This is a genomic window from Sphingomonas sp. STIS6.2, assembly GCF_000732685.2.
GTDB lineage: Bacteria > Pseudomonadota > Alphaproteobacteria > Sphingomonadales > Sphingomonadaceae > Sphingomonas > Sphingomonas aerolata.
Window position 1 is genome coordinate 221,394 of sequence record NZ_JPDP02000160.1, and the last position, 56,510, is coordinate 277,903.

54 protein-coding genes and 4 tRNA genes (1 of these 58 only partly in view) are annotated in these 56,510 nt (G+C 67.7%); 45 read left to right on the forward strand and 13 right to left on the reverse strand.

Annotated features, from left to right (window positions below; genetic code table 11):
• Positions 1-1,244 (forward strand): SPOR domain-containing protein (locus sphst_RS19180; RefSeq protein ID WP_325049511.1); only part of this gene is annotated, 1,244 nt, incomplete at its 5' end.
• Positions 1,245-1,275: 31 nt separating this feature from the next.
• On the opposite strand, the gene sphst_RS19185 is transcribed toward sphst_RS19180, so the two are convergent.
• Positions 1,276-2,493, reverse strand: a complete 1,218-nt coding sequence (locus sphst_RS19185) for a dihydroorotase (RefSeq protein ID WP_107046002.1) — start codon at positions 2,491-2,493, stop codon at positions 1,276-1,278.
• Positions 2,490-3,476, reverse strand: a complete 987-nt coding sequence (locus sphst_RS19190) for an aspartate carbamoyltransferase catalytic subunit (RefSeq protein WP_056680280.1) — start codon at positions 3,474-3,476, stop codon at positions 2,490-2,492. Before sphst_RS19190 ends, sphst_RS19185 begins: the two co-directional genes overlap by 4 nt.
• A 101-nt stretch (positions 3,477-3,577) precedes the next feature.
• Between sphst_RS19190 and sphst_RS19195 the strand changes: the two genes are divergently transcribed.
• Positions 3,578-5,119 (forward strand): hypothetical protein, encoded by a 1,542-nt coding sequence (locus tag sphst_RS19195; protein WP_051916687.1) that lies wholly within the window; start codon positions 3,578-3,580, stop codon positions 5,117-5,119.
• On the opposite strand, the gene ruvX is transcribed toward sphst_RS19195, so the two are convergent.
• Together ruvX and sphst_RS19205 are read right to left on the reverse strand one after the other, a co-directional pair.
• On the reverse strand, positions 5,116-5,583 hold the full coding sequence (gene ruvX, locus sphst_RS19200; protein ID WP_031396403.1) for a Holliday junction resolvase RuvX: 468 nt from the start codon (positions 5,581-5,583) through the stop codon (positions 5,116-5,118). The genes sphst_RS19195 and ruvX overlap by 4 nt on opposite strands.
• The gene (locus tag sphst_RS19205; RefSeq protein WP_031396404.1) at positions 5,580-6,689 is read right to left on the reverse strand and encodes a DUF3089 domain-containing protein; all 1,110 of its coding nucleotides are present in this window, start codon (positions 6,687-6,689) and stop codon (positions 5,580-5,582) included. Before sphst_RS19205 ends, ruvX begins: the two co-directional genes overlap by 4 nt.
• Before the next feature lie 127 nt (positions 6,690-6,816).
• On the opposite strand from sphst_RS19205, the gene gatC reads away from it, so the two are divergent.
• The 4 genes from gatC to gatB are packed head-to-tail and all read left to right on the forward strand — an operon-like array spanning position 6,817 to position 10,503.
• Positions 6,817-7,119, forward strand: coding sequence for an Asp-tRNA(Asn)/Glu-tRNA(Gln) amidotransferase subunit GatC (gene gatC, locus sphst_RS19210; protein WP_031396405.1), 303 nt, complete (start codon positions 6,817-6,819; stop codon positions 7,117-7,119).
• Complete coding sequence (gene gatA / locus sphst_RS19215; RefSeq protein WP_031396406.1) at positions 7,119-8,615, forward strand: Asp-tRNA(Asn)/Glu-tRNA(Gln) amidotransferase subunit GatA; 1,497 nt, start codon at positions 7,119-7,121, stop codon at positions 8,613-8,615. The genes gatC and gatA overlap by 1 nt, the downstream gene beginning before the upstream one ends.
• Positions 8,609-9,025 (forward strand): hypothetical protein, encoded by a 417-nt coding sequence (locus sphst_RS19220; RefSeq protein WP_234387753.1) that lies wholly within the window; start codon positions 8,609-8,611, stop codon positions 9,023-9,025. Before gatA ends, sphst_RS19220 begins: the two co-directional genes overlap by 7 nt.
• Positions 9,022-10,503 carry an Asp-tRNA(Asn)/Glu-tRNA(Gln) amidotransferase subunit GatB gene (gene gatB / locus sphst_RS19225; protein ID WP_031396408.1) on the forward strand — a complete coding sequence of 494 codons (1,482 nt, stop codon included), beginning with the start codon at positions 9,022-9,024 and terminating at the stop codon, positions 10,501-10,503. The genes sphst_RS19220 and gatB overlap by 4 nt, the downstream gene beginning before the upstream one ends.
• A 262-nt stretch (positions 10,504-10,765) precedes the next feature.
• Here gatB and sphst_RS19230 read toward each other — a convergent pair whose 3' ends face one another.
• Genes sphst_RS19230 through sphst_RS20980 form a run of 3 tightly spaced genes read right to left on the reverse strand, consistent with a single transcriptional unit; the run spans position 10,766 to position 11,871 of the window.
• Complete coding sequence (locus sphst_RS19230; RefSeq protein ID WP_234387754.1) at positions 10,766-11,434, reverse strand: retropepsin-like aspartic protease family protein; 669 nt, start codon at positions 11,432-11,434, stop codon at positions 10,766-10,768.
• A gap of 60 nt (positions 11,435-11,494) precedes the next feature.
• Entirely contained in the window at positions 11,495-11,713 is a 219-nt protein-coding gene (locus tag sphst_RS19235) for a hypothetical protein (protein ID WP_031396410.1), read from the reverse strand.
• A 2-nt stretch (positions 11,714-11,715) separates the two neighbouring features.
• Positions 11,716-11,871 (reverse strand): hypothetical protein, encoded by a 156-nt coding sequence (locus tag sphst_RS20980; RefSeq protein ID WP_166747620.1) that lies wholly within the window; start codon positions 11,869-11,871, stop codon positions 11,716-11,718.
• Positions 11,872-11,994: 123 nt separating this feature from the next.
• Here sphst_RS20980 and sphst_RS19240 point away from each other — a divergent pair.
• From sphst_RS19240 to sphst_RS19270, 7 genes are all read left to right on the forward strand, one after another.
• Positions 11,995-12,079: transfer RNA gene (locus sphst_RS19240), tRNA-Leu, on the forward strand.
• Between the two features lie 69 nt (positions 12,080-12,148).
• Positions 12,149-13,792, forward strand: a complete 1,644-nt coding sequence (gene tig, locus sphst_RS19245) for a trigger factor (RefSeq protein WP_031396411.1) — start codon at positions 12,149-12,151, stop codon at positions 13,790-13,792.
• Positions 13,793-14,003: 211 nt separating this feature from the next.
• Complete coding sequence (locus tag sphst_RS19250) at positions 14,004-14,930, forward strand: glycosyltransferase family 2 protein (protein WP_031396412.1); 927 nt, start codon at positions 14,004-14,006, stop codon at positions 14,928-14,930.
• Between the two features lie 115 nt (positions 14,931-15,045).
• Positions 15,046-15,735, forward strand: a complete 690-nt coding sequence (locus sphst_RS19255) for an ATP-dependent Clp protease proteolytic subunit (protein WP_031396413.1) — start codon at positions 15,046-15,048, stop codon at positions 15,733-15,735.
• Positions 15,736-15,843: 108 nt separating this feature from the next.
• Positions 15,844-17,109, forward strand: a complete 1,266-nt coding sequence (gene clpX, locus sphst_RS19260) for an ATP-dependent Clp protease ATP-binding subunit ClpX (protein ID WP_031396414.1) — start codon at positions 15,844-15,846, stop codon at positions 17,107-17,109.
• Between the two features lie 204 nt (positions 17,110-17,313).
• Entirely contained in the window at positions 17,314-18,444 is a 1,131-nt protein-coding gene (locus sphst_RS19265; protein WP_197975092.1) for a calcium:proton antiporter, read from the forward strand.
• A gap of 127 nt (positions 18,445-18,571) precedes the next feature.
• The gene (locus tag sphst_RS19270; protein ID WP_234387755.1) at positions 18,572-19,207 is read left to right on the forward strand and encodes a DUF4198 domain-containing protein; all 636 of its coding nucleotides are present in this window, start codon (positions 18,572-18,574) and stop codon (positions 19,205-19,207) included.
• Positions 19,208-19,237: 30 nt separating this feature from the next.
• On the opposite strand, the gene sphst_RS21395 is transcribed toward sphst_RS19270, so the two are convergent.
• Together sphst_RS21395 and sphst_RS19280 are read right to left on the reverse strand one after the other, a co-directional pair.
• The gene (locus tag sphst_RS21395; protein ID WP_234387756.1) at positions 19,238-19,588 is read right to left on the reverse strand and encodes a hypothetical protein; all 351 of its coding nucleotides are present in this window, start codon (positions 19,586-19,588) and stop codon (positions 19,238-19,240) included.
• Complete coding sequence (locus sphst_RS19280) at positions 19,549-21,285, reverse strand: M1 family metallopeptidase (RefSeq protein WP_051916689.1); 1,737 nt, start codon at positions 21,283-21,285, stop codon at positions 19,549-19,551. The genes sphst_RS21395 and sphst_RS19280 overlap by 40 nt, the downstream gene beginning before the upstream one ends.
• A 198-nt stretch (positions 21,286-21,483) precedes the next feature.
• Here sphst_RS19280 and lon point away from each other — a divergent pair, with 198 nt between their 5' ends.
• The 5 genes from lon (at position 21,484) to ahpF (ending at position 27,015) form a co-directional block, all read left to right on the forward strand.
• Positions 21,484-23,877 (forward strand): endopeptidase La, encoded by a 2,394-nt coding sequence (lon, locus tag sphst_RS19285; RefSeq protein WP_031438964.1) that lies wholly within the window; start codon positions 21,484-21,486, stop codon positions 23,875-23,877.
• Positions 23,878-24,050: 173 nt separating this feature from the next.
• Entirely contained in the window at positions 24,051-24,323 is a 273-nt protein-coding gene (locus tag sphst_RS19290; RefSeq protein WP_031438963.1) for an HU family DNA-binding protein, read from the forward strand.
• A gap of 73 nt (positions 24,324-24,396) precedes the next feature.
• Positions 24,397-24,471 (forward strand) — tRNA-Val (locus sphst_RS19295).
• 188 nt (positions 24,472-24,659) lie between these two features.
• Entirely contained in the window at positions 24,660-25,223 is a 564-nt protein-coding gene (gene ahpC, locus sphst_RS19300) for an alkyl hydroperoxide reductase subunit C (RefSeq protein ID WP_031396422.1), read from the forward strand.
• Between the two features lie 208 nt (positions 25,224-25,431).
• Positions 25,432-27,015 (forward strand): alkyl hydroperoxide reductase subunit F, encoded by a 1,584-nt coding sequence (gene ahpF / locus sphst_RS19305; protein WP_031396423.1) that lies wholly within the window; start codon positions 25,432-25,434, stop codon positions 27,013-27,015.
• Positions 27,016-27,291: 276 nt separating this feature from the next.
• Here the strand turns inward: ahpF and sphst_RS19310 are convergent, their stop codons facing one another.
• Positions 27,292-27,627 (reverse strand): DUF6481 family protein, encoded by a 336-nt coding sequence (locus sphst_RS19310; protein WP_031396424.1) that lies wholly within the window; start codon positions 27,625-27,627, stop codon positions 27,292-27,294.
• 328 nt (positions 27,628-27,955) lie between these two features.
• Here sphst_RS19310 and sphst_RS19315 point away from each other — a divergent pair, with 328 nt between their 5' ends.
• Both sphst_RS19315 and sphst_RS19320 read left to right on the forward strand, forming a co-directional pair.
• Positions 27,956-29,575: a hypothetical protein gene (locus sphst_RS19315; protein ID WP_031438961.1), complete on the forward strand. Its 1,620-nt coding sequence runs from the start codon at positions 27,956-27,958 to the stop codon at positions 29,573-29,575.
• A gap of 95 nt (positions 29,576-29,670) precedes the next feature.
• Entirely contained in the window at positions 29,671-32,475 is a 2,805-nt protein-coding gene (locus tag sphst_RS19320; RefSeq protein ID WP_107046003.1) for a TonB-dependent receptor domain-containing protein, read from the forward strand.
• A 261-nt stretch (positions 32,476-32,736) separates the two neighbouring features.
• Here the strand turns inward: sphst_RS19320 and sphst_RS19325 are convergent, their stop codons facing one another.
• Positions 32,737-33,423, reverse strand: coding sequence for a prolyl hydroxylase family protein (locus tag sphst_RS19325; RefSeq protein WP_107046004.1), 687 nt, complete (start codon positions 33,421-33,423; stop codon positions 32,737-32,739).
• 142 nt (positions 33,424-33,565) lie between these two features.
• Between sphst_RS19325 and sphst_RS19330 the strand changes: the two genes are divergently transcribed.
• From sphst_RS19330 to sphst_RS19425, 20 genes are all read left to right on the forward strand, one after another.
• Entirely contained in the window at positions 33,566-34,393 is an 828-nt protein-coding gene (locus tag sphst_RS19330; RefSeq protein WP_107046005.1) for a type II secretion system protein N, read from the forward strand.
• A gap of 50 nt (positions 34,394-34,443) precedes the next feature.
• Positions 34,444-36,690, forward strand: a complete 2,247-nt coding sequence (gene gspD, locus sphst_RS19335; RefSeq protein ID WP_107046006.1) for a type II secretion system secretin GspD — start codon at positions 34,444-34,446, stop codon at positions 36,688-36,690.
• On the forward strand, positions 36,687-38,252 hold the full coding sequence (locus sphst_RS19340; protein WP_107046007.1) for a GspE/PulE family protein: 1,566 nt from the start codon (positions 36,687-36,689) through the stop codon (positions 38,250-38,252). The genes gspD and sphst_RS19340 overlap by 4 nt, the downstream gene beginning before the upstream one ends.
• A gap of 120 nt (positions 38,253-38,372) precedes the next feature.
• Positions 38,373-39,599 (forward strand): type II secretion system inner membrane protein GspF, encoded by a 1,227-nt coding sequence (gene gspF, locus sphst_RS19345; RefSeq protein ID WP_107046008.1) that lies wholly within the window; start codon positions 38,373-38,375, stop codon positions 39,597-39,599.
• An 8-nt stretch (positions 39,600-39,607) separates the two neighbouring features.
• Positions 39,608-40,048, forward strand: a complete 441-nt coding sequence (gspG, locus tag sphst_RS19350; RefSeq protein ID WP_031395041.1) for a type II secretion system major pseudopilin GspG — start codon at positions 39,608-39,610, stop codon at positions 40,046-40,048.
• On the forward strand, positions 40,023-40,505 hold the full coding sequence (locus sphst_RS19355) for a GspH/FimT family pseudopilin (RefSeq protein ID WP_081877653.1): 483 nt from the start codon (positions 40,023-40,025) through the stop codon (positions 40,503-40,505). The genes gspG and sphst_RS19355 overlap by 26 nt, the downstream gene beginning before the upstream one ends.
• 16 nt (positions 40,506-40,521) lie before the next feature.
• Complete coding sequence (gene gspI / locus sphst_RS19360) at positions 40,522-40,917, forward strand: type II secretion system minor pseudopilin GspI (protein ID WP_031440015.1); 396 nt, start codon at positions 40,522-40,524, stop codon at positions 40,915-40,917.
• Positions 40,914-41,561 carry a type II secretion system minor pseudopilin GspJ gene (gspJ, locus tag sphst_RS19365; protein ID WP_107046009.1) on the forward strand — a complete coding sequence of 216 codons (648 nt, stop codon included), beginning with the start codon at positions 40,914-40,916 and terminating at the stop codon, positions 41,559-41,561. Before gspI ends, gspJ begins: the two co-directional genes overlap by 4 nt.
• The gene (gspK, locus tag sphst_RS19370; protein ID WP_107046010.1) at positions 41,548-42,528 is read left to right on the forward strand and encodes a type II secretion system minor pseudopilin GspK; all 981 of its coding nucleotides are present in this window, start codon (positions 41,548-41,550) and stop codon (positions 42,526-42,528) included. The genes gspJ and gspK overlap by 14 nt, the downstream gene beginning before the upstream one ends.
• Positions 42,525-43,646 (forward strand): type II secretion system protein GspL, encoded by a 1,122-nt coding sequence (gene gspL / locus sphst_RS19375; protein ID WP_107046011.1) that lies wholly within the window; start codon positions 42,525-42,527, stop codon positions 43,644-43,646. Before gspK ends, gspL begins: the two co-directional genes overlap by 4 nt.
• A complete protein-coding gene (gspM, locus tag sphst_RS19380) occupies positions 43,643-44,119 on the forward strand; it encodes a type II secretion system protein GspM (protein WP_107046012.1) in 477 nt (158 codons plus the stop codon). Before gspL ends, gspM begins: the two co-directional genes overlap by 4 nt.
• Positions 44,116-44,880, forward strand: coding sequence for a type II secretion system protein N (gene gspN / locus sphst_RS19385; RefSeq protein WP_056680337.1), 765 nt, complete (start codon positions 44,116-44,118; stop codon positions 44,878-44,880). Before gspM ends, gspN begins: the two co-directional genes overlap by 4 nt.
• Positions 44,881-44,954: 74 nt before the next feature.
• Positions 44,955-45,031: transfer RNA gene (locus sphst_RS19390), tRNA-His, on the forward strand.
• 105 nt (positions 45,032-45,136) lie between these two features.
• On the forward strand, positions 45,137-46,186 hold the full coding sequence (locus tag sphst_RS19395; RefSeq protein ID WP_199849028.1) for a Leu/Phe/Val dehydrogenase: 1,050 nt from the start codon (positions 45,137-45,139) through the stop codon (positions 46,184-46,186).
• Between the two features lie 148 nt (positions 46,187-46,334).
• Positions 46,335-47,060, forward strand: a complete 726-nt coding sequence (gene ccmC / locus sphst_RS19400; protein ID WP_031395337.1) for a heme ABC transporter permease CcmC — start codon at positions 46,335-46,337, stop codon at positions 47,058-47,060.
• A gap of 111 nt (positions 47,061-47,171) precedes the next feature.
• Positions 47,172-47,618 carry a cytochrome c maturation protein CcmE gene (gene ccmE / locus sphst_RS19405; protein WP_031395338.1) on the forward strand — a complete coding sequence of 149 codons (447 nt, stop codon included), beginning with the start codon at positions 47,172-47,174 and terminating at the stop codon, positions 47,616-47,618.
• Complete coding sequence (locus sphst_RS19410; RefSeq protein ID WP_107046014.1) at positions 47,615-49,528, forward strand: heme lyase CcmF/NrfE family subunit; 1,914 nt, start codon at positions 47,615-47,617, stop codon at positions 49,526-49,528. The genes ccmE and sphst_RS19410 overlap by 4 nt, the downstream gene beginning before the upstream one ends.
• Positions 49,525-50,052 (forward strand): redoxin family protein, encoded by a 528-nt coding sequence (locus tag sphst_RS19415; protein WP_031440727.1) that lies wholly within the window; start codon positions 49,525-49,527, stop codon positions 50,050-50,052. The genes sphst_RS19410 and sphst_RS19415 overlap by 4 nt, the downstream gene beginning before the upstream one ends.
• Positions 50,049-50,483: a cytochrome c-type biogenesis protein gene (locus sphst_RS19420; RefSeq protein ID WP_107046015.1), complete on the forward strand. Its 435-nt coding sequence runs from the start codon at positions 50,049-50,051 to the stop codon at positions 50,481-50,483. The genes sphst_RS19415 and sphst_RS19420 overlap by 4 nt, the downstream gene beginning before the upstream one ends.
• Positions 50,444-51,121 carry a tetratricopeptide repeat protein gene (locus sphst_RS19425; RefSeq protein ID WP_234387757.1) on the forward strand — a complete coding sequence of 226 codons (678 nt, stop codon included), beginning with the start codon at positions 50,444-50,446 and terminating at the stop codon, positions 51,119-51,121. Before sphst_RS19420 ends, sphst_RS19425 begins: the two co-directional genes overlap by 40 nt.
• Before the next feature lie 83 nt (positions 51,122-51,204).
• On the opposite strand, the gene sphst_RS19430 is transcribed toward sphst_RS19425, so the two are convergent.
• The gene (locus sphst_RS19430) at positions 51,205-51,423 is read right to left on the reverse strand and encodes a DUF3072 domain-containing protein (protein ID WP_031392959.1); all 219 of its coding nucleotides are present in this window, start codon (positions 51,421-51,423) and stop codon (positions 51,205-51,207) included.
• Positions 51,424-51,475: 52 nt separating this feature from the next.
• Positions 51,476-52,582: an alanine dehydrogenase gene (ald, locus tag sphst_RS19435; protein WP_031392958.1), complete on the reverse strand. Its 1,107-nt coding sequence runs from the start codon at positions 52,580-52,582 to the stop codon at positions 51,476-51,478.
• Between the two features lie 127 nt (positions 52,583-52,709).
• Here ald and sphst_RS19440 point away from each other — a divergent pair, with 127 nt between their 5' ends.
• From sphst_RS19440 to sphst_RS19460, 5 genes are all read left to right on the forward strand, one after another.
• Positions 52,710-53,150 carry an Lrp/AsnC family transcriptional regulator gene (locus tag sphst_RS19440; RefSeq protein ID WP_031392957.1) on the forward strand — a complete coding sequence of 147 codons (441 nt, stop codon included), beginning with the start codon at positions 52,710-52,712 and terminating at the stop codon, positions 53,148-53,150.
• Positions 53,151-53,452: 302 nt separating this feature from the next.
• Positions 53,453-55,300, forward strand: a complete 1,848-nt coding sequence (locus sphst_RS19445) for a potassium transporter Kup (RefSeq protein ID WP_107046031.1) — start codon at positions 53,453-53,455, stop codon at positions 55,298-55,300.
• A 174-nt stretch (positions 55,301-55,474) separates the two neighbouring features.
• Entirely contained in the window at positions 55,475-55,984 is a 510-nt protein-coding gene (locus tag sphst_RS19450) for a 2'-5' RNA ligase family protein (protein ID WP_081877390.1), read from the forward strand.
• Between the two features lie 65 nt (positions 55,985-56,049).
• Positions 56,050-56,126 (forward strand) — tRNA-Met (locus sphst_RS19455).
• A gap of 167 nt (positions 56,127-56,293) precedes the next feature.
• A protein-coding gene (locus tag sphst_RS19460; RefSeq protein WP_051916174.1) for a tyrosine-type recombinase/integrase crosses the window boundary here: on the forward strand, positions 56,294-56,510 show its 5' end (the start). The gene runs 1,154 nt beyond the window's last position; only the first 217 of its 1,371 coding nucleotides appear in the window; the start codon lies at positions 56,294-56,296; its stop codon lies beyond the right edge, outside the window.

The following is a 56,510-nucleotide window of genomic DNA, read 5'->3' on the forward strand; positions in this document are numbered from 1 at the left end:
GCACGATGGTCGGGTGCAGCGCGGGCGAGACCGGCCGCGGCCTCGCCTCAGCGAGCGATCGCAACGCCGATCTCGAAGCCAAGGCGGGCGCGGTGAACGCGCACCGTGCAGAGGTCGCGCTGGCCCGGCACGATGGCGGCGCCGCGGTCTATTTCGCCGAGGCGGCGGTGGCGATGATGCCGCAATCGGCGGCGTATCGGCTGCTGCTTGCACAGGGCTATCTCCAGGCGGGGCGGTTCACCTCGGCGCGGCAGGGGTTTGCCGATGTGCTGGCGCTGTCGCCGGCGGACGGGAAGGCGGCGCTCAACCTGGCGCTGACGCAGATCGCCGGTGGCGACACGCAGGGCGCGCGGCAGACGCTCGAACGCAACGCATCGATCATACCGCCGAGCGATCGTGGCCTCGCGCTGGCGCTGGCGGGCGATGCCGGCGGCGCGATCGGGCTGCTGACCGAGGTCGCGCGGTCATCGGAAAGCAATGCCAAGGCCCGGCAGAACCTTGCGCTCGCGCTCGCGCTGGCGGGCCAGTGGCAGGCCGCGCGCGTCGTCGCCGCCGCCGATCTCGCGCCGACCGAGGTCGATGCGAGGCTCGAACAATGGGCCCGTTTCGCACAGCCGACGACGTCATATGATCAGGTCGCCGGCCTGCTAGGCGTGCGCGCGATCGCCGATGCCGGCCAGCCCGCCGCGCTCGCGCTCAACCGCGCACCGCTCATGCCGACGGTCTCGCCGATCGAGGCGCTGGCCGCGGTCGAACGCAGCGCGCGTCCCGTCGCGCTGGCCGAAGCGGGATCGACTTCAGCCCCGTCGAGGATCACCTTCGCCGCGCCGCGCGAAGTCGTCCAGGCCCTGCCCGGCGGCATGCCGACGATGCTCGCCAGCCGCGGTGAGGGCGCCGTGCTGGCCGCGCGTGCGCAACGCGGCGTGCGCGCGATCCCGGCGGGGACGGGCGACTGGTATGTCCAGATCGGCGCCTATGACAATGCCGGCGTCGCCAAGGCCGCCTGGAGCCAGGCCACGCGTCGCTTCGACGGCTTCTCCGGCCGCCAGCCCAACGGCATGGCGTTCAGGACGAATGGCGAGGCCTATTACCGCCTGTCGGTTGGCGGGTTCGGTCGCGACGAGGCCAATCAGGTCTGCCGCCGCTACCGCGCGACCGGTGGCGCCTGTTTCGTGCGACAGGGCGCCGGCGACCAGATGGCGCAGTGGCTGCGCGGCGGCGGCGTCGAGGTCGCGACCCGCTGACTGACAGGCGAGATCCGGCGCGCAATGCCCGTCAGATCTCGCGGCCGCCTTTCCAGACGCGCAGTACCTTGCCCTGCACGGGCAGGCCGTCGAACGGCGTGTTGTTCGCGCTGGCGGCGAACGCGTCGCCGGTGATCTGCCACGGCGCCTGATCGTCGAACAGCAGCAGATCGGCGGGCTTGCCGACTTCAAGCGTCCCGGTGTCGAGCCCGAGCACCGCAGCCGGGTTGCGGCTCAGCAGTGTAAACAGCCGCGACAGCGTGACCCGTTCGTCGCGCACCAGCATCAGCGCGAGCGGTAGCAGCGTCTCGGCCCCAGCCATCCCGGCGCTCGAATCGGCGAAGGGCAGGCGCTTTTCCTCGGGCCCGCGCGGATCATGCGCCGAGCAGATCACGTCGATCGTGCCGTCGGCGACCGCCGCCAGCGCCGCCTGGCGATCCGATTCGCTCCTGAGCGGCGGCGAGAGATGCGCGAAGCTGCGGAAATCGCTGACCGCGATATCGGACAAATGGAGATGCGCGGGCGTGATGCCGCAGGTCACCGCCACACCGCGACGCTTGGCAGCACGGATCAGGTCGAAGCCCGCGGCGGTCGTCACCTGGCGGATGTGAAGCCGCGCACCGGTGTCCTCGGCCAGCATCAGGTCGCGCGCGATCGCGAGCGCCTCGGCGATCGCGGGGGCGGCGGGCAGGCCGAGCCGGGTCGCAGTCTCGCCTGCGGTCGCGACGGCGCCCGCGGTCAATCCGCCGTCCTCGGCGTGCGTGACGACCGCGATGTCGAGGTCGCGCGCATAGGCGAGCACGCGGTGCATGACGCCACTGTCGGCGATCCAGCCCTTGCCGGTGCCGACCGCGCGCGCACCCGCTGACAGGCAGACCGCCATCTCGGCAAGGTCATGCCCGGCGAGCGCCTGAGTCGCGGCGGCGATCGGGTGGATCCACAGGTCGGGCTTGCCGATCAGCGCGGCGCGCTGGACGATGCCGGGATCGTCCAGCACCGGCGACTGGTCGGGCATCAGCCCGACGCGGACGATGCCGCCCGCGCGGAACGCGGCCCGGTCGATCCTCGCCACGCCCAGATCGACGATGCCGGGAGCGAGCGTCTTGCCCGCGCAGTCGATCGTCTGCGCATCGGCGGGGATCTCGACCAGCCCGGTCGCGACGACGACGCCGTCGCGAATCAGGAGATTGCCCTTGGCGATGCCGCCGACCGGGCAGACGAGCGTCGCATTGGTGAGCGCGAGGATCATGCCCAGCCCTCCACGCCGCGCGCGCGGCGGGTCAGCACGTCGAGGCACGCCATGCGGACCGCGACGCCCATCTCGACCTGCTCGGTGATCGCCGAGCGGGCATGGTCGGCGACCGCCGAATCGATCTCGACGCCGCGGTTCATCGGCCCGGGGTGCATCACCAGCGCATCGGGCGCCGCGCGCGCGAGCCGTTCGAGCGTCAGGCCGTAGCGCATCCGGTATTCGCGCGTGGAGGGCACGTACGCGCCGTCCATCCGCTCGTTCTGCAGGCGCAGCATCATGACCACGTCGGCGCCCTCCAGCGCGGCATCGAAATCGGTGAACGGGGTGACCCCCATCTTGTGGATCGCCGCGGGCATCAGCGTCGACGGCGCGCAGACGCGGACCTCGGCGGCGAGCGCGGTGAGTGCGAGGATGTTCGACCGCGCGACGCGGCTGTGCAGCACGTCGCCGCAGATCACGACGCGCTGCCCCGCGATCGACCCGCGACGGCGGCGGATCGTCAGCGCGTCGAGCAGCGCCTGGGTCGGATGTTCGTGGCGGCCGTCGCCTGCGTTCAGGACGGGGCAGTCGACCTTGTCGGCGATCAGCCGCACCGCACCGCTCGCCATATGGCGGATGACGATGACGTCGGCGCGCATCGCGTTCAGCGTCATCGCGGTGTCGATCAGCGTCTCGCCCTTCTTCACGCTCGACTGCGCGGCGTGCATGTTGACGACGTCGGCGCCGAGCCGCTTGCCCGCGATCTCGAACGACAGCAAAGTCCGCGTGCTGTTCTCGAAGAACGCGTTGATCTGCGTGAGCCCGGCGAGCCGCTTGTCGGGCGTCGCATGGGTGCGGTTCGCCTCGACCCAGGTTTCGGCCTCGTCGAGCAGGAACGCGATCTCGTGCGGCTGGAGCCCGTCGATCCCGGTCAGGTGCCGGTGCGGGAAGACGGCGCCGCCCTCGATGAGGGTGGCGGGGCGGTGATCTGAACGTTGCATCAAGCGCGCTGGGTAGTGGGCTGCAGCGGCGGGGGCAAGGTTTGGCTTCGTTCGCACGCATGGTTAACCTCGCTTTAGGCTGGCTGTGGCAAGGGGGCGGCATGCACGGCAATCTTACCGATACGGGCGATACGACCCTGCGTTCGCGGCCGTGGTGGGAAACCGCATGGTTTGCCACCGCGCTCGTGCTCGTGACGGCGGTGCCGTTGCTGTGGCCCGCGCTGCCGCCGCTCGGCGATCTGCCGGGGCATATGGGGCGCTGGCACATCTCGATCGCGTTGCCGAGCTCGCCCTATCTTGCCCGCTATTATGCCTTCGCCTGGTCGCTGATCCCCAATCTGGGGATGGATCTGCTAGTGCCCGCGCTGGCGCGCGTTTTCGGGTTCGAACCCGCCGCCAAGGTCGCGGTCATCGCCATTCCCATGCTGACGGCCACGGGGCTGTTGTGGGCGGCCCGCGAGGCGCATGGACGACTTCCCCCCACCGCCATTTTCGTGCTGCCCCTTACCTATGCCTGGCCGTTCCAGTTCGGTTTCGTCAACTTCACCTTGTCGCAGGCGCTGGCATTCTGCGCGCTGGCAGGGTGGATCCGGCTTGGCCGTCAGCGCCGTCTCGCAGTGCGTGCCGTCCTGTTCGGGCCGGTCGGCGCGATGCTCTGGGTGACTCACAGTTTCGGCTGGGGCATGTTCGGGCTGATGGCAGCGGGCGCCGAGCTGGCGCGACAGCGCGAGTCGGGGCGGGGATGGGCCGACGCGGTGCCGGGCGTGGTCCTGCAGTGCGTGCCGCTGGCCCTTCCGATCGCGGCGATGGTCATGATGAGGCAACCGGGGGCCGAGTTGGCGACCGATGGCTGGTTCGCACTGCCCGCGAAGACGGTGTACCTGCTGTCGATCCTGCGCGATCGCTGGGAGTGGTTCGATGTGGGATCGCTGCTCGCGCCCGCCGTGCTTCTATACGCCGCGGCGCGCAGCCCCAGGCTCCGCTTCTCGCCGCTGCTCGGCTGGCCCGCGCTCCTGTGTGCCGGCGCGTTTCTGGCCTTGCCTCAGCTGATGATGGGCGGGGCGTATGTCGATATGCGAATGGCGCCCGCCGCCCTGATGCTCGCGCTGATTGCGGTGGCGCCGGTCGCAGAGGCGCGGTTCGGTCGCGCGCTCGCGCTTGCCGGATTGCTCTTCTGCGTCGTGCGGCTCGGCGGGACGACGCTGAGCTTCGTCCTGCGGTCGGGCGAGCAGCAGAGCGAGCTGCGCGCGATCGCAGCGATGCCCCGCGGTGCGGCGATATTGTCGCTCGTCGCGCGGCCCTGCGACACTGCGTGGAGCGAGCTGCGCCGCGATCAGCTTCCCGGAATGGCCATCGTCCGCCGCGACGTGTTCACCAATTCACAATGGGCGCTGGCCGGCCAGCAGTTGCTCAAAGTCCGCTATGTCGAGGCCGAACCCTTTGCCCGGGATCCGTCGCAGAGCGTCTATGCGATGCATTGCGCGACGACGCCCTTCGGCTTCAACCGTGCGATCGCCCGGTTTCCCCGCGGGGCGTTCACGCATGTCTGGACGCTGGGGTTTCCGCCCGGGGTGGCGCAGGCGGGCGACCTGCGCGTCGTGTGGACGAACGGCACGTCGACGCTCTACCGCGTCGTCCGCTAGATCTGCGCGGTCACCAGCGCGTCGATCGCGCCCTGGAGGATGTACGCCGCCGCCATCTTGTCGACCAGCTCGGCGCGCTTGGCGCGGCTGGCGTCCTGTTCGATCAGCGTGCGCGTGACCGCGACGGTCGACCAGCGTTCGTCCTGCAGCAGGATCGGCAACCCCATGTCCTTGAGGTTCTGCGCGAACGCCCGCGTCGATTGCGAGCGCGGGCTTTCGCTGCCGTCGAGGTTGATCGGCAGGCCGATGACGAGCCCGACGACCTTCTGCGCCGCGATCATCTCGGCGAGCGCGGCCTTGTCCTTCTGGAACTTGGTGCGGCGGATCAGCAGCGCGGGGCTCGCGAAGCTCCAGCCGGCATCGCACAGCGCGGTGCCGATCGTCTTGGTACCGACGTCGAGGCCGATCAGCCGTCCGCCATTAGGGAGCGCATCACGGAACTGCGCGGGGGAGAGCGTGATCATCGCGTGAACGCCGCAAGACGGCGGTTGGCGTCCGCGCGCACATTCGCCCAGAACAGCGGATAGTCGTACACGTGATAATTGTTGCCGGGGAGCACGTAAGGCCCGAGATCGGGGCCCTCGCCGATCAGCAGGATACCCCGGTCGCCGCAGCGCGCGGGCACGTTGCCGACCGACAGCGTCGCGCTCGACAGGTCGGCGGAGGGCACGAGCGTGCCGAGATTGGCGGTCGCTGGCGCGCCGGCATCGGCTGTCCCGGTCAGCGGGTTGGTGCAGATCATCGGCGTGCCCTTGCGCGGTTGCCCGTCGAACCCGGTGGTCCGGTCATAGGTCTCGACGACCAGCGACGGATCGGCGGGCTCGGCGAAGCTCTCCCACGACAGGATGCAGCCGGTCTGATCGTCGCTGCGGCATTCGGCCAGACCCATCCGCGGCAGATCGGTGACGCGCGAGACGGGCCAGCCGACGACATAGGCGGCGACGATCCGCGCCTTCAGTTTCGGGTCGGTCGCGATCCGGTCACGCAGCAGCCGGGTGAGGTGGAGCGCACCCTGGCTATGTCCGGCGAGGATGATCGGGCGGGTCGGGCCGGCTTCCTTGAGGAACCGGTCGAACGCGGCGGTGACGTCGCCGTACGCGAGCGCGAGCGCGCGTTCGCTGTCGGCCTCGCTGGTCAGGAACGCGCCGAACGTCGCCTGGCGGTAACGCGGCGCCCAGATGTCGCCCGCGCCGTTGAACGCGCTTGCTTGGCCGCGCAGGAACAGTTCCGCGCGCGCATTGGTCTCGGGATCGTCGATCGGCGCGTTCCAGTGATCGCGGCTGATGTACGAGGTCGGGTGGATGAAGAAGATCGCCGCGCCCGTTCCCGGGGTGCCGGGTGCGTAGCCTTCGGGTGTCCAGAGCGCGGGGTTGCCGGGACGGTCGGGACGCGCGAGCCACAGGATCTTGCGCGCATAGATGTTCGCCGGCGCCTTGCGCTGCGCCTGGAACGTCTCGCTCGGGACCATCGCGATCCGCATCAGCTCGGTCCCGTACAGGCGATAGGCGAGCAGCGCGGCGATCGCGAGGACGATCATCGCGGTGACGAAATAGAGAAACTTGCGGGCCAAGCGGGACCTTCCGTGCAGGCGGTGGCGTCCCCGTGCCGCATGCGCGGCGCGGTTGCAACGGGTGCGTTTCCGCGGGGGAACACGAAGGGTGTTGCGCCGCCGCGTCGCGCGGTGCTAGCCGAGCGCCATGTCCGTAGATACTGCAACCGTGAAGCGGATCGCGAGCCTTGCGCGCATCGCGATCACCGACGAGGACGCCGCCCGCATGGCGCCGGAACTCGGAAACATCCTTGGCTGGATCGAGATGCTGGGCGAGGTCGATACGACCGGCGTCGAGCCGATGACCGCCGTCATCCCCAACACGCTGCGGCTGCGCGACGACGTCGTCAACGCCGATCCGCTGACCGGCGGCAATATCCGCGAGCAGGTGCTGGCCAATGCGCCCGTAGCTGAACATGGCTTCTTCGCCGTGCCCAAGGTGATCGAATAATGACCGACCTTACCGATCTCGGCATCGCCGGCATCCGCGACGGCGTGCGCGACGGCAGCTTTTCGGCGCGCGACGTCGCCGACGCGTTCATCGTCAAGGTGAGCCAGGCCAAGGCGCTCAACGCGTTCCTGGTCGAGACGCCCGAGCATGCGATCGCCGCCGCCACCGCCGCCGATACCGCGCGCGCCGCCGGCGAGACGCTCAAGCCGCTGGCCGGCGTCCCGATCGGCATGAAGGACCTGTTCTGCACCAAGGGCGTCACGACGACCGCGGCGAGCCATATCCTCGAAGGCTTCACGCCGACCTATGAGTCGACCGTCTCGCAGAATCTGTGGGATGCGGGCGCGGGGATGCTCGGCAAGCTGAACATGGACCAGTTCGCGATGGGGTCGTCGAACGAGACCTCCGCGTTCGGTAACGTGATCTCACCCTGGAAGCGCAACGACGCCAATGGAGTGGGGGGCAACGCCGCGCTCGCACCCGGCGGGTCGTCGGGTGGTTCGTCGTCGGCGGTCGCCGCGCGGCTGTGCCCCGGCGCGACCGGCACCGATACCGGCGGCTCGATCCGCCAGCCTGCCGCCTTTACCGGTATTTCGGGCATCAAGCCGACCTATGGCCGCTGCTCGCGCTGGGGGACGATCGCGTTCGCCTCGTCGCTTGACCAGGCGGGGCCGATGGCGCGTGACGTCCGCGACTGCGCGATCCTGCTCGAGGCGATGGCCGGGTTCGATTCGAAGGACGGCACCTCGCTCCAGCTCGACGTGCCCAAGTGGGAAGCGGGCCTGTCGGCCAGCCTCGCGGGCCTGCGCGTCGGTATCCCCAAGGAATACCGCGTCGAGAACATGCCCGAGGAGATCGAGGCGCTCTGGCAGAAGGGCATCGACTGGCTGAAAGATGCCGGCGCGACCATCGTCGAGGTCTCGCTCCCGCACACCAAATACGCGCTGCCCGCCTATTACATCATCGCGCCGGCCGAGGCGTCGTCGAACCTCGCGCGCTATGACGGCGTGCGCTACGGCATCCGTGACCTGCCGGCCGGATCGGGCCTGCAGGACATGTACGCGGCGACACGCGCCGACGGCTTCGGCCCCGAGGTGAAGCGTCGCATCATGATCGGCACCTATGTGCTCTCGGCCGGTTACTACGACGCCTATTACACGCAGGCGCAGAAGATCCGGACGCTGATCGCGCGCGATTTCGAAAAGGCGTGGGAGACGTGCGACGTCCTGCTCACCCCGACCGCACCATCAGCGGCGTTCGCGCTCGGCGAGAAGTCGGCCGATCCGATCGCGATGTACCTGAACGACGTCTTCACCGTGCCGTCGTCGCTCGCGGGTCTGCCCGCGATGTCGGTGCCGGGTGGTCTCGACAAGCAGGGCCTGCCGCTTGGGCTTCAGATCATCGGCAAGCCGCTCGACGAGCAGGGCGTGCTGAACGCCGGGCTCGCGATCGAGCAGCGGGCGGGGTTCACCGCCCGGCCCGAGGCGTGGTGGTAACCGATCGCGTCTTCGTCACGCGCAACGTCGCCGTGCTGCGCGAGGCGCAGAACGCGCTCAACGTCGCGTTCGGGGCGATCCTCAGCGCCTATGTCGGCGTGTCGTTGACCGAGATCGACAACCGGCCGTTCGATCACGCCGTGCTCGCGCGCTTCTTTCTCGGGCTCGCGGTGTTCATCCTGTGCCTTTGCGTCGGCAACAGCGTGATTTTGCGCGGCGATTACCGGCTGGGCGCGGTGTTCCTGGTGCTGGCCGGCGGTGCCGCCGCGGCCGCGCATCACGAGGCGCTGGTGCTCGGTTTCGAGGGCGCGATCCTGCGTATTCTTTCGGCATGCTGGGTGGTCGGCCTGCTCGGCAGCAACGCGGCACTGACCGCGATCAACTATATTCATCATCGGAACCGGATATGAGCGACTATCGCATTCAGGGCGAAACCGGCGAGTGGGAGGTCGTGATCGGCCTCGAAGTCCATGCGCAGGTGACGTCGAACGCCAAGCTGTTCTCGGGCGCGGCGACCGCGTTCGGGGCCGAGCCCAACACGCAGGTCAGCCTCGTCGACGCGGCGATGCCCGGCATGCTGCCGGTGCCAAACCGCGAATGCATCCGCCAGGCGGTGCGCACCGGCATGGCGATCGAGGCGCAGATCAACAAATGGTCGCGGTTCGACCGGAAGAATTATTTCTACGCCGATCTGCCGCAGGGCTATCAGATCAGCCAGCTTTATCATCCGATCGTCGGCGAAGGCGCGATCGACATCAGCCTCGACGAGAAGAACCCCGATGCCGCGGGCAAGCGGATCGGCGTCGAGCGCATCCATGTCGAGCAGGATGCGGGCAAGCTGATGCACGATCAGCATCCGACCCAGTCCTATGTCGATCTCAATCGCTCGGGCGTCGCGCTGATGGAGATCGTGTCGAAGCCCGATCTCGCATCGCCCGCGGAAACGGGGGCGTATCTGCGCAAGTTGCGGTCGATCCTGCGCTATGTCGGATCGTGCGACGGCAACATGGAAGAGGGCTCGATGCGCGCCGACGTCAATGTCAGCGTGCGCAAGCCCGGCGACGAACTCGGCACGCGGACCGAGACGAAGAACGTCAATTCGGTGCGCTTCGTGATGGCGGTGGTCGAGCAGGAGGCCAGGCGCCAGGTGGAGGTGCTCGAGGCCGGTGGCAAGATCGTCCAGGAGACGCGACTCTACGATCCCGATCGCAACGAGACTCGGTCGATGCGGTCGAAGGAAGACGCGCATGATTACCGCTACTTCCCCGATCCGGACCTGTTGCCGCTGGTGCTCGACGATGCGTTCCTCGAGGAATGCCGCGCGTCGCTCCCCGAACTGCCCGACGCGAAGCGCGCGCGCTATGAGGCGCTCGGCATCACCGCCTATCAGGCCACGGTGCTGACCGCCGAGGTCGAGGCGGCGCGCTGGTTCGATGCGTTGCTCGATGCGGGCGTGAAGCCGGCGGCGGCGGCGAACTGGACGACGTCGGAGCTGTTCGGTGCGCTCAACCGGACGGGCAAGGATATTTCCAACTCGCCGGTGTCGCCGGCGCAGGCAGCCGAACTGCTCGGGCTGATCGCCGACGGCACGCTGTCGGGCAGCCTCGCCAAGCAGGTGTTCGAGGTGATGCTCGAGACTGGCGACGGCGCGGCCAAGGTCGTCGAGGATCGCGGGCTGAAGCAGACCAGCGACACCGGCGCGATCGAAAAGGTCATCGCCGAGGTGATGGCCGCGAACGCGGACAAGGTCGCGGATTACCGCGGCGGCAAGGACAAGCTGTTCGGGTTCTTCGTCGGCCAGACGATGAAGGCGATGGGGGGCAAGGCCAATCCGGCGGTGGTGAACGAGGTGCTGAAGACCGCGCTTGGGGAGTCGGTGGCGCCGTAAGCCCTGTTCTCCCGCGAAGGCGGGAGCCCAGGGTGACGAATCGCAGCGCTACTGGAATTCTGGGCCCCCGCCTTCGCGGGAGAACGATCAGGGGGCTGGTGCCCAGAACTTCACCACCCCGGCGAAGGCCGGGGTCCAATTGGGGGACGTTTCTGATCAAGCGCGGTGCACCGTTACTACGACCTCTCCAACTGGACCCCGGCCTTCGCCGGGGTGGTGGTAAGTGCGAGGTTAGGGGCGAGAGCTTGAGCCCAGCTCGGCGTTACGCCGCCACCTTCTGCGGATGGTGCGGCACCAGGATCAGCACATTCTCCTCGACCCGCCATGATGCGAGTCGCGACAGGAAGTTCATCCCCAGCACGTTGGTGTCGCCGAACGCCGGCGACACCACGACCTGAAGGTCGCGCGCGACGATCGCGCCGAGCTTCAGTTCGCCGATGCGGCCAGACTGCGCGGGAATCGCACCATTCGCGGTCTGAAGCACGATCGGCACCACGCTCGTCCGCGCATCGATCCCCGCGGCGTCGGCCGTCTTCGTCGAAATCGCGGTGATCGTCGCACCGCTGTCGATCAGCAACCGGCGCTCGACCCCGTCGATCCGCGCCCGCGCCCAGAAATGGCCGTCGGGCGACATGCGGATCCGCACCTCGCCACCGACGACGGTCTGGTCCTCGATCCGCAGCAGCTTGGCGATCTTGCCGAGATAGGGATCGAACTGGCTGCGCTGGCCGATCGCGACGAACAGCAGACCGACCAGCGCCAGCGTCATCACGAGATTGACGACCGTCCGCAGGATCGGGATCCGCTGCGCAAGGACGAAGACCAGCACCGCGACCCCGAGTGCCACGTACAGCGTCTGATGCTGGGCCAGGTCGGGGAGCAGCCCGAAAAGCGGGGTGCTGGCGGGCGTGGAAATGGGCGGTTCCTGCAAGAAGGGGGTGGACAGCCTGTGCTATCCACCCCCGCATTTATGGTTGCTGACCGGCGCGGCTTATTGCGCGTCCGAATCCTGGTTCTTGATCACGCCGCCGGTGCCGCCGACGCCGTCGGGCATGCCCGTCTGGGTGAACGTCTCGGGCTCGTCGCCGCCTTCGCCGCGTTCGACCGCATCGGAGCGCGACTGTACCGCCTGCTCGATATCGCTGCGCGTGTCCGCGTCACGGTCCTCGGGGCGGGTTTCGGGATTGGTGCCCGCATGGGGATCGGCCATGATCAGAACTCTGGCTGGATGGGGGCGGGATCGGTCGAGGGCGCGCCCGGATCGGGAACGTCGATGTCCGGCGCGGGTGGATTGAACTCGGGCGGCGGCGTCGTCGGCTCGGCAGGCGACGAGGGCGTCGGGAATTCTGCTGGGGGTTGGGTAGCCATGATGCTCTCTCCTTCTTCTGCATCAACGCGCACGATCGTATCGAGTTGCCCACCGACTTACCTTGCGTGCTTGCCCCGGGATACAACGTTGGTATAGACGCGCCCGCTACGGCGATGTCCTGTGCGGGCGTGGCGGAACTGGTAGACGCAGCAGGTTTAGGTCCTGCCATCGCAAGATGTGGGGGTTCGAGTCCCTTCGCCCGCACCACTCCGCCGCACTGGCGGGGCGACCGCCAGATGAATTTTTCCCGAATGCTCTTTTAGACAAAGGCCGGACATGCAGACTGTCGAGACGTTGAACGAGGGCCTCAAGCGCGCCTACACCCTCACCATCACTGCGAAGGATATCGATTCGAAGGTCGATGTCGAGCTGAAGCGCCTTGCGCCGCAGATGAAGATGCCGGGCTTCCGTCCGGGCAAGGTGCCGGCAAACCTCATCCGCAAGATGCACGGCCCCGCGCTGACGCAGGACGCGCTGAACGCCGCGATCCAGGAAGGCGTGCAGAGCCTCGTCGCCGAAAAGCAGCTGCGTCCCGCGATGCAGCCCTCGGTCGAGCTGGAAGACGGCTATGACCTCGGCAAGGACGCGGTCGTCAAGGTCGAGATGGAGGTCCTGCCGCAGGTCCCCGCACCCGCGATCGACGGCCTGAAGCTCGAGCGGCTGACCGTGCCCGTCGCCGACGAGGCGGTCACCGAGCAGCTCCAGAAGTTCGCCGACCAGCAGAAGAAGTGGGACGACGCTGCTGACGATTATGTCGCGGCGATGGGCGACCTCGTCACCGTCGATTTCGTCGGCAAGACCGCCGATGGCGTCGCGTTCGACGGCGGCACCGGCACCGACATGGGCGTCGAGCTCGGTGCAGGACGTCTGATCCCCGGCTTCGAGGATCAGCTCGTCGGCGTGAAGACCGGCGAGGAGAAGGTCCTGAACGTGACCTTCCCCGAGGAGTATCAGGAGAAGTCGCTCGCGGGTCAGCCGGCGACGTTCGACATCACCGTCAAGTCGGTGAAGACCGCGGGCGAGAGCAAGATCGACGAGGATCTTGCCAAGTCGCTGGGTCTCGAGAGCCTCGAGCAGCTTTCGGGCCTGCTCAAGGGTCAGATCGAGCAGGAGCATAACGGGCTCACGCGCACGCACATGAAGCGCAAGCTGCTCGACCAGCTCGCCGAGGGTCATGACTTCGAGGTTCCGCCGTCGATGGTGGAAGCCGAGTTCAACCAGATCTGGTCGCAGCTCCAGCACGAAGCCACGCACGAAGCCGATCCCGAGGCCGCAATGGCCGAGATGGAAGGCGAGCGTGACGATTACCGCAAGATCGCCGAGCGTCGCGTGCGCCTTGGCCTGCTGCTGTCCGAGATCGGCCAGGCGAACGGCGTCGAGGTTTCCAACCAGGAAATGCAGCGTCTGCTCGCCCAAGCTGCGCAGCAGTATCCCGCCGAGCAGCGCCAGCAGTTCATGCAGTATGTCCAGTCCGAGCCGATGGCCGCTGCCCAGCTGCGTGCCCCGCTGTACGAGGACAAGGTCGTCGACTTCCTGTTCGAGAAGGCCGAGATCACCGACCGCGAAGCCACCCGCGAGGAGCTGGAAGCCGCGATCGAGAGCGAGGACGGTTTCGCCAGCGGCACGCACGTGCATGACCACGACAACCACAAGCCGAAGAAGAAGGCTGCCGCCAAGAAGAAGGCAGCACCTGCCGACGACGCAGCGGTGACGGACGAGGCGCCCGCTTCGGACGCCGCGGACGAGGCCAAGCCTGCCAAGAAGGCTCCCGCCAAGAAGAAGGCGGCTCCGGTCGAGGCCGAGACGGCCGTGATGGAATCGTCGCCGGTCGCGGCTGAAAATGCTGAGGGCACGGAAGCTGCCGACGCGCCGGCCAAGAAGCCGCGCGCGAAGAAGGCGGCGACCAAGACCGAGGCGTAAGCCGATCGGAGTGCCTCGTCGCTGAGGCACTCCCCCCGTTTTCGGGCCACTTCCCCGGCGGAGGCCGGGGTCCAGTTGGAAAGGTTGCTGTGACGGCGCGCAAAGCTTCGTTATGGACCTTCCCCAACTGGGCCCCTGCCGCCGCCGGGGATTTGCGTTGATTGGAAGACGCGTTGATCGTTACGCCGTCTTCGACTGTACAGGGCAGGGCATGACCGAACCGAGAATCGCCGTCCTGCTGCCCTGCTACAACGAAGAGGCTGCGATCGCGCAGACGGTAGCGGGGTTCCGTGCCGCGCTGCCCGGCGCGACGATCTACGTCTACGACAACAACAGCGCCGACCGCACGGTGGCGGTCGCCCGCGCGGCGGGGGGCGTCGTCCGGACCGAACGGATCCAGGGCAAGGGCGCAGTCGTCCGGCGGATGTTCGCGGACATCGACGCCGATATCTACGTCATGGCGGACGGCGACGCGACCTATGACGCGGCATCCGCGCCGGCGCTGGTCGCGCGCGTGCTCGACGAGCAGCTCGACATGGTCGTCGGCTCGCGGATCAGCCAGGTCCAGGAAAGCTATCGTCGCGGGCACCGGTTCGGCAACGCGCTGCTCACGGGCATGCTCGCGCGGCTGTTCGGGCGCAGCTTCACCGATATCCTGTCGGGCTACCGCGTCTTCTCGCGGCGGTTCGTGAAGAGCTTCCCGTCGCTGTCGGCGGGGTTCGAGATCGAGACCGAGATCAGCGTCCACGCGCTCGAACTCAAGATGCCGATCGGCGAGGTCGAGACGCCCTATTTCGCGCGCCCCGAGGGGTCCGAATCGAAGCTGAGCACGTACGCCGACGGCTGGCGGATCCTGCGGACGATCATGACGCTGTACCGGATCGAGCGGCCCTTGTGGTTCTTCGGCGCGATCGGCGGGGCGTTCGCGCTGCTCGCGCTGCTGCTCGGTATCCCGCTGGTGCTCACCTATCTCGAAATCCATCAGGTGCCGCGCTTCCCGACCGCAATCCTGATCACCGGGCTCGGCATCTTCGCCGCGCTGAACGTCTTTACCGGGCTGATCCTCGACACCGTCGTCCGCGGTCGCCGCGAAGTCCGGCGGCTGGCCTACCTGGCCTACCCCGCGCCTGGCGTCTGACTCCCGCTCTCGGAAGGGGCGGGGGGTAGGTGGTTCTCCTGAGGGGTAGCAGGGCTTGAACTCCCCCGTGTGAGCGCCGATGTTGGCGGTTCACTGGGGCATAAGAGAGATTTCCATGCACAATCCGTTCGAGACCGGCGATTTCGCGAGCCCGTTGGCCAGCGCCGGGCTCGGCCTGCAGCAGACGCAAGCAGGCCTTGTTCCCATCGTTATCGAGCAGTCGAACCGCGGTGAGCGCTCGTTCGACATCTTCTCGCGCCTGCTGCGCGAGCGCATCATCTTCGTGACGGGCGGCGTCGAGGACGGCATGGCCTCGCTGATCACCGCCCAGCTCCTCTTCCTCGAGTCCGAGAACCCGAAGAAGGACATCTTCATGTATATCAACTCGCCGGGCGGTGTCGTCACGGCGGGCATGGCGATCCATGATACGATGCGGTATATCCGTCCGCGCGTCGGCACGGTGTGCATCGGCCAGGCCGCCTCGATGGGCAGCTTCCTGCTCGCGAGCGGTGAACCCGGCATGCGCGTCGCGATGACCAACGCGCGTATCATGATCCATCAGCCATCGGGCGGTGCACAGGGCATGGCGAGCGACATCGAGATCCAGGCGCGCGAGATCCTGCGCATCCGCAAGCGGATGAACGAGCTCTATTCGCAGTATACCGGTCAGCCAATCGAGGAGATCGAACGCCGGATGGATCGCGACACGTTCCTCGAAGCGAATGAAGCGAAGGATTTCGGTCTGGTCGACGAGGTTTTCGACAAGCGTCCCGCCCCCGCGGACGACGCGGCGAAGCCTGCATAAGGCGAATCGTAAGCCTGGCGGGTTTATTTGATTGTAGGATATCCGGGGTGCGTTACGATGACCGCCCCGGAAACGGCACGCGCACCGACATGCGCGAGAGGTGATTGAATGACGAAGCTGAGCGGTGGCGACTCGAAGAGCACCCTCTATTGCTCGTTCTGCGGCAAGTCGCAGCACGAGGTGCGCAAGCTGATCGCCGGGCCGACGGTCTTCATCTGCGACGAGTGCGTCGAGCTATGCAACGACATCATCCGTGAGGAAACGAAGTCGGCTTTGGTGTCCAAGAAGGACGGCGGCGTGCCGACTCCGCAGGAGATCTGCGACGTCCTCGACGATTATGTGATCGGCCAGAAGCGCGCCAAGCGCGTCCTGTCGGTGGCGGTGCACAATCACTACAAGCGGCTCAACCACGGCGCCAAGGGTGCCGATGTCGAGCTGTCAAAGTCGAACATCCTGCTCGTCGGGCCGACGGGTTGCGGCAAGACGCTGCTCGCGCAAACGCTCGCCCGCATCCTCGACGTGCCGTTCACGATGGCCGATGCGACGACGCTGACCGAGGCCGGCTATGTCGGTGAGGATGTCGAGAACATCATCCTCAAGCTGCTCCAGGCCTCCGACTACAATGTCGAGCGGGCGCAGCGCGGGATCGTCTATATTGACGAGATCGACAAGATCAGCCGCAAGGCCGAGAATCCCTCGATCACGCGCGACGTGTCGGGCGAGGGCGTGCAGCAGGCGCTGCTCAAGCTGATGGAAGGCACGACCGCGAGCGTTCCGCCGCAGGGCGGTCGCAAGCATCCGCAGCAGGAATTCCTGCAGGTGGACACGACGAACATCCTGTTCATCTGCGGCGGTGCATTTTCGGGTCTCGAGAAGATCATCGGCGATCGTCTGCAGGGCAAGTCGATCGGCTTCGGCGCCTATGTCGCCGGGCCCGACGAGCGCAAGACGGGCGAGACGCTGAAGTCGGTCGAGCCTGAGGATCTGCTCAAGTTCGGTTTGATCCCCGAGTTCGTCGGTCGTCTGCCGGTGATCGCGACGCTCGAGGATCTCGATGTCGACGCGCTGGTGAAGATTCTGAAGGAGCCGAAGAACGCGCTGGTCAAACAGTACCAGAAGCTGTTCGAGATGGAGGACGTCGCGCTCGGTTTCACCGACGACGCGCTGGTCTCGGTCGCCAAGAAGGGCATCGAACGCAAGACCGGTGCACGCGGACTTCGCTCGATCCTCGAGAGCATCCTGCTCGACACGATGTTCGACCTGCCCGGCATGGACGGTGTCGACGAGGTGATGATCGACAAGGACGTGATCGAGGGCCGCAAGGAACCGATCCGCGTCTATGCCGAGAAGAAGAAGGCCGGCGACGCGGCCTGATCCGCGGCGATACTGGTGAGAAGGGGCGTCGAGCGATCGGCGCCCTTTTTTTGTTCCGGGAAGGCGCTTCATTGTCCGTCATCCTGACGAACGTCAGGATGACGGGGCGCGCGTTCGCGGCCGCGTGGGCGGTGGATCGACAGCGGGACGGACCCTTATCGGGGCGTCGGGCATTCGTTGTCTTAGTGCAACGAGGGAGACCGCATGACGATCGAAGTGGCTGAACAACCGAAGGTAACGGTGGTGGAGACGATGCCGGACCGGCTGGCATTGCCGGTCTGGACGCTGATCGCACCCGGCCTGGGGCTCGTCGCGGTGCTCTTCGGCCTTGCCAAGATGGGGTCGATCGGGACGGCGGCGGCGATCGTGGTGCTGATCGCCAGCGTGCTCGCCGCGGTTCACCATGCCGAGGTCATCGCGCACAAGGTCGGCGAGCCGTTCGGCACGCTCGTGCTCGCGATCGCGGTGACGGTGATCGAGGTGTCGCTGATTGTGTCGCTCATGCTGTCGGATGCCGGGGACGCCGCGGCGCTCGCGCGCGACACGGTGTTCGCCGCGATCATGATCATCCTCAACTTCATCATCGGGCTCTGCCTGCTCGCGGGCGCGGTGCGACATCACGAACAGCGTTTCACGTTGAAGGGGATGAGCGCGGCGCTGGGCGTACTGGCGGCGATGTCGGTGCTGTCGCTCATCCTGCCCAACTACACCTCGTCGACGACCGGGCCGACCTATGCGCCGTCGCAGCTGGTGTTCGTCGCGATCGTCTCGCTGGTGCTCTACGGTACGTTCGTGCTGGTCCAGACGGTCCGGCATCGCGACTATTTCCTGCCCTCCGCCGAGGACCTTGAGACACACGCGCACGCCGCCCCGCCATCACAGCGCGCGACGGGAATCGCGTTCGGCATGCTGCTCGCGGCTCTGGTGTCGGTCGTCCTGCTTGCCAAGACGCTGTCACCGACGATCGAGGCCGCCGTGCTCGGCGCGGGCCTGCCGCTCGCAGTCGTCGGGGTGGTGATCGCCGCGCTGGTGCTCGCGCCCGAGAGCCTCGCCGCGTACAAGGCGGCGCGGCGCAACCGGTTGCAGACCAGCCTCAATCTTGCACTGGGCTCCGCGCTGGCGACGATCGGGCTGACGATTCCGAGCGTCGCGATCGTCTCACTCGTGCTCGACCTGCCGCTTGCGCTGGGGATCGACGCCAAGGGGATGACGCTGCTCGCGCTGTCGCTTTTCGTGGCGACGCTGTCGCTCGGCACCGGACGCACGACCGTGCTGCAGGGCGTCCTCCACCTCGTGATCTTCGCCGCCTATCTGTTCACGACGGTCGTGCCCTAGGGGCGCTTATCCGTTACCCACTCCGTCATCCTGACTTTCTTCAGGATGACGGCTGGGGTGGTATCCGCGAGTGACTTGCATTAGCATCGCCTCAGCGGGTTTCGACCCAATAAGCGGGAGAGCGGATGTGAAGACGGCATGGATGGGCGCGGCGATGCTCGCGCTGATGGCAGCAGGCGCGGCGGATGCGCATGAAGTGTGGATCGAGCGCGACGGGGCAGGACCCGCGCGGATCTATCTCGGTGAGCCCGCCGAACCGATGCCCGCGGGCGGCGATCCCGAATTCGCGAATCTGAAGGCCCCGCGAATCGTCGCGCCCGCCGCGCCTGCGCTTGTCCGCAAGGCCGGGTTCCTCGAGGCGCAGCTGCCCGCGGGTGACGTGCATGTCTGGGACGATGACGTGTTCGCGCCCTGGGGCGATCCGGGCAAGCGCGAGGGCATCATCTATTATGCGCGCGCCGGTCGTGCCGATCCGCGCACCAAACTGCCGTTCGAGATCGCACCCGCGACCGCGAACGGGACGCGCTTCGTCCTGACGCGCGAGGGGAAGCCGGTCGCGGGCGCGAAGGTCACGCTGATCTCGCCGACGCGCGTCTCGACCGAGCTGGTCACCGATGACGCAGGTGCGATCACGCCGCCGCTCGTCGAGAAGGGCCGCTATCTGCTGTCCGCCGGCGCCAAGGATGTCACCGAGCACAGCCTGCCGCGCGGGCCCGTGACGACGCTCCACCGGATCACGACGACCAGCTTCACGCTCCCCTAAAAACGCGCGCCGGCTTCGCCGCCGGTCGCGTCAGCGCGGGCGCTGCCGGGCGGCGAGCGCGATGCCCGCCGCGATCTGGACGACAGCATAGAGACGGCGGCGGCGCGGGCGGTCGACGAACGGCTGGACCAGCGCCTCGGTGCCGAGCGCGTCCTCCTTCCACAGATCGACGTGGCGCCGCGGCTGGAGCAGCCCGAGCAGCCCGTCGCCGACCATGAAGATCGCCGCCATCTCCGCGGCGCGGGCGGGCCACGGGTTCTCCTGCGCACGCAGGAGCCCAGGGTCAGGCGCGCCGACGCTCGTGACTCCTGGGCCGCCGCCTTCAAGGGGGAACGGATCGGTCATTGCGGTTTCGCCTTCGCTGCCTGTGCGGATTTCCATGCGGCCACCTCCTCGAGCGCGATGCTCCGGCGCAGGACCAGCGCATCGGGGTCGATCACGATGTGCGCGCCCTTCGGCACGGCGAGCGTCGCGGTGCCGGTGGTCATCGGCAGCGTCCGCGTCTTGCCGTCGACCTGCACCTCGACCGGTAGCGGGAACCGGCCATTGCCCGGCACTTTCCACGCCAGCGTCAGCGTGGTGCTGGTACGTGTCTCGATCAGCTCGGGCAGCGCCGCCTGGCGGAGATACACGTCGAAGAACCAGCCATAATCCTTGCCGGTGACGCGGCGGACGATCGCCTCATACTCCTTGGTCGAGCCGAAGCGGGGGGTGAAGTTGCCGGGCTTCGGATCGGGGCGGCCATAGACCGCGCGGCGCGTCACGTCGAAAAAGGCGGTGTCCCCGATCAGGTTGCGCAGCGTGTGCAGCATCCACGACCCCTTGTTGTAGATGTCCTGCCCGGCGCCGCCCTTGTCGAGCTCGTACACCTCCTCCTCGGTGGAGATCCGCTGCTGGGTCATCGGCCTGCGGTTCATGATCGCCCCGCGCTCACCCTGCAGCATCGTCGCATAGCGCGCGCGCCCCTCGCGCCACTGGCCGTAGAGCGGCTGCATGTAGGTGCCATAGCCCTCGTGCAGCCAGTAATCGTCCCAGTTGGCGGCGGTCAGCTGGTTGCCGAACCATTCATGCGCGAACTCGTGCTGGAACAGCCAGTCGAACCCCTCGGGTGCCTTGGCATAGTCGTTGCCGTACGCGTTGATCGTCTGGTGCTCCATGCCCTTGTGCGGGGTCTCGACGACGCCGAGCTTCTCGTCGCCGAACGGGTAGGGGCCGATCATGCTCTCGAAGAAGTCGAGCGTCGGGGCGAATTCGGCGAACAGCTTTTCCGCCTGCGGCTTCTCGCCCGGCAGATACCAGTAGAACATCGGAATGCTGTTGCCGAAGCGGCTCTTGTAGGTGCCGCGGACCTCCTCATACGGCCCGACGTTGAGCGCGATGCCATAGGTGTTGGGGTGCTTGGCGCGCCAGTTCCAGGTGGTGCGGCCATCGGCGAACGTGTCGACGCCGACCAGCACGCCGTTCGACGGCGCCTTCAGCCCCTTGGGCACGGTGATGTGAAGATCGACCAGCGCAGGCTCGCCGGTCGGGAAATCGAGGCACGGCCAGAACAGGTCGCAGCCATAGCCCTCCGCGGTGGTCGCGAACCAGGTGCGCCCGTCGGGGGTCTTCGACCAGACCATGCCATCGTCCCACGGCGCCTTCACCGCGACATGCGGCGTGCCCCCATAGGTGATCGTCGCGGTCACCTTCCCGCCCGCCGGCACCGGCCGGGGCAGCGTGATGGTCAGCCGCCCCTCCGGATTGGTCCAGGCGGAGGCGGGCAGCGCGACGCCGTCGATCGCGATGGCGCTCACCGGCAGGTTGCGGTCGAGATCGATCGGCAGCCGCGCGACCGGCGCCCGCGCGGTGAAGCGCAGCGTCGCGACGCCGTTCAGCCGCTGCGCATCGGGCAGCACCTCGAAGGCGAGATCGGCATGGTCGAACTGCAGCGCGGTCTGTTCGGGGGTGAGCGCGCCCCCCGAACGCTGCGTCTGCGCGGTGATCGCGGGTTCGCCCTTGCGCGGCAGCTGCGCGGAGACCGGGGGGATGGCGAGCAGCGCGGTGCAGCTGGCGGCGAGAAGGAGGCGCGGGATCATGCGGCGCGTTGTTGCGCGGCGGTCGGATCGATACAAGAGCGATAGGCGCACCCGTGATAGGACGGCAAGGTGTGACGGAGTCCCGGACCGTGTGTGGGGGCGCTTCGGCGATTACGTAGCCCGGCGATTGATGGATCCGCCATCCTCACCATATAATGAGCTGACGCCGACCTTGTTCGGTCCGGTACCGGAGCTTGCATGACCCACTATCCCGTTCTTCCGCTACGCGACATCGTCGTGTTTCCGCACATGATCGTTCCGCTGTTCGTCGGCCGCGAGAAATCGGTCGCGGCGCTCGAGGCGGCGATGGCGGCAGAAAAGGAGATCTTCCTGGTCGCGCAGCTCGACCCGGCCGAGGACGATCCCGCGCGCGACGATCTCTACACGATGGGCGTGACCGCGACCGTCCTCCAGCTGCTGAAACTGCCCGACGGCACGGTGCGCGTGCTGGTCGAGGGCAAGGTCCGCGCGACGCTCGAGACGCTCGACGAAAGCGGCGACTTCCTTACCGCCGAAGTTGCGACGGTCGCCGATGCCGAGGTCGAGGGTCCCGAGATCGCGGCGCTGATGCGTTCGGTCGTCGACCAGTTCGAGAACTACGCCAAGCTCAACCGCAAGCTGCCCGCCGAGACCGCGACCCAGCTGTCCGAGATCACCGAAGCCGCCCGGCTGTCCGATGCCGTCGTTGCCAACATTCAGATCAAGGTCGCCGACAAGCAGGCGATGCTGATGCAGACCGACCCCGCCAAGCGCCTCGAAATGGCGTTTGCGGCGATGGAGGGCGAGCTCGGCGTCCTGCAGGTCGAGAAGAAGATCAAGAGCCGCGTCAAGCGCCAGATGGAAAAGACGCAGCGCGAATATTACCTCAACGAGCAGTTGAAGGCGATCCAGCGCGAGCTCGGTAACGAGGGTGACGAAGGCGAAGGCGACGAGATCGCCGAGCTGACTCAAAAGATCGCGACGCTCAAGATGAGCAAGGAAGCGCGCTCCAAGGCGACCGCCGAGCTCAAGAAGCTGAAGACGATGGCGCCGATGAGCGCCGAGGCGACCGTCGTGCGCAATTATCTCGACGTGCTGCTCGGGCTTCCCTGGGGCAAGAAGTCGAAGATCAAGAAGGACATCTCGGCGGCACAGGCGGTGCTCGACGAGGATCATTATGCGCTCGAGAAGGTCAAGGACCGGATCATCGAATATCTTGCCGTCCAGGCGCGCACCAACAAGCTGAAGGGGCCGATCCTGTGCCTCGTCGGCCCGCCGGGCGTCGGCAAGACCTCGCTCGGCAAGTCGATCGCCAAGGCGACGGGTCGCGAGTTCATCCGCCAGTCGCTGGGCGGCGTGCGTGACGAAGCCGAGATCCGCGGGCATCGCCGCACCTATATCGGCTCGCTGCCGGGCAAGATCGTCACCAACCTGAAAAAGGCGGGGGCGTCGAACCCGCTGTTCCTGCTCGACGAGATCGACAAGCTCGGCCAGGATTTCCGCGGTGATCCGGCGTCGGCGCTGCTCGAGGTGCTCGACCCCGAACAGAACGGCAAGTTCCAGGATCATTATCTGGAGATCGACCTCGATCTGTCGGACGTGATGTTCGTGACGACCGCGAACACGCTCAACCTGCCTCAGGCGCTGCTCGACCGGATGGAGATCATCCGTCTCGAGGGCTATACCGAGGACGAGAAGGTCGAGATCGCCGAGCGGCATCTGATCGCCAAGCAGATCGAGGCGCATGGCCTGAAGGACGGCGAGTTCGTCCTGACGCAGGAGGGGCTGCGTACGCTGATCCAGCAGTACACCCGCGAGGCGGGCGTGCGTACGCTCGAGCGCGAGATCGCCAAGCTGGCGCGCAAGGCGCTGCGCCGGATCCTCGAGGGCAAGGCGACGAGCGTGACGATCACGCCCGACAACATCGCCGAATTCGCGGGCGTGCAGAAATATCGCCACGGCCTGTCCGAGACGGAGAATCAGATCGGCGCGGTCACCGGGCTCGCCTGGACCGAGGTCGGCGGCGAATTGCTGACGATCGAAAGCGTCACCGTGTCGGGCAAGGGCGCGGCGAAGCTGACGGGGACGCTCGGCGACGTGATGAAGGAGTCGATCGAGACCGCGTTCAGCTACGTCAAGGCGCGTGCGCCGAGCTATGGCATCAAGCCGTCGCTGTTCAACCGCAAGGACATCCACATCCATCTGCCGGAAGGCGCGACGCCCAAGGACGGACCGTCGGCGGGTGTCGGGATCGTCACGTCGATCGTCTCGACGATGACCGGCGTGCCGGTCCGGCGCGAGGTGGCGATGACCGGCGAGGTGACGCTGCGCGGTCGCGTGCTGCCGATCGGCGGGCTGAAGGAGAAGCTGCTCGCGGCGCTGCGCGGCGGGATCACCACCGTGCTCATCCCGCAAGAGAATGAAAAGGACCTCGCGGACATCCCGGCGAACATCAAGGAGGGGCTGAAGATCATCCCCGTCAGCCATGTCGACGAGGTGTTGCGGCTTGCCCTGACCGAGCCGCTCGAGGCGATCGAGTGGACCGACGCGGACGAACTGGCGGCATTGCCGCCCGCGCCGATCCCGCCGGTCGGGGGTGGTCTTCACCACTGAGCGCATCCGGCGCGGTATTTCGCCGCGTCACGATGGCCGTTACCGAACCGCGCGGTTAGAGCGTCGCGCGGCGGTTTCGTTTGACAGCAGACGATACCGCCGCGTTACTGCCTGGAGATTGGCGCCGCGATTCCATCGCTGCCGATTCGGTATTTGTTTGGGGGATTAACTGTATGAACAAGCAGGAACTGATCGCGACGGTCGCGGACACGTCGGGGCTGGTCAAGGGCGATGCGGTCAAGGCCGTCGAAGCCGTTTTCGACGCGATTTCGGCCGCGCTGAAAAAGGGCGAGGAAGTCCGGCTGGTGGGGTTCGGCACCTTCTCGGTCTCGAAGCGCAAGGCCTCGACGGGACGCAACCCGCGCACCGGCGAGCCGATGACGATCAAGGCGTCGACCCAGCCCAAGTTCAAGGCGGGCAAGGGGCTGAAGGATTCGGTCAACTGATCGACCGATCATGACCGACAGGGCTGGACAGTGCGGCACGCCGCGCTTAAAGGCCCGTTTCCGAACCAGTTTCGGGCGCGTAGCTCAGCGGTAGAGCACACCCTTCACACGGGTGGGGTCACAGGTTCAATCCCTGTCGCGCCCACCAGATTTACGCCGGTCCTCTCCATTGCGAGCGGGCCGGCGTTTCTGTTTTCGGGGTTCTTTCAGTGCCTTAGTCGATCTTTGGTGTCTCTGTGATCGACTGCGTGAATGTACTAGATCGGCATTCTGCATTTCACGCTGCGCCGCAGCATCCCATATATGATGCGTCGCACAATTCTAAGGAGCTACCCCATGTCGATCATCGGCACCCAGCTGAAGCCGTTCACCACCCAGGCCTATCGCCAGGGCAAGTTCATCGAGGTGTCGGACGCCGACGTCACGGGCAAGTGGGCGGTCTTCTTCTTCTACCCGGCCGATTTCACGTTCGTCTGCCCGACCGAGCTCGAGGATCTGGCCGACAATTATGCCGCGTTCCAGAAGATGGGCGTCGAGGTCTACAGCGTGTCGACCGACACCCACTTCTCGCACAAGGCCTGGCACGACACCTCGCCGGCGATCGGCAAGATCGATTACACGATGCTGGGCGATCCGTCGGGCACCATCACGCGCAACTTCGACGTGATGCGCGAAGGCCAGGGCCTGGCCGATCGTGGCACCTTCGTCGTCGATCCGCAGGGCGTGATCCAGCTCATGGAAATCACCTCGGAAGGCGTCGGCCGCAACGCGATGGAGCTACTCCGCAAGGTCAAGGCCGCGCAGTATATCGCAGCGCACCCCGGCGAGGTCTGCCCCGCCAAGTGGGAAGAGGGTGAGACCACGCTCGCCCCGTCGCTCGATCTCGTCGGCAAGATCTGAGTCACTGACGGAGCCGGTCGCCCGGCTTCGTCACCCAAGGGGAAGGGGTTCGCTCCTTCCCCGGCCTGCCGGACTTCGGTCTGGCAGCCACCCTGCCGCATGACGCCCCGATGTCGTGCGGCATGGTGGACCCCGGACCCGGTCCGGGGTGACGATTTTCGCGACGGCAGCCTGCCGCGCGTCCCTTTCACCAGACAGGAGAGCGTCCGTGCTCGATGTGAACCTTACCGCGCAGCTCAAGACCTATCTGGCGAATATCGTCCAGCCGATCGAACTCGTCGCCTCGCTCGACGACGGCGCGAAGTCGCGCGAGCTTGAGGGCCTGCTGACCGAGATCGCGGCGCTGTCCGATTCGGTGACGATGGTCCGCAAGGACGACGACAAGCGCCGCCCGTCCTTCATGATCCGCCGCGCCGGGACCGATATCGGCGTGCGCTTCGCCGGCATCCCGATGGGGCATGAGTTCACTTCGCTGGTGCTCGCATTGCTGCAGGTCGGCGGGCATCCGTCGAAGCTGACGCAGGAGGTGATCGAGCAGGTCCGCGGGCTCGACGGCGATTTCGCGTTCGAGACCTATTTCTCGCTCAGCTGCCAGAACTGCCCAGAGGTGGTCCAGGCGCTGAACCTGATGAGCGTGATCAACCCGCGGATCAGCCATGTCGCGATCGAGGGCGGCGTGTTCCAGGACGAGGTCACGAACCGCAACATCCTGTCGGTGCCGGCGATCTTCCTCAACGGCGAGCCGTTCGCGCAAGGCCGGATGAGCGTCGAGCAGGTCGTCGCGAAGCTCGACACGGGCAGCACCGCGCGCGCGGCGGAGAAGATCGCGGGCAAGGATCCGTTCGACGTGCTCGTCGTCGGTGGCGGCCCCGCCGGCGCGGCAGCGGCGATCTACGCTGCGCGAAAGGGCATCCGCACCGGCATCGCCGCCGAGCGCTTCGGCGGTCAGGTGCTCGACACCATGTCGATCGAGAATTTCATCTCGGTCGCGCATACCGAGGGGCCAAAGCTCGTCGCGCACATGGAGCAGCATGTCGCCGAATATGGCGTCGACGTGATGAACCTGCAGACCGCGAGCAAGCTGATTCCTGCGACCCAGGTCGGCGGCCTGCACGAGGTGGAGCTTGCGAGCGGCGCGTCGCTGAAGGCGCGGACCGTGATCCTGTCGACCGGCGCGCGCTGGCGCCAGATGAACGTGCCGGGCGAGGAGGCGTATCGCAACAAGGGCGTGACCTATTGCCCGCATTGCGACGGCCCGCTGTTCAAGGGCAAGCGCGTCGCGGTGATCGGCGGCGGCAATAGCGGCGTCGAGGCGGCGATCGACCTGGCGGGCCTCGTCGCGCATGTCACGCTGATCGAGTTCGACAGCGACCTGCGTGCGGACGCGGTGCTCCAGCGCAAGCTCGCCAGCCTGCCCAACGTCAAGGTCGTCACCTCGGCGATGACCACCGAGGTGCTCGGCGACGGCAAGCAGGTGACGGGGCTCAGCTACAAGGATCGCAACCACGACACGCTGCATCAGGTCGAGCTCGAGGGGATCTTCGTGCAGATCGGGCTGGTGCCGAACACTGAATGGCTGACCGACACGGTCGCGCTGACGATGCGCGGCGAGATCGAGGTCGATCATCGCGGCGAGACGTCGATCCCCGGCGTGTTCGCGGGCGGCGACGTGACGACGGTGCCGTTCAAGCAGATCGTGATCGCGATGGGCGAAGGCTCGAAGGCGGCGCTGGCGGCATTCGACTACATGATCCGGCTCGCGCCCGAAGAGCAGGACGCGCTCGCAGCCTGAGGGCGGGGGGCTGCACCCCCGTCTGTCATCCGGGACTCAGGGTCACGCGCGCTGGCGTCCGTGGCTCTGGATCCTGACTTTCGTCAGGATGACGGTGTGTGGGGTAAGCGTCACCCGCCTCCGTCATCCTGGACTTGATCCAGGATCCAGAGTTGCGGGCGTCAGCGTTCGTGGCTCTGGGTCCTCGCGTTCGTCCGGATGACGGTAAGGCGAGGCGCCGACCGAAAATCCCGGCGGCACAAAAGAAAAAGGCCGGGGAAATCCCCGGCCGTTTCCTCACTTCTTCTTGGCTTTGCGCGCCGCATATTTGGCGTCGCGGAGCGCTTTCTTGTCGGCGTCGGACATTTGCGACTTGGCTTCGGCTTCGAGCGCACGGGCTGCGGCTTCGGCAGCAGCGGCCTTCTTGGCGGCCTTGGCCTCCTCTTCGGCATCGCGCTTGGCCTGGCGCTTGGCGCGCTCGGCCTCCTCCTTGGCGGCGCGGGCGGCGGCGCGCTCGGCGGCGACCGCCGGATCGATCGCAGGCTTGGCGCGCAGTTTCTCGAGCGCCTTCAGCTTCGCGTCGTTTGCAGAGGCGGTACGTTCCTGAAAACCGGGGTCCTTGAAAGAGGCCATACTCGTCGAAAATTCCTGTAATCGCGGTGAAATCCGCGGGATTGCCCGGATAAGGGCCTTGCTAGCGTCCGTGCCCCTTAAATCATTGTGCCGCGCAGCGAAAGCGGGGTGATGCACCCCGGGCCCCCGCGATACCGTCCGTCGTCGTCCCGCCCCGGCTCAACGCGCGCATCTCCGCCCGGGTGTCACATTGCTGAAACACCGCCGTCATCCGGCCGTCATCGAAACCGCATCTCGCTGTCATCTACGCCGCCTAACCGCCGTTGAGAGATCGGCAGGGGGACCCGAGTCGATCCACGCAATCAATGATCGACCGGGAGTTCCGTGAATGACCAGCTTCAAGCGCATCGGCCTTATCCTGCTGACCAGCACCGCCTGTGCGGCGCTGTCGGCATGCGGAGGCGCGGACAGCGTCGCGTCGCCGGGTGCGGGCACCATCGTGATCCCGCCGGCAACGCCGACCCCGACGCCGACCCCCACGCCGACGCCGACGCCCAGCGCGATCACCGCGGCACAGTTCGCCGCCCCGACCACGGTCAACACCATCACGATCACGCCTGACGAGCAGCTCGCGGTCGTCAACGCCGGCACGAACAACAATGTCAGCGGCGTCAGCACCGGCCTGAACGGGCTGTATCCGACCTCGGCGACGTCGCTCACCACGCCGATGGATCCGTCGACGCTCAACAGCTTCTTCACCAGCACGAACTTCGTCGGCGCGCTCAACGGCCCGACCGACACCGCGTTCCAGGGCTGGACCTGCAACTCGACCTCGGCCGAATTCGGCGGCTCGGGCGCACGCTGCACCGCGGTGCCTTCGGTCGGCGCGGTCACCGCGACGAGCGTCTGCCCGACCGGCACGACCGATGACGGCCTGGTCGCGACGTTCCGCGCCTGCCGTCTGCCGACCGTGATCAGCGGCACGCTGACGCTGCCGAAGATCGCCGGCGTCTTCTATCGCCTGCGCGGCCAGACCGAGATCGGCACCGATGTCGGCACGACCGGTGCGGACAATGGCGCGATCCTCAACATCGAGGCCGGCGTCGTGATCGCCGCGGATTCGAGCGAGACGACCAACGACCTGCTGATCGTCAACCGCGGGTCGAAGATCAACGCGGTCGGCACCGCCACCGCGCCGATCGTCTTCACCTCGCAGCAGAACCTGGCGTCGAACGGCGTCAGCGACGCGACGCAGGGCCAGTGGGGCGGGATCGTCATGCTCGGCCGCGCACCGGTCGCGGTCTGCGCCACCGGCACCGGCCCGAACAATGCCGCCGGCAGCAGCACGACCTGCCAGCAGGCGATCGAGGGTGTCACCGGGCGCTTCTATGGTGGCCCGACGGCCGCCGACAGCAGCGGCACGATGCAGTACGTCCAGATCCGCTACAGCGGCATCGCGATCAGCGACGGCAACGAGCTGCAGGGCCTGACGCTCGGCGGCACCGGCTCGGGCACCACGCTCAACCACATCCAAAGCCACAATTCGGCGGATGACGGCATCGAGATCTTCGGCGGCACGAGCAACCTGAAGTATATCGCGATCACCGGCGCGGACGATGACGGCTTCGATATCGACAATGGCTATCGCGGCTTCATCCAGTTCATGATCGCCGCCCAGCGCACGCTCGGTGCGACCGCCGACTCCTTCTCGACCGAGATTGATTCGAACAATGCCGAGGACCTGCTGCCGCGCACGTTCGGCCGCTACGCCAACTTCACCTTCATCCAGACGGCGCTGGCCCCGGCCGCGATCCGCCTGCGTGGTGGTGCGGACATGACCTTCGTCAACGGCGTGGTGAAGACCCCGGCGAACGTCGCCTGCGTCAACATGATCGCGGGCGAACAGACGACGGGCGGCCGCACCACGGTCCGGCCGGCGGATGCCGCGCTGCAGGACGTCGGACCGCCGGCGTTCAGCTCGGTCTACTTCGCCTGCCAGGGCCGCTGAGGCGGGCGCGATCTGAATGCGCCGTGATGCCGGGGCGGTCCTTGGGGGACCGTCCCGGCATTCGCCTATGAATTTACGAATCAGGATTACAGGCCATGTCCAAGCGCCGCGCCTACGGAACACTGCTCCTCCTCACCTCGACGCTGGTCGCGCCCGCCGCGCTCGCGCAGACCGCGCCCGCGCCGGCCGCACCGCCGCGGCCCGCCGCAACGCCGCAGGCCGAGGCGGACCAGACCAATGCCGCGACGCCGGGCACGTCGGCCCAGGAGCAGGCCACACCGCAGGCCGCACCCGAAGCCGGCGTCGAGGTGTCGAGCCCCGGCTATGACGCCGCGGCGGGCGAGGACATCGTCGTCGTCGGGCGCAACATCCCGAACACCGTGCGCGCGACCGCGCAGATCGTCTCGGTGCTGTCGAGCGCGGACATTGCGCGGACGGGCGAGGGCGACATCGCTGGCGCACTGACGCGCGTCACCGGCCTCAGCGTCGTCGGCGGCGGCTTCGTCTATGTCCGCGGCCTCGGCGATCGCTATTCGTCGTCGCTGCTCAACGGTTCGCCCTTGCCGAGCCCAGAGCCGCTGCGCCGCTCGGTCCCGCTCGACATCTTCCCGACCGCGATCGTCGGCTCGGCGCTGGTCCAGAAGACCTATTCGGTGAACTATCCCGGCGAATTCGGCGGCGGCGTGATCAACCTCACGACCAAGGCGATCCCCGAGAAGAACTTCCTGAGCATCGGCGGGTCGATTTCCGCCGACACCGTGACGACCAGCGAGCTCGGCTATACCTATTATGGCGGCGATGCGGACTGGATCGGCTTCGACGACGGCGCGCGCAAGGTGCCCGCCTTCATCAAGAACGCGCCCGGCGGCACCGGGATCATCCCGACCGACCAGGTCGCGCAGCTGACCAACGCGAATACGACGCTGCTCCAGCGCAACAACCAGTTGCCGGCCAACTGGTCGGGCGAGCTGAGCGGCGGATCGGTGTTCGACTTCGGCTCCGACCGGCTGGGCATCATCGCGTCGCTGAGCGCGAGCAACACCTTCCGCACGCGCTCGTCGACTCAGCAGGATTCGGTGTCGACCGACGGCACGCTGCGCAACGATTTCCAGACGCTGCTGACCGACAACCGGATCGTCACCAACGCGCTGATCGGGCTCGGTTACGAGTTCGGCCCGAACACGATCCGCTCGACCACCGTCTATATCCACGACACGCTGAAGCAGGCGCGCGGCTCGTCGGCGACCGTCTACAACAATTCGAGCGGGCTGCGTTTCCAGCAGAACACCAACTGGTTCGAACGCCAGCTGTTCGAGAGCCAGCTGGTCGGCGAATTCAAGCTGACCGACGCGCTGAAATTCGACGCGCGCGGCGCCTATGCCAATTCGAAGCGCAACGCGCCGTACGAGCGGCAGTTCGACTATCTGTGCTCGGCAACCACCACGACCGGCCTGCCGATCAGCGTCGAGGCGCCCAATGGCTCGGACGGCGCGCAGTGCAACGGCGCGTACCAGGTAACCCAGCGCTTCACGCCGTTCGCCTCGATCATCTTCAGTGAACTGAACGAGGATCTCTACACCGGGCAGGGCGACCTGTCGTACAAGCTCGACACCGAGCGGCCGATGACGCTGTCGACCGGCTATTTCTACTCGGACACGAAGCGCAATTCGACGCGCCTCCAGTTCAACTATCAGACCGCCGCGGGCGGCGGCACCGCGCCGGGCTATCCGTATAATCTGCTCCGGCCCGACTATCTGCTCGGGATCGATTCGCTCAACGCGAACCAGATCCAGCTGCAGTTCAGCACGCCGCTCGGCGCCTATGCCTATGACGCGTCGCTGCGCATCCATGCGGGCTATGTCCAGGCCGAGGCCGAGGCGACCGACGGCGTCCGCGCGACGATCGGCGTCCGCTACGAGACCGCCGAGGAGCAGGTGACGCCGATCGGCACGACGACGACGCGGCTGAAGAACGATTATTTCCTGCCCGCCGCGACGCTCACCTACAACTTCGCGAACAACATGCAGCTGCGTGCGAGCGCGTCGAAGACGATCTCGCGCCCGCAGTTCCGCGAGCTCGCGCCGCAGCAGTTCCGCGATCCCGAATCGGATCGTCTGTTCTTCGGCAACCCGCTGCTGAAGGACTCGGAGCTCTACAATCTCGAGGGCCGCTACGAGTGGTTCTTCGCGCGCGACCAGCGCTTCACGCTCGGCGGCTTCTACAAGGAGATCAAGAACCCGGTCGAGCAGGTCGGCTTCTACACCGGCGCGGACGACCGGTTGCAGACCGGCTTCACCAACCTGCCGGAGGCGACGCTGTACGGCGCCGAGGTCGAGCTCCAGAAATATTTCGACCTCGATTTCCTCAATTCCGACTTCTTCGCGACGCGCCGTGCGCTGTTCATCGCCAACTACACCTATTCGAAGTCGTCGATCACCGCGGACAATAGCTGCGTCCCGAACGTGCTCAACCAGACGCTCGGCGGGTGCCAGGCGGGCTTCGGTCCGGCCTCGCTCCAGTTCCGCGACGGCGCGTCGCTGACCGGCCAGTCGGATCATCTGGTCAACGTCCAGGTCGGGCTCGAGGATACGGCGTCGCTGTCGGCGATCACGCTGTTGTTCAACTATGCCAGCAACCGCGTGACCAACCGCGGCCCGTCGAACCTCAGCGGCGTCGGCTTCCAGCCCGACATCATCGAAAAGCCCGGCATCCGCCTCGACCTGGTCGCACGGCAGGGCTTCGAACTCGTCGGCGGCAAATGGGAGCTGAAGGCCGAAGCGCGTAACCTGACCGGCACGCGGTTCCAGGAAGGCCAGACCTTCGACAACGGCGCTCAGGTGTTCATCAACCGCTACAATCTGGGCCGGGTGTTCACGCTGGGGCTGAGCACGACGTTCTGAGGTCGGGCGGCGGCGGGCTGGGCCGGGGGGGGGGCCTGCCACCGGCCCGTCATCCCAGCGAAGGCTGGGATCCAGAGTTCCAAAGGACGGCGCTGCTCGGCTCTGGATCCTGGGTCGAGCCCAGGATGACGGATGAGTGGGGTGAGCGGTTCATCTGCCACCCCACCGTCATCCCGGCGAACGCCGGGACCCAGGGTCACGGGCGGACCGCTGCGTGGCTCCGCATCCCGGGTCGAGCCCGGGATACCGGGGTAGGGGCAGCTACCCCCAGGGGCGCTCGCGGTACCATTTCGTGATGACGTATTTGACGCCGCTGCGGACCTTCATGCCGTGGTGGAGCGTCGCGGGGTTGGGCGTGCCGTCGGGCCGGCGGTTGTTCCAGGCGAGCAGTTTGCCGGTCTCGGGCTGGACGATCTTGTCGATCGCCTTGAACCGCGTCGCGCCGCCCGCCTCGGGCTGGTTGAGATAGACCATCACGGTCCAGGTGCGATTGCCCGCGACGCTGCAATAGCGGTCATAGTCGACACCGGTCGGCTCGAAATAATCGGTATGGCCCTTGAACTCCTGCCCCACCGCATAACGCTGCCCCTGGAGCGGTTCGCCATAGATGCCGTCGAGCCCGGTCAGCGCGGCGATCCGCGCCTCGACATCGATCACCACCGGATCGGCGGGGTCGAGGTCGCCCGTCTCGCTCGTCCGGTAGCTCGCGTCGCCGTTCGAATCGGAGATCGTCGACGGGCGGCGGACGGCGTCGATCCGTTCGAGAAGCGCGGCGCACAGCGCGGGCGGCAGGAAGCCGCGGTTGAGGAAGAGCGTCAGCTTGGGGCTCGGTACGCGCTGGACGCCCGGGGCCGCGGTCAGCCGCGCGACGACCGGCTCGGCGGGCAGGCCGCTGCCGAGCGAGACCGGAGACGGGGCGGGCGGCGTGTCGGTGGAGGGCGTGACCATGATGCTGTTTTGCCGGGCAATCCGCGCTTGCGCCAGCGCGGCATAAATCTATCACCAGATTGACGCGTAACTGTAACATGGCATGCCTAGCGCCATTGGGGGCGCCAATGGCGGCGGCACCGCGTCGGGAGGGGGTTCGCTCATGCGATTGACGATCGACGCACGTGCGCGCCGTATCCTGCGGCGGCTGCCCGTGATCACGGTATATTCCGCCGCCGAGCTCGCGCTGATGGCGGGGCTGGCGGTACAATGCGCACGGCTGATCTGGGTCGCGGTGGCGCCGGTGACGCCGCTCGGCGCGTGGCGCCCGGCAGCGATCGCACCCGCGGGGGCGAACGGCGACATCCTGCGCAGCTTCGATCCGTTCTTCCGGCTGGGCGCGCCCGCCGGTGCCGGACCCGCGACAGTCACCGCGTTGCAGCTGACCCTGTTCGGGACGCGGATCGACGATGCGACGGGTCGAAGCTCGGCGATCATTGCGGGCGCGGACAATGTCCAGACTAGCATCGTCGTCGGCGAGGAGATCCAGCCCGGTGTCCGGCTGAAGGCGGTCGCGTTCGACCATGTCACGATCGATCGCGGCGGCGTCGACGAGGACCTGTTCCTCGACCAGTCCGACGCGGTCGCGCCGGTATCCCCGACCGGCGCAGCGCCGGGTGCAGCGCCACCGCCGGGCGGCGCGGGCATCGCGATCGGCCAGTTGCGCAGCGAGATCGGTTTCATCCCGCGGATCGACGGCGGCCGCGTCAGCGGCCTGACGGTCCGGTCGCAGGGCTCGGGCAACGCCTTCCGCCAGGCGGGGCTGCGCGACGGCGACATCGTCACCTCGATCGGCGGGCGTCCCGTCACCGGGCCGGGCGATCTCGACCGCATCGCCGCCGATTTCGCGCAGGGCGGCAACGTGCCCATCACCGTCGAACGCGGCAAGGACACGCTGCCGCTCGCCATCACGATCGCACCCCCGCAATGATCTCCGGCATGACTCTCGCTTCCCTTCCCCTTTCCAAGACCAAGGCTGCAATGAAGAATCTGGTTTTCGCCTCGGTCCTTGCTCCGGTGCTGGCGCTGACGCTGGCGGCGGAAGCGCGCGCGCAGACGACGCTCAACGTCCGCGACGCCGATATCCGCGCGTTCATCGCCGATGCCGCCAAGGTCACGGGGCGCACCTTCATCATCGACAACCGGGTGTCGGGCAAGGTGACCGTCGTCACCGACCGGCCGCTCAGCCGGTCCGAATATTTCGAGGTGTTCCTCTCCACGCTGCGCGCCAACGGGCTGGTCGCGGTGCCGACCTCGAACGGGGCGTTCCGCGTCCAGCCGCTCGACAATGCGGCGTCGCAGCCGAGCCGGATCGGCGTCGCGGGGGCGGCGCGCAACAGCTATGTCACCGAGATCATCCGGCTGCGCGCGACCGATGCGGCGAGCGCGGTCGACACCGTTCGGCCGCTGGTCAGCGCGCAGGGGTCGGTCACCGCGAACCGCGGCGGCAACAGCCTGGTGGTCGTCGATTTCGCCGACAATATCCGCCGTATCCGCGAGGTCATCCGCCGGGTCGACACCGACACCTCGTCGACGCGCGTCGTCGCGCTCAAGAATGCGAGCGCGCGCGACATCGCGACCGCGCTGCAGGGCCTGATCGGCACCGGCGGGGCCGCGGGTGGCGCGCAGGGCGGCGGCGCGGGATCGGGGCCGACCGCGTCGGTGGTCGCGGTCGAGGGATCGAACGCGGTCGCGCTGCGCGGCGATCCGACCACGGTCGCGCGACTGGCACAGGTCGCCGCCGACCTAGACCAGAAGGCGCGCAACGGGACCGAGATCAAGGTCGTGTTCCTCGAAAACGCCGACGCCGAGCAATTGCTGCCGGTGCTGCAGGAACTGGTCGGCCAGACCCCGACCCAGCCGAGCAGCCAGCCGCTGTCGCGCTCCAATTTCGGCGCGAACAGCAGCGGCGGTGGCAGCAATGGCGGCGGATCGGGCTTTGGCGGCACCCAGCAGGCGCAGGTCAGCCAGCCGGTCCAGTCGAGCGGCGGATCGTCGGGATCGGGCTCTGGCCAGCCCGCGATCACCGCCGCGGGGGGCCGCACCGCCGCGGTCGTCACGCGCTTCATCGGCGCCAACGCGATCGTCATCGCCGCGCCCGCCGAGATCCAGCGTCAGCTTGCCGAGGTGGTCCGCCAGCTCGACACGCGCCGCGAACAGGTGCTGGTCGAGGCGATCGTCGCCGAGGTCTCGGACACGACCGCACGGACGCTGGGTGCGCAGTTCATCGTCGGCGATCCCAGCGGCGGCGCGTTCGGCGCGTCGACCTTCTCGAATTCCGCGCCGAACATCCTGCAGATCGCGGGCGCGATCGGCGCGACGCAGCTCAACACCTCGACCACGACGACGACGAACACCGACGGCAGCACGACGGTGACGCGCAACACCAGCAGCGCGGCCGACACGCTGCAGCAATCGGCGATCAGCTCGATCCTCGCCGCCACCGGCGGGTTCGGCGGGTTCGGCGGCAAGATCGGCAGCACCTTCTTTGGCGCGATCATCAACGCGGTGAAGAGCGACACGACGTCGAACCTGCTTCAGGTCCCGCACCTCGTCACGCTCGACAACCAGGAGGCGCACAGCCTGGTCGGGCAGGAGATCCCGATCACCACGGGGCAGGCGCTGTCGAACAATTTCGACAACGCGTTCCGCACCACGCAGCGCCAGAATGTCGGCATCGAGCTGACCGTGCGGCCGCAGGTGAATTCGAGCGGGACGGTCAAGCTCAACCTGCGGCTCGAGGTCAGCTCGATCGCCGGTCCGGTGTCGAGCGACAATAGCGACCTGATCCTCAACAAGCGCGAGGTCGAGACGGTGCGGACCGTCGACGACGGCCAGATCGCGGTGATCAGCGGCCTGCTCGACGACAACGAGCGCCGGACGATCGAGAAGATCCCGCTGCTCGGCGACCTGCCGGTGCTCGGCCACCTGTTCACGTCGAAGGCGAAGCAGCGGTCGAAGACCAATTTGATGATCTTCATCCGGCCGACGATCCTGCGTACCGCGGGCGACAGCCGGCGGATCACCGAACAGCGTTACGGCTATCTTCGGCTGCAGCAGGGGCTCGCCGAGCCCGAGCGCGAGCCCTCGATCGACCAGCTGGTGCGCGATTACATGGGCGCGGCGCCGCCGATCCCGTCCGCGCCGATCCCCGGCAGCATCGAGGATCCGCGGATCGCGGTGCCGGTGCGCAGCACAAGCACGGTCTTCCGGCCGGTGAAGAAATGATCATCCGCGAGGGGCATGAACTGGGCGCTCTTAGCCCCTCCCCTTCAGGGGAGGGGCTTGATGTCGCGCTCCCCCAGATCACCATCCCCTACGCCTTCGCGCGCAAGTTCGGCGTCGTCGTCGACCATACCGACCCCGATTCGCCGCTCACGATCGCGATGCGCGCGGGCGCGGACCCGAAGGTGCTGCTCGAACTGCGCCGCTATCTCGGCCGCCCGTTCGCGATCGGCACGGTCGAGGCGCCCGCGTTCGACCGGCTGCTGTCCAACGTCTATGCGATGGACGGCCAGGCCAACGCGCTCGCCGCGGTCGGGATGGGCGACGAGCTGGATCTGCTCGCAGGCGACATGCCGACCGCGGAGGACCTGCTCGACACCGCCGACGACGCGCCCGCGATCCGGCTGATCAACGGAATCATCGCCGACGCCGCACGCAACGGCGTGTCCGACATCCATATCGAGCCGTACGAGACCGGGCTCGTCGTCCGGATGCGCATCGACGGCGTGCTGCGCGAGACGTTGCGCATGCCGCCCAACGTCGCGCCGGTCGTGGTCAGCCGGATCAAGGTCATGGCGCGGCTCGACATCGCCGAGCGCCGCGTGCCGCAGGACGGCCGCATGGGGCTGACTTTGGGCGGCAAGCTGCTCGACGTCCGCGTCTCGACGTTGCCGAGCCGGGCGGGCGAACGCGTCGTGCTGCGTATCCTCGACAAGGAGAATGCGGGCATCGACCTCGAGGCGCTGGGCCTGCCGCCCGCCTTGTTCGCGCTGCTGAACGAGGCGCTGAGCGAGCCGAACGGGATCATCCTCGTCACCGGCCCGACCGGTTCGGGCAAGACCACCTCGCTCTATGCCGCGCTGCGCCTGCTCAACGACGGCAGCCGCAACATCCTGACGGTCGAGGATCCGGTCGAGTACGCGGTCGACGGCGTCGGCCAGACCCAGGTCAATCCGAAGGTCGGGCTGACGTTTGCGGCGGGGCTGCGCGCGATCCTGCGTCAGGATCCCGACGTCGTGATGGTCGGAGAAATCCGCGACCGCGAGACCGCCGAGATCGCGGTGCAGGCGTCGCTGACCGGGCATCTCGTGCTGTCGACCGTCCATACCAACGACGCGATCGGCGCGATCACGCGAATGCGCGACATGAAGGTCGAAAGCTTCCTGCTCGCCTCGACGCTCCGCGCGGTGATCGCGCAGCGTCTGGTGCGGCGGCTGTGCCCGACCTGTCGCAAGGCAGTGCCCGCATCGGACACGGTCGCACCGCTGCTCGGCATCGCGCCGGACGCGGTCGTGTACGTCGCGCAAGGGTGCGACGACTGCAACCAGACCGGCTATAAGGGCCGGATCGGCGTGTTCGAGGCGGTCCGCATCGACGACACGATCCGTCGGCTGATCAACACCGACGGCGCCGAATCCGACATCACCGCGCATGCCTTTGCCAAGTCGCCGAACCTGGCGCAGTCGGCGCGCGAGCTGGTGCTGTCGGGACAGACCACGGCGGAGGAAGCGGTCCGCGTCTCGCGCCGCGACACGACCGAAGTCGTTGAGGTGGCGGCGGCATGACGTCGCGCCACACCTCCGTTCGTTTCGAGCGCAGTCGAGAAATTGGCGCCACACGCGCGGACGGTGGTTTCTCGACTTCGCTCGAAACGAACGGGATGATGCGGCAATCGGGCAACCCGCATGGCTGATTTCGACTATGTCGCGATCGACACCAAGGGCACCGAGCGCCGCGGCCATGTCGCCGCGGCGGACATCGACCTCGCGCGCGCAACGCTCGACGCGCGCAAATTCTACGTCGTCAAGATCAGCCCGGGCGCGCCGCCGCAGGCGACCAAGGGGCGGCCGCTGTTCGGGCTGCAGCTCGGCAAGCCCAAGATGTCGGGCAAGAACCTGACCTTGTTCACGCGCCAGCTCGCCACGCTCAACCGCGTGTCGCCGCTCGAGGAATCGCTGCGCACGATCACCCGCCAGACCGAGCAGGACAGCGTCCGCGCGATCGTCCAGCACGTCCATGCGGGCGTCGTCGAGGGCCGGCGGCTGGCGGATGCGATGGCGCGCGAGCCGAAAAGCTTCCCGCCGCTCTACCGCGCGATGGTCGCGGCCGGCGAGAGTTCGGGGTCGCTGCCGACGATCCTCGACCGGCTCGCGGCTTTGCTCGAACGCCAGGCGGAGATCCGCGGCAAGCTGATCACCGCGCTCGCCTATCCGTCGATCCTCGCGCTCGTCGCGATGGGGGTGGTCACCGCGCTGATGATGTTCGTCGTGCCGCAGGTGGTCGAACAGTTCGACACGGTCGGGCAGGAGCTGCCGCTGCTGACGCGGATGGTGATGGCGTTCTCGGCGTTCCTCGTCGGATACTGGTGGGTGATCGCGCTGGTCCTGCTGCTGTCGGGGCTGATTCTGTGGCGCGCGCTGAAGGATCCGGGCTTCCGGCTCGCCTTCGACAGCTGGCTGCTCAGGATCCCGATGCTCGGGCGGCTGCTGCGCGACCTGCATGCGGCGCGGATGGCGCGGACGCTGGGGACGATGGTCGCGAGCCGCTTGCCGCTGCTCGACGGGCTCAACCTGACCGCGAGCACGATCCACAACTGTCGGCTGCGGCTCGCGTCGGACCAGATCGTCGACGCGATCCGCGGCGGCGGCAGCCTGTCCGCGGCGATGCGGCGCGCGGGCGTGTTCCCGCCGCTGCTGACCTATCTCGCCGCGTCGGGCGAGGCGGCGGGGCGGCTCGACGAGATGCTCGAGCGCGCCGCCGACTATCTCGAACGCGAATTCGACCGCTTCACCGCTACCGCCCTGTCGCTGCTCGAACCGCTGATCATCGTCGTGATGGGCGGCATCGTCGCGACGATCGTGCTATCCATCCTGCTCCCGATCCTCCAGCTCAACACGCTGGCAGGCCAATGAGGTTTTGTATGCGTCCGGAAGAGAAGAAGAAGCGCCGCGAGGCCGGTTTTACGCTCGTCGAGCTGATGGTGGTCATCGTCATCATCGGCCTGCTGGCGACGATCGTCGCGCTCAACGTGCTGCCCTCGGGCGATACCGCGCGGATCCAGAAGGCGAAGGCGGATATCGCGCAGATCGAGGGCGGGCTGGAGCTCTACAAGCTGCAGAATATGACCTTTCCCAACACGTCGCAGGGGCTGAACGCACTCGTCACCGCGCCCGCCGGTCTCACGGACCCCTCGCGCTACCAGCGCGGTGGCTATCTCAAGAAGCTGCCGAACGATCCCTGGGGTCGCCCGTATCTCTATGCCTCGCCCGGCACGCATGGCGAGGCCGACGTCTGGACCTTCGGCGCCGATGGCAAGGAAGGCGGCGAGGGGATCGATGCCGATATTGGCAGCTGGCAGTAGGTCCCGGCGTCACGCCGACGCTGGCTTTACCCTGGTAGAGCTGATGGTCGTGGTGACGATCATCGGGCTCGCATCGGCGGTTGCAGTCTTCGTCATGCCCGATCCGCGCGGCCGCGTGTTCGACGAGGCGACACGGTTCGCGGCGCGGACGCGTGCGGCGCATGATTCGGCGATCGTCGAGGCACGCCCGGTCAGCGTCTGGATTACCGGCGGCGGCTATGGCTTCGACCAGCGGCTCGCGGGCGGCTGGACGCCGATCAGCGAGAAACCGATGCGCGTCGAACGCTGGAACGACGGCACGCGCGCGGTGATCGGCGATATGAGCGGGCGCGTCCGCGTGACCTTCGACCCGACCGGGCTGGTCGACCGGCCCGCGGTCGTGACGCTCAGCCGCGGCGGGGCGAACGCGACCGTCACGATCGACGCCGATGGCACCGTGCGCGCCGATGCGCGCTGAATTGCCCCGCGCATCGATGCCTGCTGAAACCGATCGCGGGTTCACGCTCATCGAGATCATGGTCGCACTGGCCGTGTTCAGCCTCGCAGCGATGGCGCTCGTAAGGCTGGAGAGCGCGACGATCCGCGGCGCGTCGATCCTCGACGACACGCTGGTCGCGCAGATGGTCGCACGGAACGTCGCGATCGACGCGGTGACGCAGGCGCAGCCGCCGACCGCGGGGACCGTGACCGGCGCCGAGACGAATGGCGGGCGCCGCTGGGCCTGGACGCGGTCGGTGCGCGCGATGGGCGGATCGTCCGTCTTGCGGATCGACGTGGCGGTCGCGGATCGCGGCGGCGCGGTGCTCGGCCGCCTCACGATGATCCGCCCCGCCCCGCGCCAATCCGCGACGACGGTGACGACGTCATGACCGCGCGACCCACGGTGCGCTCCGCCGAACACGGCTTCACTTTGGTCGAGGTGATGGTCTCGCTGCTGATCTTCGGCATGATCGCGGCGGCGGGGGTGGCGATCCTGTCGTTCAGCGTGAAGGCGCAGAGTGCGACGGGAACGAAGCTCGACGATCTCGGCGCGCTGACGCGGACGATGTCGATCCTGTCCGCCGATCTCGGCCAGGCGGCGCTGCGGGGCACGCGCGACGAATCCGGCGCCCCCTTGCCCGCCTTTGTCGGCGAGAGCGGATCGGACGTCGCACCGATGCTCCGCCTCGTCCGCGGTGGCTGGACCAATATCGACGGCGCGCCGCGCTCGAGCACGCAGAAGGTGGCGTACCGGGTCGCGGACGGCGCGCTGCAGCGGATCGCCTATCCGATGGTCGACGGCGCGCCGCCGCTGCCGCCCGCCGTGCTGCTGCCCAATGTCCGCCAGGTCCGGCTGCGCTACCGGCTCGGCGGCGCGTGGAGCGACCGCTGGGACGGCGTGCAGGGCGTGCCCTTGCCCGAGGCGATGGAGCTGAGCGTCCAGCGCACCGACGGCCTGGTCTATCGCCAGCTGTTTCTCGTCGGATCGGGCTATGCGCCGCCCGCGCGGGAGGTCCAGAATGAAGCCCCCTGAACAAGAGCGGGGCGCCGCGCTGCTGACCGTCCTCATGCTCGTCGCGATCGTCGCGGTGATGGCGGGGGCGGCGCTCGAGAAGCTGCGGTTGTCGACGCGGCTCGCGGGCAATGCCGCGGCGGGGGAGCAGGCGCGCGCCTATGCGCTGGCCGCCGAGACGCTGGCGCTGACGCGGATCGACGCGATGCTGGGCCCCAATGTGAAACGCGTGACGTTGCAGGGCGACTGGAGCGGCAAGCCGTTCGGCATGCCGCTGCCCGGCGGCGGCTTTGCGACGGCGCGCGTGCGGGACGGCGGCAACTGCTTCAATCTCAACAGCCTGGTGAGCGGCCGTGCCGGCGCCTATGTCACCGACCCGCTGATGCGGCCGCAATTCGTCCGGCTGATGCGGCTGCTCGACATCCCCGCGCAGGTCGGTGAACAGATCGCCGCGGGCGCCGCCGACTGGATCGACAGCGATCAGGACCAGCAGGCGATGGGCGCGGAGGACGGCGCCTATCTGAACCGCGAGACGCCCTATCGCACCGCGGGCACGCTGATGACCGACCCGAGCGAACTCCGCGCGGTGGTCGGCATGACGCCGCAAATCTATGCGACGCTCAGGCCGTGGATCTGTACATTGCCGGTCGCGCAGGCCGCGCCGATCAACGTCAACACGCTGCTCCCCGAACAGGCGCCGATCCTGGCGATGCTGTTTCCCGACACGATGTCGATCGCGGGTGCGCGCCAGATGATCCTGCAACGCCCGCCGCAAGGGGTCGCGACCACCGACGTGTTCTTCAAGAGCGCGGCGTTGCAGGGCAATGCCAATGCGGATGGCGAACGGGGGACGGCAGTGGTGTCGAAATGGTTCACGCTCGATATCGACGTGACGGTGGGGACGACGGTTTTGCAGGAACAGGCACTGATGGACGCGACGACGCTTCCCGCGCGGCTCGTATCGCGGCAATGGGGCGAGCCATCATGACCACGCTCCTGTTCCTTCCCTCCGGCGCGACCGGCTTTCGATGGATGCGGATCGCCGACCAGCGCATCGTCGCGCAGGGCGAGGGGATCCCGACCGCCGATGATCGCGGCGACCTGAACGCGGACCACGGCGTCATCGCGGTCGCCCCGGCGGAGGCGGTGACCTTGCACTGGGCCGAGCTGCCGTCGCGTAGCGCCGCACAGGCGACCGCCGCCGCCAGGCTGCTCGCGGCAGAGGCGAGCGCGGCGCCGCTCGGCGAACTCCATGTCGCGGTCGGGGACGAGGGGCAGGGCGACCGGCCGATCGGCGTGGTCGGGATCGAGGCGATGCAGGGCTGGTTGCGGATGCTCGCGGCGGCCGGCGTCGACCCGGTGGCGATGCTCCCCGCACCGATGCTGCTGCCGCGCCCCGACGAGGGCTATGTCCGCGCCGAGCTTGCCGGCGACACGGTCGTGCGCGGAACGTCGACCGGATTTGCCGACGAACCGGGGCTGACCGCGCTGGTCACGGGTGACACCCCGCCGGTGGCCGTCGAGCCCGCCGCGCTCGAGGCGGCGCTGGCGGCGGCGGTCGCGACATGGCCGCTCGACCTGCGGCAGGGGATCTTCGCGCGGCGGCGGCGATTCGCGCTCGACTGGGCGCTGATCCGGCGGCTGGCGGTGCTGTCGGGGCTGATCCTCGCGGTGACGCTGGCGATCACGCTCGTCCGGATCGCGAAATACAGCTTCGGCGCGGACATGATCGAGGCGCAGACCGAACAGGTCGCCCGCTCCGGCCTGCCACGCGGCGAGACGGTGAACGATGCCGGGCGCCAGCTTGGCGAACGGCTGTCGCGCGTGCGCGGACCGGGGCTGGGCTTCAGCACGACCACCGCCACGATCTTCGCCGTGGTCCAGGCGACGCCGGGCAGCGAGATTACCGCGCTCGACTTCCAGCCGAACGGGACCGTCCGGCTGGGCGTCGCGGTCGAGCGGGAGGCGCTGGCGACCGATCTCAGGAGTGCACTCGAGCGTGCCGGCTTTGCGGTGCAGGCAGGCGTCTTCCAGGCGGCGGCAGGGCGCGTGTCGGGCGAATTCACGATCACGGCGGGCCGTGCAGGCGGAGGCGAGGGCGCATGACCGGGTTGCGGCACTGGTTCGAGGGGCGATCGCTGCGCGAGAAGCGGCTGTTGCTGGTGATGGCGGCGCTCGCGGTGCTGACCCTGCTCTGGGGCGCGGTGATCCGGCCGGTCGGCGACGGCCTGTCGAGCGCGCGCGAACGCCATGCCAACGCCGTGACCCGGCTCGGCGAGACGCAGGCGATGGTCGCGGTGCTCCGCGACGCGCAGCGATCGCGGCCCACGCCGCTGACGGGGTCGCTCGATGCGATCGTGCGGACCCAGGCGGATCTGGCGGGGTTCGCGATCACCAGCCTCGACCAGGAGGGCGCGGACCGGGTGCGGATCGTGATGCCGTCGGCGCGGCCGGGCGCGCTGACCGCATGGCTGGCGCGGCTCGAGCGCGCGGGCATCCTGGTCGACGCACTGACCATGACCGACAAGGGTGACCGTACGGTGAGCGTGACGATGACGTTGAAGGCGCGCGCCGCATGAGCGACAGCGCACGCTTCGTGGGCGTCGGCGCACGCCGCGTCACGCGGATCCGGTTGCGGACCGGCCCGACCGCCATGTTCGGCGGCATGCTGCTGCTCGCACTGATCGTGTTCCTGCCGATGCGCGCCGCGCTCGGCTGGGTCGGGATCGAGGATGCGGGCCTCGTCGCGCGCCGCGTGACGGGCACGATCTGGGGCGCGACGCTGACCGATGCGCGGTTCGGCGAGCTGTCGCTCGGCGACCTCCATGCCCGGCTCGCGCCCTTGCCGCTGCTGGCGGGTCGCGCGCGGATCGTGCTGGCCGGGCCCGAGACCGATCCGCGGCCGCTGCGCGGATCGGCGAGCGTCAGCCGCCACGGATTCGGCGTCGATGATCTGACCGCGACGATCCCGACCGGCGCGGTGTTCGCGCCGGTGCCGGTCACCACGCTCGATCTCGACGGCGTGACCGTGCGGTTCGCCGACGGCCAGTGCGAGCGTGCCGAGGGGCGGGTGCGCGCGACGCTGGGCGGCGAGGTGGCGGGGATCACGCTGCCGCAGTCGGTCAGCGGTACGCCCAAATGCGAGGGCGACGCGCTCATCGTGCCGCTCGCCAGCCAGGCGGGGACCGAGGGGATCACGCTGCGGATCGACGGCACGGGCCGCTACCGCGCGGTGCTGACGCTGCAACCGACCGACCCGATCGTCCAGCAGCGGCTCGAATCGATCGGCTTCGTGCGCGGAGCCGGCGGCTATAGCCAGGCGATCGAAGGCAGTTTTTGACGACATTCGACGCCGCGCATGATCGCGGCGCTTGACGGACCCGAACAGCCCGCTTAGGGGCACGGGCCTTCGCGGCGATCGTAGTTCAATTGGTTAGAGCGTCGGCTTGTGATGCCGGATGTTGCGGGTTCAAGTCCCGTCGGTCGCCCCATTATTTTCCCAACTGCTTGGCCTTGCGCCGCTTTGTGCTGGTAAAACCGGCCGGAAAATAATATTTCAGGTTTAAGCAATTTTCTTCTTCCTGATGGAGCCGGCGATGACAGCGGTTTGGGACCTTCCCGATTTCGACGACCATGAGGGCGTTCACGTCTTCACCGATCCGGTTTCGGGTCTCCGCGCCGTCATCGCGCTGCATTCGACCAAGCTCGGGCCCGCGGCCGGCGGCACGCGCTTCTGGCATTATGCGGACAATGGCCGCGCGGTGACCGACGCGCTGCGCCTGTCGCGCGGCATGAGCTTCAAGAACGCGATGGCCGGGCTCGAGCTCGGCGGCGGCAAGGGCGTCGTCCTCGCGGCCAAGCCCGGCGACGTGATCACCACCGAACAGCTCGAGGCGTTCGGCCGCGCGGTCGAATCGCTCGGCGGCCGCTATGTGACCGCCGAAGACGTCGGCATGTCCGAAGAGCGCATGAAGGTGATCGCGACCCAGACGCGCTACGTCTCGGGCCTGCCGGTCGCGAGCGGTGCGGCGGGCGGCGATCCGGGGCCGTACACGGCGCTCGGCATCTATCTGGGCGTCAAGGCGGCGGCGCAGCGCGGGCTCGGCGCAACCGACATGAAGGGCGTGCGAGTCGCGATCCAGGGCGTCGGCTCGGTCGGCGGCGGGCTCGCCCGGCTGCTCGCCAAGGACGGTGCGGTGCTGACGCTCGCAGACGTCGACGAGGGCCGCGCGCAGGCGCTGGCGGCCGAGCTCGGCGCGACCGCAGTCCCCGCCGAGGCGATCCTGACGACCGACACCGATATCTTCAGCCCGAACGCGCTGGGGGCGATCCTGACCGAAATGTCGATCGCCGCGCTCAAGGCCAAGGTCGTCGCGGGCGGCGCGAACAATCAGCTCAGCGTCCGCGAGGACGGTGCGCGACTGCATGCACGCGGCATCCTCTATGCGCCGGATTACGTGATCAACGCGGGCGGCATCATCAATGTCGGGCTCGAATATCTCGGCCAGGGTGACGAAGCCGAAGTGAAGGCGCGGATCGCACGCATCCCCGAGCGGCTGATCCAGGTCTGGGACGAGAGCGACCGCAGCGGCGAACCGTCGTCCGACGTCGCCGATTCGATCGCAAAGCGCCTGATCGGCCGCTAAATCCTTCTCCCCTCAGGGGAGAAGGTGGCGCAAGGCGCCGGATGAGGGGACGTTGGCGCGAGCAACCCCAGCCCCTCATCCGCTCCCTCTCCCCGGGTGGGGAGAGGGGCTTTAAGTCCGTCACGACTTGCCATAGTGGTAACACCCAGTGGCCACCCTGCACGCCCTTGCCAATCCCGCGCGCTTCCTGAAGATCGCCAGGCCGCTGACGCCTGCGCTGTTCTGGGCGGGCGTCGCGCTGATCGCGCTGGGCTGCTGGGCGGGACTGACGCAGACCCCGCCCGACTATCTGCAGGGCGAGACGGTGCGGATCCTCTACATCCATGTTCCCGCCGCCTGGCTCGGCATGGGCGGATGGAGCGGGATCGCGATCTCCAGCATCATGCTGCTCGTCTGGCGTCACCCGCTGGCCGGCATCGCCGCACGCGCGATCGCGATGCCCGGCGCGGTGTTCGCGGCTTTGTGCCTGATGACCGGCTCGATCTGGGGGCGGCCGACCTGGGGGACGTGGTGGCAATGGGACGGGCGGCTGACGTCGATGCTGCTGCTGTTCTTCGTCTATCTCGGCTATATGGCGCTGGCGAAGGCGGATGCGGACCGCGGCGGCGACGGGCGCGTGCCCGCGCTCTACGGTGTGGCCGGATCGGTGCTGCTGCCGATCATCCGCTATTCGGTGATCTGGTGGAACACGCTGCACCAGGGGCCGAGCATCGGGCTGACCAAGTCGACGATCGACGGCGCGATCCTCTGGCCGCTGCCGATCATGCTCGCGGGCTTCACCTTCGTCTTCGCGGGAATCGTGCTGATGCGGATGCGGACCCTGCTCGCCACCGCCAAGGCCGAGGCGCGGATGCGTCGGATGGCCAGAGCGTGAAGGTGCGCGCATGACCGCCTGGCCGTTCGTGATTGCCGCCTATGCCGTGACGCTGGGCGGCGGCGCCATCGTCGCACTGCTCAGCTATCTCGCGATGCGGAAGGCGGAGCGATGAAGGCCAAGCATCAGCGGCTCACCCTCGCGCTGTTGGCGCTCGGCGCGGTCGTCGTCGCGGGGCTGCTCGCCCTGTCCGCGCTGAAGGATCAGGCGTCGTTCTTCTATGCACCGTCCGACGTGAAGCGTGACGGGCTGCCGCTCGGCCGCGCGGTCCGGCTTGGCGGGATGGTCGCGGACGGATCGGTCAAGCGCGCCGCGGACGGCGTCACCGTCCACTTCACCGTCACCGACGGCGCCGCGACCACTCCGGTGGTCTTCGCCGGGATCGTCCCGAACCTGTTCCGCGAGAAATCGGGGGTCGTCGCCGAGGGGCAGTTCCAGCCCGACGGCCGCTTCGTCGCGTCCAACCTGCTCGCCAAGCATGACGAGAAATACATGCCGCCTGAAATGGCGGGCAAGATGCACGAGACCAAGACGCTCGCACCGGACCGCGGTTCATGATCGCCGAAGCCGGACTCGCGGCGCTCTGGCTCGCCGGCGCGCTGGCAGCGCTGCAATTGGCGATGGCGGTGATCGGGATCGCGCGCGGCCGCGACGACGTTGCCGCAGCGGTACGGCCGGTGGCGATCGTCCAGGGCGTGCTCGCCGCGCTGGCGATGGCGCTGCTGATCAAGCTGTTCCTCGAGTCCGACATGTCGGTGAAGCTGGTCGTCGAGAACAGCCATTCGGCGAAACCCTGGCTCTACAAGTTCGCCGGCGCCTGGGGCAATCACGAGGGGTCGATGCTGCTCTGGGTGACGATCCTGGGGCTGGCGGGCGGCGCGGTCGCGATCTTCGAACGGTCGCTGCCCGAACGCACTTTGGTCGCGACGCTCGGCGCTCAGGCGACGATCGCGCTCGGCTTCTATGCGTTCCTGCTCTTCTCCTCCAACCCGTTCGCACGGCTGACCCCAGCGGCACCCGACGGGCTCGGGCTCAACCCGCTGCTCCAGGACCCCGGCTTGGCGTTCCACCCGCCGACGCTCTACACCGGCTATGTCGGGCTTTCGGTCGCCTTCTCGTTCGCGGTCGGTGCGCTCGTCACGCGTGACGTCGGGCCGGGCTTCGCCAGGGCGATGCGCCCCTGGGTGCTGATCGCGTGGATCTTCCTCACGCTCGGGATCACCGCGGGCAGCTACTGGGCCTATTATGAGCTCGGCTGGGGCGGCTGGTGGTTCTGGGATCCGGTCGAGAATGCGTCGCTGATGCCGTGGCTCGCGGCGACCGCGCTGCTCCATTCGGTGACGGTGCTGGCGACGCGCGACGGCCTGCGCGCCTGGACGATCATGCTCGCGGTGGTCGCCTTCTCGATGTCGATGATCGGCACGTTCCTGGTGCGCTCGGGCATCCTGACCAGCGTCCACGCCTTTGCGGTCGATCCGGAGCGCGGCGCGTTCATCCTCGCGTTGCTCGCCATCTATATCGGCGGCGCGCTCGCGCTGTTCGCCGCGCGGATCGGTACCGTGCGCGCAGGCACGACCTTCGATCCGGTCAGCCGCGAGGGCGGGCTGGTCGCGAACAACCTGCTGCTGTCGGTGATCCTCGGCATCGTCCTGATCGGCACGCTCTACCCGATCGTCGCGGCGAGCTTCGGCGTGCAGCTGTCGGTCGGGCCGCCCTTCTTCAACAAGGCGGCGGGACCGATCGCGCTATTGCTGGTCGCGGTAATGGCGGTCGGGCCGCTGCTGCGCTGGCGCCGTGACGAGGCGAGGGCGGTCGTCGGCCGGGTCGCGCTGCCGATCGCCGCGACCGTGGTGGCGGCGGTCGCGCTGCTGTTCGTCTGGCCGGGCGTGCTGCCCTGGGCAGGGCTCAGCCTCGCGGCGGGCCTCGCAGTGGCGAGCGTCGCGCCCCTGTGGAAGCGCAATCTCCGGCGCACGCCGATGTTTACCTATGGCATGGTCCTCGCGCATCTCGGCATCGCGGTCAGCCTGGCGGGCATGGCGTCCGACAGCGCATTCACCAAGGAAACGCTGGTCGCGGTGCGCGCAGGCGAAGCAGCGCGCGTCGGGCCCTATAGCGTCACGCTCGACGGGATTTCGCCGGTGATCGGCGAGAACTGGTCCGCGCTCGAGGCACAGCTGACCGCGACGCGCGCAGAGGACAGCACGCGGCTCCACCCGCAGCTCCGCTTCTTCGCCAACCCGCCGACCAGCACCAATGAATCGGCGATCCTGACCGCGCTCGACGGTCAGCTATATACCGTGCTCGGCCAGCCCGACGGGCAGGGGCGGTGGCAGTTGCGGCTGTGGTGGAAGCCGTTCGTGACGCTGATCTGGTTCGGCGGCGTGCTGATCGCGCTGGGCGGCGCGCTGTCGCTGGTCGGGCGGCTGCGTCGCGAACGGCGCAGCGCAGTCCGGGCGGCCTGGGCATGAAGCGGTTCGCGCTCTGGGCGCCGCTCGCGATCTTCGCCTTGCTGTTCGCGGTGGTCGCGAGCGGGCTGTTCCGGCCGGCGGACAAGGTCGTGCGCTCGGCGATGGTCGGCAAGCCGCTGCCCGATTTCGCGCTGCCCGCGATGGTGCCCGGCAAGCCGGGTCTGACCAGCGCCTCGTTCAAGGGCGGTCAGCCGCGACTGCTCAACGTGTTCGCCAGCTGGTGCGTGCCCTGCATCGCCGAGGCCCCGCACCTGATGCGGCTGAAGACGATGGGCATCCCGATCGACGCGATCGCGATCCGCGACACGACCCCCGCGATCGCCGGCTTCCTGCGCCGCAACGGCGATCCCTATGCGCGGATCGGCAGCGACACCGCAAGCCGGGTCCAGCTCGCGCTCGGCTCGTCGGGCGTGCCCGAAACCTTCGTGGTCGACGGCCGCGGGATCGTCGTGAAACAGATCATCGGCGACATCCGCGAGGACAATATCGGCGAGATCGTCCAGGCCGTCAGGGAAGCCCGATGAGCGGGCGGTCAAGCCTTGCGCTGGCGGCAGGCGCGACGGTCGCGGCGCTGCTGTTCTCCGCCGCGCCCGCCGCTGCGCAGCCCGTCACGCCGCCCGCACATTACGCCAATGTCCAGCTCGCCGATCCCGCCAAGGAAGCCTCCGCCAAGGCGCTGATGGAGACGCTGCGCTGTCTCGTCTGCCAGGGCCAGTCGATCGCCGACAGCGATGCGGACATGGCCGCGGACATGCGCGCGCTGGTCCGCGAACGGATCGCGCGTGGCGAGACGCCCGCCTCGGTCCGTGATTGGCTGGTGTCGCGCTATGGCGACTATGTGACCTATGACCCGCCGCTGTCGGGGCTGACCTGGCCGCTATGGCTGGCGCCGATCGCGCTGCTGGCGATCGGCGCGTGGATCGCGCGATCGAGTTTCCGCCGGAGGACGCGCTGATGGGCTGGCTCTGGCTCGGGATCATCGCGGTCGGGGCGTTCGCGCTGCTGGCGGTGCTGAGGGTCGACCGGCTGCTCTGGTCGATGGTCGCCGCCGCGCTGATGCTCGGCGCGGCGGGCTATGCGCTGCAGGGCGAGCCCGGGCTCACCGGGCATCCGGTCGTGACGGGCACGACGATCACGCCCGATCACGGGTCGATGATCGAGCTGCGCGACAAGATGCTCGAACGCTATACGGGTGCCGCCGCCTATCTGGTCGCGGCGGATGCGATGACGCGGATCGGTGAGCGTCGCGCAGCGGTGAAGGTCCTGCTCGGCGGGATCCGCGTCGCGCCGAAAAGCCTCGTTCTGTGGACCGGGCTCGCCAATGCGCTGGCCGCGCATGACGGCGATCAGGTCTCGCCACCGGCGTTGTTCGCGTTCCAGCAGGCGATGCGGATCGCACCGCGCCACCCGGCGCCGCCCTTCTTCCTCGGCCTCGCCTATGTCCGGTCGGGCAATTTCGCGGCGGGGCGACCCTATTGGGCCCGCGCGCTCGCGCTGACGCCGAAAAGCGTGTCCTATCACGACGAGATCGCGGTGCGCCTCGCGCTGCTCGATCAGGTGATGGCCGCACAGGACGCCGCGCCGGCGAGCTGACCAGGCCACCGACGCAAAACGGGACCCGGATCGTCCGGCGCGATGCCGGCGATCCTGGGTCCCGTTCCGTGCCGCAAAAGGGCTTACTGGCCGCGGCCGGTCTTGCCCTGAAGCTCGTCGATCTTCAGCGAGGCATTGGCCTTCGTCAGCGATTCGTCGAATTCCTCATGCGCCTCTTCGGACAGCGTCTTCAGATAGCTGGCCTGTGCGCCGGTCATCTTCTCGTCGCCGGTCGTCCAGTCGTGCGGATCCTTCTCGGCGTTCGAAAAGGGCTCGGACTTGGGGTTCGGGGTGTCGGACATGCGTGAAATTCCTTCCGCCTGTCCAACCCCCGTGTTCCGCATCCGTTCCCGCTTAATTCGACCAAGCTTCGTAAGGTAAACCCAGATCATCCGCGACCGCCTTGTACGCGATCTTGCCCTTGTAGACGTTGAGCCCGTTGGCGAGATGCTGGTCGGCCTTCATCGCGGCTTCCGCACCCAGATTGGCGAGCTTCAGCGCGAACGGCAGCGTCGCGTTGTTGAGCGCGAAGGCCGAGGTGCGCGCGACCGCGCCGGGCATGTTGGCGACGCAGTAATGGATCACGCCGTCGACCTCGAACACCGGATCCTCGTGGGTGGTGGCATGGCTCGTCTCAAAACAGCCACCCTGGTCGATCGCGATGTCGACCAGCACCGAGCCGCGCTTCATCGTCTTGAGCATCTCGCGCGTGACGAGCTTGGGGGCTGCCGCGCCGGGGACGAGAACCGCGCCGATGACGAGATGCGCGTTCTTCACCGCCGCCGCGATCGCCGCCTTCGACGCATAGGCGGTCTTGATCTGGCTCGAGAAGAACATGTCGAGCTCGGCAAGGCGATCGTTCGAAATGTCGTAGATCGTCACGTCGGCACGCATCCCGACCGCCATCTGCGCCGCGTTGACGCCCGACACGCCGCCGCCGAGGATCGCGACCTTGGCAGGCGCGACACCGGGGACGCCGCCGAGCAGGACGCCGCGGCCGCCCTGTTCCTTTTCGAGATAATGCGCGCCGACCTGCACCGACATGCGGCCCGCGACCTCGGACATCGGCTTCAGCAGCGGCAGGCCGCGGCGATGGTCGGTGACGGTCTCGTACGCGATGCAGGTCGCGCCCGACTTCATCAGCCCTTCGGCCTGCGGCTTGTCGGCGGCGAGGTGAAGATAGGTGAAGAGCAGGTGGCGCGGTTCGAGCATCGCGATCTCGACCGGCTGCGGCTCCTTGACCTTCACGATCATGTCGGCGGCGGCGAACACCGCGGCGGCGGTCGGCAGGATCGTCGCGCCCGCGTCGACATAGTCCTGGTCCTCGAAGTCGATGCCCGACCCGGCCTGGGTCTCGACGACGACCTCATGGCCCGCGGCGACCAGCTCGGCGACCGACGGCGGGGTCAGACCGACGCGATATTCGTGATTCTTGATTTCTTTGGGAACACCGACGCGCATCATTTCCACTCCATTATCTTTGACCGCAGTGTAGCGCGCATCGACCGGGAAGGGTTCGCAAAGCCGTCCCGCTGCCCTATCAGATATGGGAGAATATTGCACTCAGACACGATGAAGCAGGAAAATTGTGAGTATCGCGATCGAGCGCAGGATCCTGGACCTGCTGGCGGCCAATTCCGACCTGACCAGCGCCGAGCTGGGCGAGGCGGTCGGCCTGTCGCCGAGCGCGGCGCATCGCCGCGTCGCGCAGCTGCGTGAGAGCGGCGCGATCACCGGCTATCGCGCGATCCTGTCGCGCGCGGCGCGCGGCGATCCGAGCATCGTCCTGGTCAACGTCACGCTGCGCGACCAGCGCAAGGAGACGATGGCGGCGTTCGAGGCGGAGATCGTGAACTGTCCGCAGGTCGTGCAATGCTTCCTGATGAGCGGCGAGGCGGATTACATGCTCCACGTCGAGCTCCGCCGCGGCGAAACGTTCGAACGCATCCACCGCGAGACGCTGTCGCAACTGCCGGGCGTCACGCGGCTGGCCTCGCATTTCGTGATTCGCGAAGTCGTCACGCGCTGACGTTTTCCTTCGCACGTTGGCCACGCACGGCGACGCCCGTTACTGATAGCTCCCTACTTCCAACAGGCGAAGCGGTGTGATCAGCCCCGGTTAATCCACGTTGCCAGCGGTCCCGTTGCCGCTCTCCAACCCCCATGCTAAATGCGCCAGCTTGGGGCACAGGGTGAAATCGGAATTTCGATGATGATTGCTGCACTTCCGGGTCGATTCACCGTCCAGTGAGCGTCGATCCCACAGCCGCGGCGTCGACCGTGCCCCCCGCCGGTCTCGATCCGGATACCGGCCACCATCATGCGGACGGCATGCTGAAACTCGCCTTTGGCGCGATCGGCATCGTCTTCGGCGATATCGGCACGAGCCCGCTCTACGCGTTCCGCGAGACGTTCGCCGGGCACCACAAGCTCGCGCTCGATTCGGCACACATCATGGGCGTCATCAGCCTGATGTTCTGGTCGATGATGATCGTCGTGACGGTGAAATACGTCATCATCATCATGCGCGCGGACAACAAGGGCGAGGGCGGCAGTCTCGCCCTGCTCGCGCTCGTCTCGGGCAAGACCAAGACGCGGCGCTGGAGCAAGGGGATCATCCTGCTCGGCGTCTTCGCGACCGCGCTGTTCTACGGTGACAGCATGATCACGCCCGCGGTGTCGGTGCTGTCCGCGGTCGAGGGGCTCGCGGTCGCTGCGCCGAGCTTCGCCGGGCTCGTCCTGCCGATCGTGATCGCGATCCTGATCGCGCTGTTCTGGGTCCAGAAGAGCGGCACGGCGCGAATCGGCATGGTGTTCGGGCCGATCATGCTGGTGTATTTCAGTGTGATCGCGGTGCTCGGCATCCTCAGCATCATCCAGACGCCGGGCGTGCTCTGGGCCTTCTCGCCGCATTACGCGGTCGAGTTCTTCCTGATCGACCCGACCCGCGCCTTCCTCGCGCTCGGCTCGGTGGTGCTCGCGGTAACCGGCGCGGAGGCGCTCTATGCGGACATGGGGCATTTCGGTCGCCGGCCGATCGGCATCTCCTGGCTGTTCTTCGTGCTGCCCGCGCTCATCCTCAATTACATGGGGCAGGGCGCGCTGCTGTTCCGCGATGGCGAGGCCGCGCTCGTCAGCCCGTTCTACAATCTCGCCCCCGAAAGCCTCCAGCTGCCGCTCGTCCTGCTCGCGACGATGGCCGCGGTGATCGCGTCGCAGGCGGTGATCTCGGGCGCGTTCTCGGTCACGCAGCAGGCGATCCAGCTCGGCTTCATCCCGCGGCTGCGGATCGAGCATACCAGTGCCGCGACCGCGGGCCAGATCTACATCCCGCTGGTCAACGGTGCGCTGATGGTGATGGTGATCCTGCTGGTGCTGTTCTTCCGCACCTCGTCGAACCTGACCAGCGCTTACGGCATCGCGGTGACGGGGGCGATGCTCATCGACACCTGCCTGCTCGGTGTCGTGCTGTTCCGCCTGTGGAACTGGCCGAAGATCGCGGCGATCCCGTTGCTCGCGATCTTCTTCCTGGTCGACGGCGCCTATCTGGCCGCGAACCTGACCAAGGTGCCCGATGGCGGCTGGTTCCCGCTGCTGATCGGCCTCATCATCTTCACCTTCCTGACGACCTGGTCGAAGGGGCGCCAGCTGATGATCGACCGGATGCGCGAGGCGGCGATGCCGATCAAGGTGTTCATCGGCTCGGCGGCGAACTCCGCGTCGCGCGTGCCGGGGACCGCGGTGTTCATGACCTCGACTTCCGACGGCGTGCCGCATGCGCTGCTCCACAACCTCAAGCACAACAAGGTGCTGCACGAGCGCGTGATCCTGCTGACCGTCAAGATCGTCGGCCAGCCCTATTGGCCCGCGCACGACCGTGCGGTGCGCGACGAGCTCGGCGACGGCTTCCACCGCCTGATCCTGCGCTACGGCTTCATGGAGGATGCCGACGTCCCCGCCGCGCTGCGCCAGGTGCACAGCTGCGGCGCGGACTTCAAGATGATGGACACCAGCTTCTTCCTCTCTCGCCAGACGCTGCTCGCCTCGGACAAGCCGGGGATGATGCTCTGGCGCGAAAAGCTGTTCGCATGGATGCTGCGCAACGCCGAAAGCGCGATGGAATTCTTCCGCCTGCCGACCAACCGCGTCGTCGAGCTCGGCAGCCAGATCGAGATTTGATCGGATCGTTGTAACGCCACCGCTCGCTGCCGAACACGTGCACCTCCCCGGCGGAGGCCGGGGTCCAGGTGGAAAGGTCGCAGTGACGGAGCGCGGCCTGCGTCAGCAACGTTTCCCAACTGGACCCCGGCCTCCGCCGGGGAGGGATTGAGTATAATGGGAATTACCACGCAAGTGACCGAAGTCGCCCCGATCATCGTCACCGCGCTGTTCGGCCGCCAGGACACCGCGTTCTTCGACGCGATGCGGCGCGAGCATTTCCCGCCCGAGCGCAACCAGCTCGATTCGCACCTGACGCTGTTCCACCACCTGCCGCCCTCCGGGCTCGACGAGCTGAAGCACCGGCTGAACCAGGAGACGCGCGGGCTGCCGGCGCCGCGGGCGCGGATCGGCGGGCTGATGTCGCTGGGGCGCGGGGTCGCCTACCGGATCGAATCGCCCGAGCTGGTCGGGATCCGCGCGCGGCTGGCGGATGCGTTCACGGGGATGCTGACGCCACAGGACGCGGGCGGCTGGCGTCCGCACGTCACGATCCAGAACAAGGTCAACCCGTCGGTCGCCAAGCTGCTGCTCGGCAATCTGCAGCGCGACTTCGTGGCGCGGGACGTCGAAATCGCCGGGCTCGGCGCCTGGTGGTATCGCGGCGGGCCCTGGGAAGCGATTTCGCGTCACATGTTTGCTTGACCGCCTCGAATCCGCTTCCTATAGGCCGCGCCTCGCAGGGAAGAATGCTTCCCCGCAGACGGTACGGCGAAGTAGCTCAGTTGGTTAGAGCACGGGAATCATAATCCTGGGGTCGGGGGTTCAAGTCCCTCCTTCGCTACCATTCTTGCGTAGACAGCGGTACACAGCGGTCTACCTACCCTTGCAAATCAGCCATTTCCGCCCTTTCTAGGGGCCAGTCTTGTCCATGGCGGTATCCCCGCGTCTACCATGCGACATGGCACAATCCATGGCATCGGCCCTCGGCGCACATGGTATCGGAGCAATGCCATGCTGAGTGATGCAAAAATCAAAGCCCTGAAGGGCAAGGCGACGTCCTACCGGGTCAGCGACGCCGGCAGCCTCTACCTTCAGGTCAGCCCGTCCGGCGGCCGGCACTGGCGGATGAACTACAGCTATGGTCGCAGCGCCAAGGATCCGACGAAGCTCGCGCAGAAGACGCTGAGCTTCGGGTCATATCCGGCCGTCACGCTTATCGAGGCGCGGA

Bases quoted from the DNA above. Each gene is read 5' to 3' on its own strand.
- sphst_RS19185 (WP_107046002.1), bottom strand. From the start codon at position 2,493: ATGATCCTCGCGCTCACCAATGCGACGCTCGTCTGCCCGGTCGGCGGC.
- sphst_RS19190 (WP_056680280.1), bottom strand. From the start codon at position 3,476: ATGCAACGTTCAGATCACCGCCCCGCCACCCTCATCGAGGGCGGCGCC.
- sphst_RS19195 (WP_051916687.1), top strand. From the start codon at position 3,578: ATGCACGGCAATCTTACCGATACGGGCGATACGACCCTGCGTTCGCGG.
- ruvX (WP_031396403.1), bottom strand. From the start codon at position 5,583: ATGATCACGCTCTCCCCCGCGCAGTTCCGTGATGCGCTCCCTAATGGC.
- gatC (WP_031396405.1), top strand. From the start codon at position 6,817: ATGTCCGTAGATACTGCAACCGTGAAGCGGATCGCGAGCCTTGCGCGC.
- gatA (WP_031396406.1), top strand. From the start codon at position 7,119: ATGACCGACCTTACCGATCTCGGCATCGCCGGCATCCGCGACGGCGTG.
- gatB (WP_031396408.1), top strand. From the start codon at position 9,022: ATGAGCGACTATCGCATTCAGGGCGAAACCGGCGAGTGGGAGGTCGTG.
- sphst_RS19235 (WP_031396410.1), bottom strand. From the start codon at position 11,713: ATGGCCGATCCCCATGCGGGCACCAATCCCGAAACCCGCCCCGAGGAC.
- sphst_RS20980 (WP_166747620.1), bottom strand. From the start codon at position 11,871: ATGGCTACCCAACCCCCAGCAGAATTCCCGACGCCCTCGTCGCCTGCC.
- tig (WP_031396411.1), top strand. From the start codon at position 12,149: ATGCAGACTGTCGAGACGTTGAACGAGGGCCTCAAGCGCGCCTACACC.
- sphst_RS19250 (WP_031396412.1), top strand. From the start codon at position 14,004: ATGACCGAACCGAGAATCGCCGTCCTGCTGCCCTGCTACAACGAAGAG.
- sphst_RS19255 (WP_031396413.1), top strand. From the start codon at position 15,046: ATGCACAATCCGTTCGAGACCGGCGATTTCGCGAGCCCGTTGGCCAGC.
- clpX (WP_031396414.1), top strand. From the start codon at position 15,844: ATGACGAAGCTGAGCGGTGGCGACTCGAAGAGCACCCTCTATTGCTCG.
- sphst_RS19265 (WP_197975092.1), top strand. From the start codon at position 17,314: ATGACGATCGAAGTGGCTGAACAACCGAAGGTAACGGTGGTGGAGACG.
- sphst_RS21395 (WP_234387756.1), bottom strand. From the start codon at position 19,588: ATGGAAATCCGCACAGGCAGCGAAGGCGAAACCGCAATGACCGATCCG.
- sphst_RS19280 (WP_051916689.1), bottom strand. From the start codon at position 21,285: ATGATCCCGCGCCTCCTTCTCGCCGCCAGCTGCACCGCGCTGCTCGCC.
- lon (WP_031438964.1), top strand. From the start codon at position 21,484: ATGACCCACTATCCCGTTCTTCCGCTACGCGACATCGTCGTGTTTCCG.
- sphst_RS19290 (WP_031438963.1), top strand. From the start codon at position 24,051: ATGAACAAGCAGGAACTGATCGCGACGGTCGCGGACACGTCGGGGCTG.
- ahpC (WP_031396422.1), top strand. From the start codon at position 24,660: ATGTCGATCATCGGCACCCAGCTGAAGCCGTTCACCACCCAGGCCTAT.
- sphst_RS19310 (WP_031396424.1), bottom strand. From the start codon at position 27,627: ATGGCCTCTTTCAAGGACCCCGGTTTTCAGGAACGTACCGCCTCTGCA.
- sphst_RS19315 (WP_031438961.1), top strand. From the start codon at position 27,956: ATGACCAGCTTCAAGCGCATCGGCCTTATCCTGCTGACCAGCACCGCC.
- sphst_RS19320 (WP_107046003.1), top strand. From the start codon at position 29,671: ATGTCCAAGCGCCGCGCCTACGGAACACTGCTCCTCCTCACCTCGACG.
- sphst_RS19325 (WP_107046004.1), bottom strand. From the start codon at position 33,423: ATGGTCACGCCCTCCACCGACACGCCGCCCGCCCCGTCTCCGGTCTCG.
- sphst_RS19330 (WP_107046005.1), top strand. From the start codon at position 33,566: ATGCGATTGACGATCGACGCACGTGCGCGCCGTATCCTGCGGCGGCTG.
- gspD (WP_107046006.1), top strand. From the start codon at position 34,444: ATGAAGAATCTGGTTTTCGCCTCGGTCCTTGCTCCGGTGCTGGCGCTG.
- sphst_RS19340 (WP_107046007.1), top strand. From the start codon at position 36,687: ATGATCATCCGCGAGGGGCATGAACTGGGCGCTCTTAGCCCCTCCCCT.
- gspF (WP_107046008.1), top strand. From the start codon at position 38,373: ATGGCTGATTTCGACTATGTCGCGATCGACACCAAGGGCACCGAGCGC.
- gspG (WP_031395041.1), top strand. From the start codon at position 39,608: ATGCGTCCGGAAGAGAAGAAGAAGCGCCGCGAGGCCGGTTTTACGCTC.
- sphst_RS19355 (WP_081877653.1), top strand. From the start codon at position 40,023: ATGCCGATATTGGCAGCTGGCAGTAGGTCCCGGCGTCACGCCGACGCT.
- gspI (WP_031440015.1), top strand. From the start codon at position 40,522: ATGCCTGCTGAAACCGATCGCGGGTTCACGCTCATCGAGATCATGGTC.
- gspJ (WP_107046009.1), top strand. From the start codon at position 40,914: ATGACCGCGCGACCCACGGTGCGCTCCGCCGAACACGGCTTCACTTTG.
- gspK (WP_107046010.1), top strand. From the start codon at position 41,548: ATGAAGCCCCCTGAACAAGAGCGGGGCGCCGCGCTGCTGACCGTCCTC.
- gspL (WP_107046011.1), top strand. From the start codon at position 42,525: ATGACCACGCTCCTGTTCCTTCCCTCCGGCGCGACCGGCTTTCGATGG.
- gspM (WP_107046012.1), top strand. From the start codon at position 43,643: ATGACCGGGTTGCGGCACTGGTTCGAGGGGCGATCGCTGCGCGAGAAG.
- gspN (WP_056680337.1), top strand. From the start codon at position 44,116: ATGAGCGACAGCGCACGCTTCGTGGGCGTCGGCGCACGCCGCGTCACG.
- sphst_RS19395 (WP_199849028.1), top strand. From the start codon at position 45,137: ATGACAGCGGTTTGGGACCTTCCCGATTTCGACGACCATGAGGGCGTT.
- ccmE (WP_031395338.1), top strand. From the start codon at position 47,172: ATGAAGGCCAAGCATCAGCGGCTCACCCTCGCGCTGTTGGCGCTCGGC.
- sphst_RS19410 (WP_107046014.1), top strand. From the start codon at position 47,615: ATGATCGCCGAAGCCGGACTCGCGGCGCTCTGGCTCGCCGGCGCGCTG.
- sphst_RS19415 (WP_031440727.1), top strand. From the start codon at position 49,525: ATGAAGCGGTTCGCGCTCTGGGCGCCGCTCGCGATCTTCGCCTTGCTG.
- sphst_RS19420 (WP_107046015.1), top strand. From the start codon at position 50,049: ATGAGCGGGCGGTCAAGCCTTGCGCTGGCGGCAGGCGCGACGGTCGCG.
- sphst_RS19430 (WP_031392959.1), bottom strand. From the start codon at position 51,423: ATGTCCGACACCCCGAACCCCAAGTCCGAGCCCTTTTCGAACGCCGAG.
- ald (WP_031392958.1), bottom strand. From the start codon at position 52,582: ATGCGCGTCGGTGTTCCCAAAGAAATCAAGAATCACGAATATCGCGTC.
- sphst_RS19445 (WP_107046031.1), top strand. From the start codon at position 53,453: ATGCTGAAACTCGCCTTTGGCGCGATCGGCATCGTCTTCGGCGATATC.